We start from the raw sequence: 53740 nt of genomic DNA on the forward strand, positions 1-53740 counted from the left end.
GCCTTCTCGTTCCCATGAACCACCTCCGGTTTCATTTCACACCTTAACAAGGTGTCTTTGAAACCGGCAGCAGCCCATTCCAAAGTTTTGCACGTCACTTGGTCAGACGGTCAGGGTGTTAGCGCACCCTGGCCGTCGCCTTTTGTGCCTCACATCGACATCGCTGCGGTGTGCATCGGTGTCCCGCCGTGAGGCGCGGCGGTCGTTCAAATGTAGGGAGAGAAGCGCGTCAGCGGAAGCCTCTCACGGTGAACAAATGAGGACTCGCGTCGACTTGTAGTGGCGCGCGCGAAGACGATCACCGTGCGAATCGCGCACCGGCCTCAACCAGCCCCCGCAGCCCACGCCTCCACCCTCTGCACCAACGCATCCCGCCGCGCCACCACCTCCGCCAGCAGGTACTGCCGCGCCTGCTCTTGCGCCACGTCGCTCGACAGAAACCACTGCTCGCGCTCGGCGCTGCCTTGCGGTGGCGGGGTGCCCCACCCTGCTTCGCCGTTGGCGCCTCTGAACGCTTCGGTCATGGGCAGGCGGCCGTCGGTCTTGCCGAAGCTCGACAGCGCATCGGGCGGGCCGTCGAGCGCGATGCGCACGTGCACGACGCTCTCGCCTTCGGTGCGGATCGATGCGCCCAGGCCGCCCTCGCGGTGCACGCGCCACAGCTCGGCCGCGGAGGCGTTGCGGACCCAGCTCTCCAGGGCGCGGACCAGGCTCTCGAGAATGATTTGTTGGTTCATGAGGAATATTTCACACGTTTCTGTCTGGTGTCGGCAAGCGGCCACGGTGCGATGGGGCCAAAAAGCCGTTGTAACTTCTTGCCTTGGCGCCTGCGCTATATTTCTTGGCATGGAAAAGGCATCCGACATAGGCAAACCCACGGTTCCGATCGATCTGATCGGGCCGGAGCATTGGGTCCGTTCACGGCGCGGCCCTCGCCGTACGACGAAGGTGCTCTTCATCTTGCTCGGCGGCCTGGCAGCAGCCACCGCAGTGGCTTACAGCTTCTTCGGCGCGGGGCGCTGAACACAAACAAGCAAGCCACTCGCGCCTTCATTCACTCACATACGCATCGCTCGCACACCGCGAGCCGCACAAGGCAAAGCCCGCTGTCCGTTGATCGAACGGAAGCGGGCTTTTCTCTTTGTGCGCGTGGCGCTACTGCAGCCGCGAGCCGCGCGGCAGGCGTTTGGCCAGCCACTCGTGCACGTCCGCACGGATGTTGCGGCCTTCGAGCAGGAAGTTCTCGAAGCGGCTCGGCACGTACGGCAGGTAGACCAGCGGCATGCCGGCTTCTTCAGGCGTGCGCGCTGCCTTGCGGTTGTTGCAGACGGCGCAGGCGCTCACGAGGTTGGTCCAGCTCCACGGGCCGCCGCGCGACTCGGGCATGACGTGTTCGCACTGCAGGTCGCGGTCGGCGAACACCTGTGCGCAGTAGGCGCAGGTGTGGCGGTCGCGGCGCAGCAGCTTGGCCTTGGTCACGCCGGGCACGACGTCGAAGAGGTTGATCTTCGACGCGCCGCGCAGCGCGATGATGGGCGCGACGTCGATGCGCGACTGCACACCGCGCGCCACGTTGAAGCCGCCGCGCAGCGTGGCCAGCGGCAGCGCGCCGTCTTCCCAGGCCACGTTGCCGGTGGCGTAGTGCAACACCGCCTGCTCCAGCGAGATCCAGGCTTGCGGCGCGCCCTGAATATCGAGTTGCAGGACGTGTGAATGCATGACGAATCGCCTCCCTTCGCGGCGATGGCTTGTGGTGAACGGATGGGGTGCACGAACGGAATCGAACCGTTGTCAGCGGGACCACAACCCGCGGCTCTGCCATTGAGCTACACGCACCATTGAAGAAACAGAAGACGAGCAGTGCTGAGCTGCTACCACTCGCCCGACGCGCGCACGCGCTGGTCGAGGTCGAGGCTGTCGAGTGGCGCCTCGCTGCCGTCCGGCAATGCCGACGCGCGATCGGCCACGTAGCGCGGCCCGAGCCCCACGCCGAAGCGCTGGGCCAGCGACCACACCATGTGCCTGCGCGGCAGCGGTGCCGGGTGCACGGCGATCATCCGGATCGGTGAGTTGCGCTTGCGCATGAGGGCCTCCTTGGTGGGTAACGAAAAAAGAAAGTAATGACTTGAAAAATGTCCGGTGACGGGTTCCGGCGCCGCCCTATCTTTGCGGCCGGTTTCCGCGGGCGGGCCACGCGTTGGCATGGCCCGGTCCCGCTCGGGTGTGGTCCGTGTGGCAGGAGTTGAACCTGCGACCCTCTGGTCCCAAACCAGATGCGCTACCAGGCTGCGCCACACACGGAAGAAAAACAAACAAAGCCTGCCGCGCTTCCATTTCGGTTGTGTCCTCACGCGACAGGCCGCGCGCTGGGCGCGGCCCCGTCGAACGTCGCTGCACAGGAGTGATCAACTCATGCACATCCCGCCAGACCGTCGACGCGGCAATTTCTGGCGGTGGGGTGAAGGCACACCCGAAATGAAAAGCGGCAAAAACAAAAAGGCCCGGAACCTTGCGGTGTCCGGGCCTCTTTGCGAGAGAGCTTGAGAGATGCGCGCCTACGCGCGACCTCCACCCGGGGGCACCTGATGAGCCTCGAACTGACCACCCACGCGCAGACGGGCTGCGGCTTTGGCGGCGTACGCGGTGTTCAGGTGCGAAGACAACGACAGGGGCGACGGCATGTCGAAACCATGGCAGAACCCGACGCGCACGAGCGGTCGGCCCGAGGCGGGTCGATGGCTGGTGAGGATCAGTGCGGTGTTCACGATGGTTCCTGGTCAAAAATTGCCGCTGTCGGCTGTAAGGGGTTGGAAAAAAGGGACGGCTGGTGCCGTGAATTGGAGGCAACTGTAAAGAGTGTTTACGGCGACGTCAACAACCGGGACAATCTTTTCTTGTCTTGTTGTTGTTTTTGAACAGTGCCCCATACCACCGTCGCGCGCCGCCGCAATGCGCTTGTGCTGCATCGCCGCTTTCTCGAGGACGCCGTCGCGGCGGGCCTGCCCGCCAAGGGGCTCGACCAGGCGTTCGCACGCAAGCTCGAAATCTCTCCGAGCATGTGGAGCCAGATCAAGAGTGCGCGGCCCATCGGCGACAAGCTCGCACGGCAGATCGAACGGCACTGCGACGTGGCCGCCGGCTGGCTCGACGAAGACAACACCGCGCCTTCAGAAGCACCGCCCGATGCGGCGGAAGAGCGCTTCGTGGCCGCCGCGCGTGAGGCGTGGCGCCAGGCCAATGCGAAGGGAAAGCGGGAACTCAGCGGCTGGCTGAAGAAGCACGCGCAGGAGAAGAAGGCGCTCGAGCCTGCGGACGGCCCTGCGCCGGCGCCCTAGCCTTGCTCAGGCCTTGCCAGCGGGCTCGGCAGCAGCCAGCGCCGGCGCATCGCGCAGGATGGCCGCGCGCATGTCGTCCGGCACGGCGATGGCGCGGTGGGTGTCGAGCGAGGTCGTCACCAGCACCTGCCGCACCTGCATGCGCACTTCGCCCGTGGTGGGCTCGAAACAGCGCAACGCGAGCGTGATCGAGCGCGAACCCAGTTGTGCCACCGAGAGGCCGAGCATCACGCGGTCGCCCATGCGGCTCACGGCGCGGAAGTCGGCGTCGAGCTTCACGGTCGGCAGGCCGACGCGGCGCTCGCCGATCAGTGCGTGGTAGCCCACGCCGAGCCCCTCGCTCACCCAGTCTTCGACCAAGCCGTTGAGCATCACGAAGTACTGCGGATAGAAGACGATGCCTGCCGGGTCGCAGTCGGAAAAGCGGATCAGGCGCGGGCGCTGGAACTCCACACCACCGCCCTCGCCGCTCATGCGCGGTCCTCGACCGCGCCGTCGCCGCGCATCACGTGCACGCGCAGCAGCCCGAGCTGGTTGTGCATCTGCTTGACGGTCTTCATGTCCAGGCCCGAGAACATCTCGAGGATCCATTGCTCGTGCTCGGTGGCCATGGCTTCGAAGGCGTTGCGGCCTTCGGGCGTGAGGCTCACGATCCAGGCGCGGCGGTCGTCGGGGCTGGGCGCGCGCGCCACCATGCCTTCGCGCTCGAGCTCGTCGGTCAGGCCGGTGACGTTGCCGCCAGTCACCATGAGGTAGCGCGAGAGCACGCGCATCTTCAGGCCGTCTTCGTAGCGGTACAGCTGCGCCATGTAGTCGAAGCGCGCCAGCGAGATGCCGAAGCGCTCGCGCAGCCGGCGCCGGATCTCGGCCTCGATCTGCGTGGTGCTCGCGAGCATGCGCAGCCACAGCTTGAGCATGGCGTGGTCTTCATGGCCGGCGCGGGCTTCGTGGCCGAGTTCTTCGGCGTCGCTCAGCACGGCGTGGGAGGCATCGTTGCGACTCATGTGACTTCTCCTCCGGAAACGGAGATCGACTGGCCCGTGACCGACGCGGCGCCCTCGCCGCACAGCCAGCGCACGGCGTCGGCCACTTCGGCCGGCTGCACGATGCGCTTTTGCGGGTTCACGCTGGAGAACTCGGCCAGTGCATCGGCTTCGCTGCGGCCGGTCTTGCCGACCACGTTGGCGACGCTGTTGCGCAGGATGTCGGTGTCGGTGTAGCCCGGGCACACGGCGTTCACGGTGATACCCTTGCGCGCCACCTCGAGTGCCAGCGCGCGCGTGAGGCCGATCACGCCGTGCTTGGCGGCGGTGTAGGCCGACACGTAGGCGTAGCCCTTCTGGCCCGCCGTGCTGGCGATGTTGACGATGCGGCCCCAGCCGGCGTCGAGCATGTCGGGCAGCGCGGCCTGTGCGCACAGGAAGCTGCCGGTGAGGTTGACCGACAGCATGCGCTGCCACAGCTCGACCGAGGTCTTCAGGAACGGCGCGCTCTCGGCGGCGCCCGCGTTGTTGACCAGCACGGTCACCGCCCCGCGCTCGGCCCGCGCCTGCGCAAAGGCCGACTGCACGGCCTGCGGGTCGGCCACGTCTGCCGCCACCACGCCGTGGCCGCTGCCGGCCAGGGTCTCGGCCACGCGCTGCAGGGCCTGCGCATCGCGGCCCAGCAAAGTCAGCACAGCGCCCTGGGCAGCGAGGGTGCGGGCGATCTCTGCGCCGATGCCGCGAGCGGCGCCGGTGACGAGGGCATGACGGCCAGTGAGCGAATTTGTGTGCATACCTGAATGGTTTAGTTCTGAATCATTTTAGCCATTTGCGCACCAGCAGGGTGCTACCGCATGAAACGGCCGCCGTTGAGGTCCAGCGTCGCCCCGGTCATGAAGGCGGCGGCCGGCGAGGCCAGGTAGACGACGGCGGCGGCCACCTCGTCGGCCAGGCCGAAGCGGCCCAGCGGGATGCCGTCCTTCAGCGCCTGCTGCCGCTCGGGTGCCAACGCAGCGAGCGCGGGGCTGTCGATGGCGGCGGGGGCCAGCGCGTTCACGGTCACGCCGTGCGGCGCCAGTTCCTGCGCAAAGGCACGCGTCAGCGCCAGCAGGCCGGCCTTGCTGGCCGCGTAGTGCACGCCGGTGGCGCTGCTGACCTGCTGCCCGGCCAGCGAGGCCAGGTTGACGATGCGGCCCGCGCCGCGTTCGCGCATGTGCCTTCCGGCGATGCGGCAGCCGAAGAAGCTGCCGCGCAGGTTGATGGCAAGCACGTCGTCCCACTCGGCGGGCGTGATGTCCCACAGCGAGGTGGTCGGCGTGCGCGCCGCGTTGTTGACCAGGATGTCGACGGCGCCGAAGTGCGCCACGGCCTGCGCGAAGCGGTCGCTGAAGGCCTGCTCATCGCGCACATCGAGCGGCAGTGCGAGGCCGTTCACCTCGGCGGCAACGGCCTGGGCATTGGCTTGATCGATATCGGCCACCGCCACGCGCGCACCGGCCTGCGCCAGCCCGCGCGCGATGGCCGCGCCCAGCCCCTGCCCCGCGCCGGTGACGAAGGCCACGCGCCCTGCCAGCGGAAGCGCGGTGGCGTGTGTCATCCGGCTTTGGCGGGCCGACCGTCCCAGGTCTGCGGCCCCACGCCGCGCTCGCGCAGCTTGAACTTCTGCACCTTGCCGTTCTCGGTGCGCGGCAGGTCGGGCAAGAGGTCGATGTAGCGCGGCACCGCGAAGTACGGCAGCCGACCTTCGCAGAAACGCGCCAGCTCGGCCGGGTCGATGACGACGCCATCGCGCGCCACCAGCGCGGCCATCACCTCGTCTTCGGCCAGCTCGGAGCGCACGGGGTACACCGCGCACGAGGCCACGCCGGGGTGGCTCAGCAGCACCTGCTCGACCTCGAAGGACGAGATGTTCTCGCCGCGCCGGCGGATCGCGTCCTTGATGCGGTCGACAAAGCGGAACGCGCCGTCGGCATCGCGCACCACGCGATCGCCGGTGTGGAACCACAGGTTGCGCCAGGCCTCGACGGTCTTCTCGGGCATGTGGAAGTAACCGCTGGCAAAGGCATAGGGCTCGTCCGCACGCAGCAGCAGTTCGCCGGCCTCGCCGGGCGGCAGCGGCACGTCGTCTTCGTCGGCCACGCAGGCCTGGAAGCCGGGGCGCAGCCAGCCCATGACGCCGCCGCGCGGCGAATCGGGCGCGGTGGCGATGGCGAAGTTGGTCTCGGTCGAGCCGTAGCCTTCGAGCAGCGCCACACCCGTGCGCGCCTTGAAGGCCCGCCCCGCGGCCGCGGGCACGCCGGGCCCGAGGCCGGTGCGCACGCGGTGGTTGCGCTCGCCCTCGCCTTCGGGCTGGGCCAGCAGGATGGGCACCATCGCGCCGAGCAGGTAGACCACCGTCGCGCCGTTGGCGCGCATCGCGGGCCAGAAGCCCGAGGCGGAGAAGCGCGACTCGAACACCACCTCGGCCCCGGTGAGCGCGGCCTGCGCGAAGGTGTTGAGCGCGTTGATGTGAAACAGCGGCAGCGTGGTGCACAGCACGTCGTCGCGGCCGACACCGAGCACCTCGGCGCTGTTCACGCCCCACCAGAAGTACTGCGCCTGCGGGCAGATGACGCCCTTGGCCGGGCCCGTGGTGCCCGAGGTGTAGAGGATGGCGAGCGGGTCGCCCGGCTGCACCGGCGCGGGCGGCAGGGCCTGCGCGCCCGGCGGGTAGGCCGACACGCGCACGCCGGCGGGCGGCGTCCATGGCGTTTCGGCCTCACCCACCACCCACACCTCGCGCAGCGCCGTGCGGGCCAGGTCGGCCGTCGCCAACCGATCGAGAAAGCCTGCCTCGATCACCAGCAGCTTCGCCTCGCTGTTCGCGAGGAAGTACTCGATCTGCGGCCCCATCGACGCGGTGTTGACCGGCACGACCGAGGCGCCGAGCCAGCCCGCGCCGAGGAAGGTGTCGAGGAACTCGATGCGGTTGCCGCACATGACGGCGATGCGGTCGCCGCACGCCACGCCGTGCTGTGCGAGCGCGCCGGCGCGCGTGGCCGCCGCATCGGCCGCATCGGCGTGCGTCCACTGCCGGCCCGCGATGCGCAGCAGCGGGCGGTTGCCGAACAGCGTCGCCTGCCGCTGCAGCATGGCGGGCAGCGTGCGCTGCGCCGGCGGCACCGCGCGCGGGTCACTCGTCATCGTGCGTGCCTCCGCCGAGATAGGTGGCCTGCACGCGCGGGTCGCTCGCGAGGTCACCGGAAGCACCCGACAGCGCGATCTCGCCGGTCTCCAGCACATAGCCTTCGTCCGAGCTTTCGAGCGCGGCGCGTGCGTTCTGCTCCACCAGCAGGATCGACACGCCGTCGTCGCGCAGCTTGCGCACGATGGTGAGGATGTCGCGCACGATCAGCGGCGCCAGGCCCAGGCTGGGCTCGTCGAGCATCAGCAGGCGCGGCGCCGACATGAGCGCTCGGCCCACGGCCAGCATCTGCCGCTCGCCGCCCGAGAGCGTGTCGGCGCGTTGCGCGCGGCGCTCGGCCAGCCGCGGGAAGCGGTCGTACACCGACTGCAGCTGCCGCTTCATTGCGTCGCCGCGCAGCCGCTTGGCGTAGGCGCCGAGCTGCAGGTTGTCGAGCACGGTGAGCTCGCCGAACAGCTCGCGCCGCTCGGGCACGAGGCACAGGCCGCGCTCCACGCGCGACTCCACATCGAGCCCCTGCAGGTCTTCGCCTTCGAAGCGCAGCCTGCCCTTGCACGGCAGCAGGCCCATGGCCGCGGCCAGCAGCGTGGTCTTGCCCGCGCCGTTGGGGCCGATCACCGAGATGATCTGGCCCCGCTGCACGTCGAGCGACACGCCGCGCACGGCCTCGACCTGCCCGTACGACACGTGCAGATCACCGATCTCCAGCATCGCGGTCATACGACGCTCCCGAGGTATGCGGCCTGCACACGCTCGTCCGCGCGCACCGCCGATGGCACGCCCTCCACGAGCTTGGAGCCGAAGTTCATCACCACCAAACGGTCCACCAGTTTCATCACGAAGTCCATGTCGTGTTCGACGATCAGGATGGTCACGCCCTCCTCGCGCAGCTTGCGCAGCAGGTCACCGAGTGCCATCTTTTCCTTGCGGCGCAGGCCGGCCGCGGGCTCATCGAGCACCAGGAGCACGGGGTCGGCGGCCAGCGCGCGCGCAATCTCCAGGATGCGCTGCGTGCCCAGCGGCAGGCTGCCCGCGAGCTCGTGCGCGCGGTCGCCCAGGCCGATGCGGTCGAGCTGGCGCTGCGCCTCCTGCAGGATCTGGCTTTCTTCCGTGCGGTCCAGCCGCAGGCCCGCCTTCAGGATGCCCGAGCGCGTGCGCGAGTGCGCGCCCAGCGCCACGTTGTCCAGCAGGCTCATGTGCGGGCGCAGCTTCACGTGCTGGAAGGTGCGCGCCAGTCCGAGCCGCGCCACCGCGCGCTGCGGCATGCCGGCGATGTCGTGCTCGAGAAAGCGCACCTGGCCCGCGCTCATCGGCAGCGTGCAGGTCAGCAGGTTGAACATGGTCGACTTGCCCGCGCCGTTGGGCCCGATGAGGCCGATGATCTCGCCCGCCTTGACGTCGAAGCTCACGTCGTTCACCGCCACCAGCCCGCCGAAGCGCTTCACGGCGCCGTTGACCGACAGCACCTGCGTGCCGCGCGCCGGCAGCTGCCGGTGCGGCAGCGGCTCGACCGGCGCACCGGTGTAGCGCGAGGCGCCCTGCGGCGCGGCGCGCCGGCGCGTCCAGCGCCGCAGCAGGCCCATCACGCCGCCGCGCGCAAAGTGCAGCAGCAGGATGAACAGCGCCGCGAAGGCCACGGCCTCCAGCTGGCCCGCGCGCTGCGTGAGCATCGGCAGCACGTCCTGCAGGCCGTTCTTCAGCACCAGCACCAGCGCCGCGCCCACCAGCGCGCCCGCCAGCTGCCCGAGCCCGCCGGCCACGGCCATCAGCAGGTACTCGATGCTGGCGCGCACGTCGAAGGGCGACGGGCTCACGAAGCGGTTCATGTGCGCATAGAGCCAGCCCGCCAGCCCCGCGAACAGCGCGGCCGTGACGAACAGCGACAGCCGCACGCGGTACGCATCCGCCCCCACGCTGGCCAGCAGCGTGGCGCCGCCGCGCAGCCCGCGAATCGCGCGGCCGGGGCGCGACTGCAGCAGGTTGTGGCTGAACAGGCAGGCCAGCCCGACCACGACCCAGATCAGGTAGTACATCGCGCGCGGATCGGCCAGCGACCAGCCGCCGATCTGCAACGCCGGAATGTTCGACAGGCCCGTGTGGCGACCGAGCGCATCGACGTTGCCGAACAGCATCGCGATCGACAGCCCCCAGGCGATGGTGCTCAGCGGCAAAAAGTGCCCGCCCAGGCGCAGCGTGAGCATGCCGATGGCCAGCGCCGACAGGCCCGTGAGCAGCAGCGCGAACAGGAGCCCCAGCCACGGCGACAGGCCCTGCGCGGTCGTGAGCCACGCCGTGGCGTAGGCCGCGATGCCCACGAAGGCCGCCTGCCCGAACGAGGTGGCGCCGCCCACGCCGGTGAGCAGCACGAGGCCCAGCGCCACCAGTGCGCCGATGCCGATGTCGTTGAGCAGCGAGACCGTGAAGCTGCCCGCCACGGCCGGCACCAGGGCCAGCACGACGATCACGCCCGCGATCCACGCCATGCGTTTCGTGTTGCCGTTCATTGGTCCACCTCGTCTTCTTCCTCTTCCGAATGGGCCGCCATGAAGGAGCGCAGCATGAGCACCGGGATCAGCAGGCTGAACACGATCACGTCTTTCAGCGCGCCGCTCCAGAACGACGCGAAGCTCTCAACCACGCCGACCGCCAGCGCGCCGATGGCCGTCATCGGGTAGCTCACGAGCCCGCCGATGATCGCGGCCACGAAGGCCTTCAGGCCGATGATGAAACCCGAGTCGTAGTACATGGTGGTCACCGGCGCGATCAGCACGCCGATGAGCCCCGCCAGCAGCGAGGCGCAGCCGTAGGCCAGCAGCGCCGTGCGCACCGGCCGGATGCCGACCAGCCGCGCGCCCACGCGGTTCACGGCCGTGGCGCGCAGCGCCTTGCCGGCCACGGTGCGCTCGAACACCAGGAAGAACAGCCCGCTCAGCACCACGGCCGCCCCCACCATCAGCACCACCTGGCCGCTGACCGTGAAGCCGTCGCCCAGCGTGAACACCGCGCTCGTGAGCGGCGTGGTGCGCGAGCCCTCGGGCCCGAAGAACAGCAGGCCCAGGCCCGAGAGCAGAAAGTGCAGCGCCAGCGACACGATCAGCAGCACCAGCACCGAGGCATCGGCGATCGGCTGGAACACCACGCGTGCCAGCAACGGCGCGATGGGCACCACCAGCAGCACGGCCACCGCGATGTGCACGGCCACCGGCACGCCGGGCCGCGCCGCCAGCCAGGCGAGCACGCACGGAATGGCGGGCAGCACGCCCCACATGAGCACCGCCTTCGGAATGCGCGCGGTCTCGCCGCGCCGCAGCAGGCTGCCGACTTCGGTGGCCAGCGCCAGCGCGGCCAGCACCGCGACCATGCCGATGGTCGGCGGCACGCGGCCGGTTTCGAAAGCCGCCAGCGACAGCGCGGCAAAGGCCGCGATGTCGCCGAACGGCACGAACACCACCCGCGTGACCGAGAAGATCAGCACCAGCCCGAGCCCGGCCAGCAGATAGACGGCACCGTTGGCCAGGCCGTCGGTGACGAGGATCAATGCCACGTCCCAGTTCATAGAAAAACCTCAGTCGGAGTCATCGTTGTCGTTGTCGTGAAGGGAAACAGGAGATTCAAGGGGCGAGCTTCCATTGGCCGTTGTCGAGCTTGACGATCACGCGCGCGCGCTCGTCCACGCCGTACAGGCTGCCGGGCTTGAAGGTGTAGACGCCGTGCGTGCCGACCACTTCCTTCGTGCTGAAGATGGCGTCGCGCAGCGCCACGCGGAACTCGGGCGTGCCCGGCTCGGCCTTCTTCATGGCACGCGAAGCGGCGTCGGCGAACACCAGCCAGCCGTCGAACGAGTAGGCCGAGAAGGCGTCGCTGGTGGGTGCGTTGTTGACCTTCTGGAACACGGCGCGGAAGTCGGTCGCGATCTTCTTGGTCGGGTAGTCGGCCGGCAGCTGCTCGGCGACGATCACCGGGCCCGTGGGCATGAGCGCGTTCTGGCCGGCCGCGCCGACCACGCGCACGAAGTCGGGGTTGATCAGGCCGTGCTGGCCGTACACGCCGCCCTTGAAGCCGCGCTCCTGCAGCGCCAGGAACGGCAGCGCGCCCGGCGTGCCGGCGCCGCCGGTCATCACCGCGTCGGGACGCAGCGCCACGATCTTCAGCACCTGGCCGGTCACCGAGGCGTCGGCGCGCGCGTAGCGCTCGTTGCTCACCACCTTGATGCCGGCGCCCGGTGCGGCCTTCATGAGGGCCTCGTAGACCAGGTCGCCCCAGGCGTCGGAAAAGCCGATGTAGCCCACGGTCTTGACGTTGTTGCGCTTCATGCGCTCGACCACCGCGTCGATCATGAGCTGCGTGGGCTGCGCCACCGTCATGACCCACGGGTTCTCGTTGGGGTCGAGCAGGATGGGCGTGAGGCCGATCATCGGCGTCTTCGCCTCCTTGCCCACCTGTGCCATCGCGATGGCCGACGGCACGCCCGAGGTGCCCATGAGCACGTCGACTTTTTCGTCCTCGATGAGCTTGCGCGCGTTGCGCCCGGCCGTGGTCGGGTCGGAGCCGTCGTCGAGCACCACGAGCTGGATCTTGCGGCCGTTGACCTCGCCCTTGTAGGCCAGCGCGGCCTGCATGCCCTTGGCGTACGGCACGCCCAGCGAGGAGTTGGGCCCCGACAGCGACACGCTGAGTCCGACCTTGAGGTCGGCCGCCAGTGCGCTCGCCACACCACAGGCGGTCAGCGCCGCGGCGAGGGCACCGCGCGTCAAGGTCTGCATCAGGTTCTTCATGTCGTAGCTCCAGTGAGGAAGGATGGAAGGAACGGAAACTCAGATGAACAACTGGATCGCGGGCAAGGCGCGCGTGGGGTTGAGCAGGTCGATGCGCTTCTCGCGGATGGACCAGCCCGTGGGTGTGCGGACGAGGTGGTGGCGGGCGGTACCGCTCAGCAGCAGCTGGTCGTCGCCGCGCGCCTCGATGTAGAGAAATGGCGTGCGCAGGCGCACGTCGTCGGCGCCCTCTTCCTCGATGCGCGAGGGCTGCAGCACATGCTGGCTGTGGCTGGCCGGGTGCTGCGAATGCGCGCGCGGGTTCTTCAGCCGCTCCACGCGCAGTTGCAGCAGCAGCCGGTCTTCGTAGGCCAGCGAGTTGTGCGAGAACGGATCGGCCTGTGCCGCGCCGAGCAGCGGCACCCAGTAGTGGCCGTCGTCGGCGAACAGGGACAGCCAGTCGTCGAAGCGGCGCGCGTCGAGCAGGGCCGCCTCGTGGGCGATGAAGTCGCGCGGGTCGTTCATGCCGCCACCTCCGGCGTCATGGCCCGGGCCCAGGCGCGGAACTGGTTGCGCATGAGCAGCTCGTTGGTGCCGTTGGTGGTCACCGTGGCCTGCTGCGTCTCGGCCGGGTCGTGGTTGCGGTGCAGGCTGATCCACTCGTTACCGCCGGCACGCAGGCCCTTCTGGATGCTCTCGAACAGGTGCACGTCGTCGTGCGCCACCACCGACATGGGCGAGAACACGAGCCGGTTGTAGCTCATGGCGCGCTCGAACAGCAGCGCGGGCGCACCGGCCGCGCGGAAGCTCCAGGCCTCGATGAGCGTGCGGTCGGCCGCCAGCGGACGGATCACGCGGATGGCCTGCGGCGAGCCCTTGACCGACAGGCTGGGGTACAGCACCGAGTTCTGCGGCGAGCGCTGCAGGATGTCGGCGGCACGCTCTACGCCGTGCGCGGCCTGCATCGCGGCCTCGTACTCGGGCAGCTGCGCGTAGTTGGAGTGGATGCTGAAGTTCACGCCCAGCACGCTGTGGCCGTTGGCGAACACGCGCCCGCCCATCTGGTCGAAGAACTCGTAGCCCGAGCCGAAGGGCAATATCTGCTCCATCGCCATCGGCTTGGGGTCGGTGGGCGCATGCCCTTCCCACAGCGCCTCGGCCGCCTTGGTGGCCGACTCGTGCGTCGACATCGGGTGCACCGTGTCGTTGATGTTCTCCAGGTACATCTTCCAGTTGCAATGGACGATGTTGCGCAGCACGCCGCCACCCACGGTGAGCTTGCCCTCGGGCGAGCGGTCGACCATGTTGTCGAGCGCGCCCAGCACCTCGCCGAAGTAGTCCTCGAACGACGGGCCGGTGTCGGACAGGCGCACGAACACGAAGTCGCGGTACACCTTCACGTGCTTCACCACCGACAGCCCCTGCCCCGACTCGCAGGCCTTGAGCTGCGTGCCCTCGTAGCCGTTCTTCAGCGGCAGGCCCAGCGGCGCGCCGTCCAGCTTGTAGGTCCACGCGTGGTACGGGCAGCGAAAGAAGCGGCCGGTGTTGCCGCTCTCGTCGGTCACCAGCTGCGTGCCCTTGTGGGCGCAGCGGTTGTACATGACATGCACCGCGCCGTCGGGCTGGCGCACCATGAGCAGCGGGCGGCCCGCGATCTCCTGCGTGACGAAGTCGCCCGCCGCCGGCACCTGGCTGGCATGGCCCAGGAAGACCCAGGTGCGGGCGAACAGGCGCTCCTGCTCCAGCGCGAACAGTTCGTCGCTGAGGTACAGGTCGCGGTGCACCCGGTCGTCGCGGACCAGCGCCGCGACGAGATCGGGGCGGTTGCGGTAGGCGGTCATGGCGGTGGGCTTTGGCTAGACCGGGGTCAGGGAACGAGCTTCCACTGGCCCTTGTTCATCTGCACGATCACGACGCCGCGCTGGTCCGAGCCGTAGCAGTCGTCGGGCTTGAAGGTGTAGATGCCGTGCGTGCCCACCAGCTCCTTCGTGCCCACGATGGCATCGCGCAGCGCCGTGCGGTACTGCGGCGTGCCGGGCTCGCCCTTGGTGCGCGAGGCCGCGTCGGCCAGCAGCAGGTAGGCGTCGTAGGTGTACGACGAGAAGGCATCGGTGGGCACCGCGCCGTTCGCCTTCTGGTACGCAGCGCGAAAGCCCATCGCGACCTTCTTGATGGGGTTGCTGTCGGGCAGCTGGTCGGCCACCAGCACCGGGCCGCTGGGCACCTGCAGGCCGTCGATGGCCGTGCCGCCCACGCGCACGAAGTCGGCGTTGATGAGGCCGTGCGTGCCGTAGATCTTGCCCTTGTAGCCGCGTTCGGCCAGTGCAAGGTAAGGCAGCGCGCCCGGCGTGCCCGAGTTGCCGGCGAACACCGCGTCGGGCCGCGCCGCGACGATCTTCAGGATCTGCCCGGCCACCGACGAATCGCTGCGCGCATAGCGCTCGTTGGCCACCACCTTGATGCCGGCGGTGGCGGCGCTCTTCACGAGCGAGTCGTAGGCCAGGTCGCCCAGCGCGTCCGAGAAGCCGATGAAGGCGACCGTCTTCACGCCCGACTTCTGCATGCGCTCGACCACGCCCGCCACCATGAGCGGGAACGGCTGCGACACGGTGACGGTCCATGCGCCGTCCGCGCCCGGGATGGTCACGGGCGTGGGCGAGATCAGCGGCGTGTTGAGCTCGCGCGCCACCGAGGCGATGGCCATCGCGCCCGGCACGCCCGAGGTGCCGATGAGCACGTCGACCTTGTCTTCCGTCACCAGCTTGCGCGCGTTGCGCCCGGCGGTGGTCGGGTCGGACGCGTCGTCGAGCACGATGAGCTGCACCTTGCGCCCGCCGATCTCGGGCCGCTCGGCGATGGCCGCGCGGATGCCCTTCTCGTAGGGCACGCCCAGCGCCGCGACCGGCCCCGAGAGCGAGCTGATGAAGCCGATCTTGAGGTCTGCCGCCGCCGCACCGACGGCGGTGAAGGCGGCCAGCAGCGCGAGGCCAAGGCGGGAGATTTTCTTCATGGGAGCTTCCTCTTCGGGGGTTGGAATGGGGACGAGGGACGGGTCAGTAGCGCAAGCTGCGGCGCGATTCGAGGTCAGCGTCGACCTGCGCGGGCGTGAGCCGCTCCGGCTTGCATTCGAAGCGCTCGAACAGCGCCAGCTGGTCGGCGTAGTGGCGGTCGCGCACGCCGGCCGGGCTCACGAAGCCGCTCTGCCCCGGCGCCGCGACCGAGCACATGTCGAGCGCGCCCGGGCGCAGCACGACGCGGTAGTTGAGCGTGCCGCGGTTCATGTAGGGGCTGACCTCGGGCTCGTCGCCCGCGCCGGCCCACGGCACGCCGATGGCGTTGATGCGCGAGAAGCGATGCCGCACCACGGGCGTGGTCCACGCGGCCATGTCGGGCCCGAGGCGCGTGCGCAGCTCGCCCACCGCATCGGTCAGCGCGGCGCGCACCATCGTGCGCGGGTCCTGCCCGTTGAAGAAGTCGTGGCGCTGCGGCACGCCCGAGGCCGGGCCGCTCAGCGCGTTCCAGAGCAGCTTGGCCACGGCCGCGGGCTGGGCGCTGCCCGGCGAGCCGCGCGGCGTGAGCGTGGGGTAGCCGAGGTTGGCGTAGGTGGCGAACACGGCCGGCGGCAGGTCGTCGGCCAGCAGGCGCCGCGACATCGCGCCCAGCCAGGCGCGCAGCACGGTGGTGGCGCGGTTGTCGTACACCTCGCCACCCGGGGCGACGCGGTTCTTCAGGTCCCAGTTGGCGAGCAGGTCGGCCGCGCGGCGCGCGGGGTCGCCGACCGGCAGGCCCTTGGCCGCGTCGACGATGAGGGGCACGAAGTAGCGCGCGTTCAGGTCGGCCAATGCCGCGCCCTGGCTCACGCGCCAGACCTCGTCGGCGCCCAGCTTGGCCGTGCCCTGCAGCTGCGCATGGATTTCGGCCACGCGGTCGACATGTGAGAAGTTGGCGCCGTCCGCGCGCAGGCCTTCGGCGATCTGGTTGTTCCAGCTCGCGAGGTAGCCCTGCGCGGGGTTGTAGGCGCGCGGGTTGGCGCTGAACGGCAGGCTGCCCTGCCACTCCATGCTGCCGTCGCCGCGCGCGGGAAAGCGGATGTCCTGCGTGGCCGGGCGGCGCGGCATGCGGCCCAGGCCCACGGCGCCGATGTTGCCCGCCACGTCGGCGTAGAACCAGGTGATGGACGCGGCCACGCGCTCGCCCTGTGCAAGAAAGCCCGACCAGTCGCGCGCCCGTGCGGCACGCGCCCAGCCGAGCATGGTCTCGACCTCGCGGCCCTGCCAGGTGCTGTGCGCGGTGTAGGCGCGGGCGTTGTCCACGTCCCAGCTCTGCACGAAGCCGTGCACCGTGGCGTAGATGTCCACGCTCTGCGGCGCGGCGCCCTTCACGCGGATGACGTCGGTGCGCCGGGTCATCGGGCGGTAAGCGCCGTCGTACTTGTATTCGTGGCGGTTGGCCGGGTTCAGTTCTTCCTGGTAGATGTCGTTGGTGTCGAGCGAGCCCACCGTCGATCCCCAGGCGATGGTGCCGTTGGTGCCGAACAGCACGGGCAGCAGGCCGATGGGCGTGAGGCCCGTGAGGTCGTAGCCCGCGCCGTGCAGGCCGATGCCGTGCACGAACGACGGGTTGTTGAAGCCCTGCTGCGGACCGTTGTACAGGACGGCCACGCCTTCCTTGGTGCGCGAGGGGCCGAGCACCCACGCGTTGCTCGCGGTGGGCATGCCTTCGGTGGCGGCCAGGCCCATGCGGGCGACCTGCGTGGCGCGGAAGTCGGCGGCGGCCTGCGCGGAGACCGGCGCGAGCGCGGCGTCGCCGGGCTCGGCGCTCGCCAGCCGGTTCGCGTTGCCGCGCGGCACGATGGTCGGCGCGGTGGGGTCTTCGAGCCAGCGCAGCTGCTCGTACAGCTGCAGGCCGGCCACGTCGCCGCGCGCGGCCTTGAGCTGGTTGAGCAGCGAGAGGTTCGCGACCTCGGCCGTGCCCGCGAAGAAGCGGTTGAGGATCAGGCCGATCCAGACCATGGCCACGTCGTCGGCGGTCCAGGGCGCCGGCTCGAAGCCGTTGTCGATGAACTCGCGCGGCATCAACTTCGCGCGGTCGGCCAGCACGTCGCGGATGCGCGCGTTGACGCCCGCGGCGTAGCCTTCGAACATGGCGCGGTCGTCCGCGTTCAGCGCATCGATCTGGCGGCGGATCGACACCGGATCGATGTTGGAGCGCGTGGCCTTGTCGGTCGCGACGAACTCGGCCCCCAGCACCTCGGCCACGCTGCCGTTGCCCGAGCGCCGCGCCATCTCCAGCTGGTAGAGCCGGTCTTCGGCGACGGCATAGCCGAAGCCGTGGAACAGGCCACGCGTGTCGCTGGCGTAGACGTGCGGCACGCCGTAGCGGTCGCGCTTGATGGTGACTTCACCGCTGCCGCCGGGTGCGGTCGCGGCGCAGCCGGCCAGCAGCGCGGCGGCGAACAGCACGGTGCCGGCCGCGCGCCGGCGACGCAGGGAGCGAAGAAGCGGGTGCATGGGGTGGGCGGCGTTCATCGGATCGACGCGAGGGCGTTCAGGGCACCAGCTTCCACTGGCCCTTCTCGAGCTTCACGACGACGCGCGAACGGTCGTCCGAGCCGTAGCGCTCGGTCGGCTTGAAGTTGTAGACCGAGTGCGTGCCCACCAGCTCCTTCGTGCTCACGATGGCATCGCGCAGCGCCAGGCGGAACTGCGGCGTGCCCGGCTCGGCCTTGGTGGTCAGCGCGCGCTGGGCGGCGTCCAGGTACACCAGCCAGGCGTCGAAGGTGTAGGCCGAGAAGGCGTCGGTCGGCGGCGCGCCGTTGGCCTTTTGATACGCCGCACGGAAGTCCATCGACACCTTGCGGATCGGGTTGTCGTTGGGCAGCTGCTCGGCCACGATCACCGGGCCCGTGGGGGCCAGCAGGCCTTCGACCGAGGCACCGCCCACGCGCACGAAGTCGGGGTTGATGAGCGCGTGCATGCCGTAGATCTGGCCCTTGTAACCGCGCTCCGAAAGTGCGAGGTACGGCAGCGCGCCGGGCGTGCCCGAGGTGCCGGTGATCACCGCGTCGGGGCGCAGCGCCACGATCTTCAGCACCTGCCCGGTCACCGAAGCGTCGCCGCGCGCATAGCGCTCGTTCGACACGATCTTGATGCCGGCCGGCTCGGCGCTCTTTTGCAGCGCGCCGTACACCAGGTCGCCCCAGGCGTCGGAGAAGCCGATGTAGCCCACCGTCTTCACGCCCGACTTCTTCATGCGCTCGACCACCGCGCTCACCATGAGCGGCGCGGGCTGCGGCAGCGTGACCATCCACGCGCCCTCCTCGCCCGGCAGGTTGGCGTTGGCGATGGAGATCAGCGGCGTCTTGGTTTCGCGCGCCACGCCGGCAATGGCCAGCGCACCGGGCGAGCCGGCCGTGCCGATGATGACGTCGACCTTGTCCTCGTCGATCATCTTGCGTGCGTTGCGCGCGGCCGTGGTCGGGTCGGACGCGTCGTCGAGCTGCACCAGCTGGATTTTGCGGCCGCCCAGGTCGGCCTTGTAGGCGAGCGCGGCCTTCATGCCCTTTTCGTACGGAATGCCCAGCGACGACACCGGCCCCGACAGCGAGGTGATGAAGCCGACCTTGAGATCGGCGGCCCACGCGCTGGCGGCGCTCAGCGCGCCGAGGCCCGCGGCGACGGCCGCGAGGGTGCGAATTCGGTTCAGGACTTTCATGGCGATGCTCCAGAGGTGATGTTTTTGAACGGAACGGAACGAAACGGACGCTGAAATGAAACTAGAGGGCGAGGCTGCCGACGCTGGTGCCGCCGCACACGTACAGCACCTGGCCGGTGACGAAGCTGTTCTCTGGCGCGGCGAAGAAACGCACGGCGCGTGCCACGTCGGCCGATTCGCCCAGGCGCTTGACGGGCACCGAGGCCGCGAGCGCGCGCTCCCTCTCGCTGCCGGCCTCGACCACGTCGTAGAACATGTCGGTGCGGATCGGGCCCGGCGCCACCACGTTCACCGTGATGCCGTCGGCCGCGAGCTCCAGCGCCCAGGTGCGCGCCATGCCCAGCATGCCGGCCTTGGTGGCCGAGTAGCTGGTGCGCGTGGCCAGGCCCAGCGCGGCGCGCGACGACAGCAGCACCACGCGGCCGAAGCGCTGCGCACGCATCGCGGGCAGCGCGCCCTGCACGAGCTGGATGGCGCAGCCCAGGTGCAGGTCGACCAGCGCATCGAGGTCGTCGAGCTTCACGTCGGGCAGCAGCGCGGCGCGGATGACGCCGGCGTTGTGGACGATCGTGGTCGGTGCGAAGCGCTCGACCAGTTCGCGCACGGCCTGGCCGGTGGCGGCGCGGTCGGCCAGGTCGACCTCGAGGCTGTGCATCTTCGGGTGGTCGATCTCGGCCTTGCGGCGCGCGAGCGAGATCACCTCGTAGCCTTGCGCGAGCAGGTCTTCGCAGATGGCCTTGCCGATGCCGGCGCTGCCGCCGGTGACGGCCGCGACCCTGGGGGCGGCGGCGCTCATGCCGTGGCTCCCACCAGGGCAAGCACGCGCAGCGGGCTGCCGCTGCCCTTCTCGATCTTCAGCGGCGGGCAGATCAGCACCGCGCCCGATGCCGGCAGCAGGTCGAGGTTGCTCAGGCACTGCAGGCCGTAGCGGCCCGCGCCGTGCATGTAGTAGTGGCAGGGGTACGGCGGACGCAGGTGGTAGCCCTGCCCCGCGTCGGTGCCGATGGCTTCGGAGCCGAAGCCCAGCACGTCGCGTTGCTCGACCAGGAAACGCACGGCCTCGGTGCTCGGGCCGGGCGTGTGCTGGCCGGTCTCGTCGAAGTTCTGGTACGCCTCGGGGTCGGTGCGCTTGGACCAGTCGGTGCGCATGAGCACCCACGCGCCCTTCGGGATGCGGCCGTGCGCGGCTTCGTAGGCCTCGATGTCCTCGAGCGTCAGCAGGTAGTCGGGATCGTCCTTCACCTGCGGCGAGCAGTCGATCACGCAGGCCGGTGCCACGAAGTGCTGCACGGGGATGGTGTCGACCGAGTTGTTCGGCAGGTCGCGGCCCGAGATCCAGTGGATCGGCGCATCGAAGTGCGTGCCGGTGTGCTCGCCGCAGGAGAAGTTGTTCCAGTACCAGCCCGGGCCGCGCTCGTCGTATTTCGACACTTCCTCGATGCGGAAGGGCCAGCACTGGCCCATCTCGGGCGGCAGCGCGATCTGCGGGAACTCGGGCGTGAGCGTCTGCGTGAGGTCGATCACGCGGATGCGGCCGCTGGCCATGGCGGTCACGAGGCTGCCGAGGACTTCGGCGGCGGACATCAGTTCGTTGGTGGTCGTGGTCATCGTGTGATTCCTCTGCTCAGCCGCCAGCGGCCAGTTCGCGCTCCAGCACCTTGGGGTTGTCGCGCCAGCGCTCCAGCCACTCCTGCGCCACGTCGCCCGGGTACACGTCTTCCACGCCGTCGCGCAGCGCCTTCACGATGGCGTTGGCCAACGTGGTGGGTGCCAGCTTGGGCGGCGGCGTGTGCTGGTTCCATTCGTCGTCGATGGGACCGGGGAACACGTTGATCACGCGGATGCCGGCCGGCCGCATCTCGGCGCGCAGGCACTGCGCCAGCGAATGCGCCGCGGCCTTCGAGGCGCTGAAGGTGCCGTGCGGTGGGAAGTTGCTCAGCGCATAGATCGACAGCAGGTTGACCCACGCCGTCGCGCCCGTCGCGCCGTCGGCCGAGCGGCCCTTGAGCGCGGGGCCGAACTCCTGCGCCAGGCGCAGCAGGCCGAAGTAGTTGATGTCCATCTCGGCCTTGGCCACGTCGGTGCCACGGCGCGCACTGATGCCGAAGGTGCGGTGCACCTCGGCGTTGTTGATCACGATGTCGACCTTGCCGCCGATGGAGCCGGCCAGCTCGGTCACCTGGCGGCCGTTGGTGAGGTCCAGCGGCACCAGCGTGACCTGCGGCAGGGCCGAGATGTCGTCGAGCCCGTCGCCCATCTTCTTCCACGGTTCGGCATGGCCGACCCAGACGATGTCGGCGCCGGCCTTCACCAGCGCACGCACGAGGGCCTGGCCCGTCTCGGTCTTGCCGTCGGTCACCAGCACCTTGCGGAACTTCGGGTCGCTGGTCATTTCGCGCAGCATCTTGTCGTCGGCCATGTGGGGACTCCCTTCAGTCGGAAAAGCAATGAGGACGGCCTGGCCGGCACGGTCGAGCCGGGCGCCGACACGCACGCGCGTGGGCGCATCGCCGACCTCGCCGTGCAGGTGGACCATGAGCGTGGGGCCGGCATCCAGGTGCACCAGGCCCAGCCGCCAGGGCAGCCGCTCGCGAAAGAACAGGTCGTTGCTGTGGTGCAGCGTGGTGCTGCCGAGCAGCGCGCCCTCGCCGCTCTGCTGGCGCCAGCGCAACGCGGCCGACAGGCACTTGTGGCAGACCTCGCGCGGCGGGTACTGCACGGTGCCGCAGTCTTCGCAGGTCTGCAGCTCGAAGCGGCCTTCGGCGGCAGCGGCCGTGAGGCCGAGCGCGACACGGCCGCGCGCGCCGGGTGGCAGGTTCATCTGCCGGGTGCGCAGCACCGGGTTCTTGCGCGGGGGGCGCATCATGGGCATGGTCATGCGGGTCTCCCCAGGATGACCGCGCCTGTGCACAGGCAGCGGTCGTAGGTCACCATGCCGAAGCCGGCGACAAGGCCCAGCTGGGCGTTGGGCACGGCGCGCGCGCCGGCCTGGTCGGTCAATTGGCGGATCGCCTCGACCATGCCGAGGAAGCCGCCCGCCGCACCGGCCTGCCCGGCCGAGAGCTGGCCGCCGCTGGTGTTGTTCGGAAAGCTGCCGTCGAAGGTCATGGTGTTCGCCTGCACGAAGGCCGAGCCCTCGCCCTTCTCGCAGAAGCCCAGGTCCTCGAACTGCATCATCACGATGACGGGGTAGTCGTCGTAGGTCTGCACGAAGTCGAGCGCGGCGGGCTGCACGCCGGCCTGTGCGTAGAGGTCGTCGCGGTCCTTGCGCCAGCCGCCCTGCACCATCACCGGGTCTTCGGCGTAGGCGTTGTGGCGCTCGATGGCGCCGCGGATCACGACGTGCGCCAGGCCCAGGTCGCGCGCGCGCTCCTCGCTCATCACGAGGAAGGCGTCGGCGCCGGCGCAGGGCATCACGCAATCGAACAGGTGGATCGGGTCGGAGATGGGCCGCGCGGCCATGTACTCGTCGAGCGTGAGGCCCTTCTTGAACATGGCGTTGGGGTTGCCCAGCGCGTTGGTGCGCTGGTCCACGCAGATGCGGCCGAAGTCTTCGCGCGTGGCGCCGTAGGTGCGCATGTAGTTGGCGGTGATGAACGCGAAGATCGAGTTCGGCCCGCCCGAGCCGTAGGGATAGCTCGCGTCGCGCGCGAAGTTGCTGAAGCTGCCCAGCGTCTGGCGAAAGGAGTCGACGTGGTTGGTGTCGGCGCCCACGCAGGCGACGATGTCGGCATCGCCCGCCTGCACGGCGCGCGCCGCGCGGCGCAGGCACATCACGCCCGAGGCGCCGCCGGTGGGCATGTGGTCGAGCCAGCGCGGCGACAGGCCCAGGTGCTGCGTGACGCCCACGGCCGTGTCGGGCGCGAGCGAAAAGCTGCTCAGGCACAGGCCGTCGATCTGTTCCTTGGCCACGCCGCTGGCCTGCACCAACGCGTCGATGGCCTGGCCGACGAACCAGTGCGCGGTGCGCGTGGAGTAGCGCACGTAGGGCACGGTGACGGGCACCGCGACCGCGACGCCTTCGTAGGAAAGCCGGTTGCGTTTCGTCATGCCTGCCTCTTTTTCATGGAGCGCGTGTCGATGCAATGGCCCTGGCCCGGCAGCGACTGCGCCATCTCGCGCAGCTGGCCGCGCTGGATCTTCTGCGAGGGCGTGAGCGGCAGCGCGTCGACGAAGGCCACGTAGCCCGGCGCCTTGTAGTACGCCAGCTGCGCGAGCGCGTGCTGGACGATGCTGGCCGCGACTGCTTCCCGCTGCGCCACGTCGCTGTCTTCGCGCAGCACGATGCAAGCGAGCACCTCGTCGCCGCGCACCACATCGGGCGTGGCGGCCACGGCCGAGGTCTTCACGGCCGGGTGCTGGTTGAGCACGCTCTCGACCTCGACGGCCGAGATGTTCTCGCCGCTGCGGCGGATCACGTTCTTCTTGCGGTCGACGAAGAAGAAGTTGCCGTCGGCATCGCGGCGCACGAGGTCGCCGGTGTGGAACCAGCCGTCGGCCCAGGCTTCGCGCGTGGCCTCTTCGTCCTTCAGGTAGCCGGAGAAGAAATAGCGGCGCGGGTCGGCACCGGCCGAGCGCACCAGCAGTTCGCCGGGCATGTCGGTGCCGACGTCGCTGCCGTCCTCGCCCATGAGGCGGATCTCGACGAAGTCTTCCTGCCGCCCGAAGCAGCTGGTGCCCACGAGGCGCGGCTCGCGGTTGGCCATGATGCAGGCGGCCGCGCCGGTCTCGGTCATGGCCCAGGCCTCGACCAGCGGGAAGCCGAAGCGTTCCTCGAAGGGCGCGTGGTTCTTGCGGTCGACCCCGGCGCCGAAGCCCCAGCGGATCGCGTGGTCGCGGTCGGCCGCCGATGCGGGGGCCGACAGCAGCATCGCGGGCATCACGCCCAGGTAGTGGACGATGGTCGCGCCGCTTTCCTTCGCGCTGGCCAGCCAGCTCTTCGGGTGGAAGCGGTCGAGCTGCACGAGGCAGCCGCCGGCAATGAGCACGACCATGGTCGAGAACGCCATCGCGTTCATGTGGTTGAGTGGCAGCGGCGTGATCACCCGTTCGGCATCGGGGCGGATGCTGCACACGCCGTCGAGCGCGGCATACCACTCGCCGGCGCGCAGGAAGTACGCGTTGCTCAGGATGCAGCCCTTGGGCCGGCCCGTGGTGCCCGAGGTGTAGAGCAGGCCGCATTCGGTGTCGGTGCCCACGGACTCGCCGGCGCGCGGCGCGGCGGTCTTCGCGGGCGGCACGGCGTCGTCGGGGCCCATGGTCTCGAAGGCTACGCCGGCTTGCGCGGCGGCAGCCTGCAGGTCGGCGACGCGCTCGGGCAGCGTGACGGCCAGGCCGATCTCGCTGTGGCCGATGAGGTAGACCAGCTCGGCCGAGCGCATCTCGGCGTTGATCGGCACCACGCTGGCGCCCAGCGCGTTCAGCGCGAGCCAGTGGAAGATGAAGGCGGGCCGGTTCTCCAGCAACAGGCCGACGCGGTGGCCGTGGCCGTAGCCGGCTTGCGCGTAGGCGGTGCGCAGCCGCTCGATCTGCGCGGCGGCTTCGCCCCAGCGGATGGCGCCGGCGGCGATGCCGTAGGCGGCGGCGGTCACCGATTCGGTGAAGAGGAATTCGGCCTGCGGGGTGCGCGCGGCCGTGGCGGCGAACACCTGGTGGACGGTGGCGTGGGTCATCGCGTCCTCAGATGAAGAGCTGCACGGCCGGAAGCGCCGCGTCGCAGTTGAGCAGGTCGACGCGCTTGAGCGTCATGCGCAGCGCGCCGTCCTGCACCGTGAGGTGGTGGAAGAAGGTGCCGACGTAGAACTGCAGCTCGTCGCCTTGCGACTCGGTGTAGTGGAACTCGGTGCGCACCACGAAGCGGCGGGCCTCGGTGTCGAAGGTCTCGACCACGGGCACCTGCAGCAGGTGGTGGCAGCGGCTTTGGGGCTGCTGCGAGAACGCGCGCGGGCTCTTCAGGCGTTCGATGCGCAGCTCGCGCAGCAGCTTGTCCTCGTACAGGTGCGAGGTGTGGTTGAGGCCGTCTTCCTGGTCGGGCACGAGCGGAATCCAGTAGAACGCGTCGTCGGTGAAGAGCGCGTTCCACTCTTCGTAGCGGCGGGTGTCGAGCAGGCGCGCTTCGTTGACGACGAAGTCGACGAGGTCCTGGCGGGTGATATCGGCGGCGGCCATTACATCGTCTCCGTCATGCGCTGCACCCAGCTTCGATATTGGTTGCGCATGGGCAACTCGTTGGTGCCGCCCGTGGTGATCTCGCCGCCCTTCAGTTCCGATTCGTCGTAGTCGCGGTGCAGGCTCACCCACTCGTTGCCGCTGGCGTGCAGGCCGGCCTGCATGCCGCGGTAGGCCTGCAGGTCGTCGTGGCCCACCACCGAGAACGGCGAGTTGATGAGGCGGTTGTACATGGTGGTGCGCTGCAGCAGCTCGGGCGGCGCGCCCTTCAGGCGGAAGGTCCAGCTCTCGATGAGGGTCCTGTCGGCCGAGATGGGCTTGACCACGCGGATCGCCTGGATCGCGCCCTTGATCGTGAGGTTCGGGTAATACACGGTGTTGTGCCGCGCCATGCCCAGGATCTGCGCCGTCTTCTCTTCGCCGTAGCGCGCCTTCATGGCGTCGTCGTACTCGGGGATCGCCTTGTACTTGCTGTGGATGCTGAAGTGCACGCCCGTGAAGCTGTGGCCGTGGTCGTAGGTGCGGATGCCCATGTCCTCGAAGAACTTGTAGTCGGACATGAAGGGCACGAACTGCTCCACGGCCATGGGCTTGGGTTCGTCCTCGGGCTTGTCGGCCCACATGCGCTTGGCGGTGCCGGCCGACGACTCGTGCGCCACCATCGGGTGCATGGTGTCGTTGAGGTTCTCGACGAACATCTTCCAGTTGCACTGGTGCATGAAGCGCAGGCAGCCGCCGGCAATTTCCAGCTCGCCCTCGGGCGAGCGGTCGGCCATGTTGTCGATGGAGCTGAGCGAATCGCCGAAGTACTCCTCGAAGTCGGGGCCGGCGTCGTTGATCTTCACGAAGATGAAGCCGCGGTGGCTGCGCACGTGCTTCACCGGGGTGAGGCCCTTGCCCGACTCGCACTCGTGCAGCTGCGTGTGCTCGTAGCCGGTCTTCAGCGGAATGGCCAGCGGCGCGCCATCGGTCTTGAAGGTCCAGGCGTGGTACGGGCAACGAAAGAACTTGCCGGTGTTGCCGCAGGGCCCGTTCACCAGGCGCGAGCCCTTGTGGGCGCAGCGGTTCATCATGACGCGCACGCTGCCATCGCTGTGGCGCACGACGATCAGCGGGCGGCCCGCGATCTCGTTGGTGACCCAGTCGCCCGACTTCGGCAGCTGGCTCTCGTGGCCGACGTAGTTCCAGGTGTTGGCGAAGAAGTGCTCCTGCTCCAGCTCGAAGAGCTCCTGGCTGGTGTACAGGTCGCGGTGCACGCGGTCGTTCTGCACGAGCGCGCGAACGGCTTCGGGGTTGTCTCGGTACGAAGGCATGGTTCTCCTGGCTCCTTCCTGGCTGGCTTTTCTCAGAGGTCGAGCACCAGGCGCGCTCCCTTGGCGCGCGAGATGCAGATCTGCATGACGGTGCCTTCCGCCTTCTCGCGGGCGGTAAGCACGTAGTCGCGGTGGTCGATCTCGCCCTCGATCACGGGCACGGCGCACACGCCGCACTCGCCGCGCTTGCAATCGAACATCGGGTCGCAGCCGTGTTCGATGAGGCAGTCGAGGATGCTCTGGCCGACCGGCACGGTGAAGCGCTGGCCCGACTGGGCAAGCTCCACCTCGAAGGGCTGGTCGCCCTCCTCCACGACGGGTTCGGTGAAGAGCTCGAAATGCACGCGGTCGTGTTCCCAGCCGCGGGCCTGGGTGCGCGCGAGCACGGCGTCGAGCATGACCTTGGGGCCGCACACGTAGAGACGGTCGCCGGCGGGCACGGCGTCGAGCAGCGCGTCGATGTCCAGCGGCGCACCGGCCTCGGCGTCGGCGTGCACGCGCAGGTCGTCGCCCAGCAGCGCCTGCAGCTCGGGCAGGAAGGCCATGAGGTCGCGGCTGCGGCCGGCGTAGTGCATGCGCACGGCAGCGCCTTCGGCGCGGCGGCGCGCGGCCATCGACGCGAGCGGCGTCACGCCGATGCCGCCGGCCACCAGCACCGTGCCGCCCGGGCCGGTGTGCAGCGGAAAGTCGTTCTTCGGCGGCTCGATGGTGAGCACGCTGCCCTCGGCCAGTCCTTCGTGCATGAAGCGCGAGCCGCCGCGGCCTTCGGCCTCCTTGCGCACGGCGATCACGTAATCGGTCGGGGCGTTGGTGGCGTTGCGCTCGGTGGCGAAGTTGATGAGCGAGTAGTGGCGCCAGTCGGTGGTGCCGTCGGCCAGCGTCACCTGCACGCGGATGTGCGCGCCGGCGGCGAAGCCGGGCAGCGCGCGACCGTCTTCGGCGCGCAGGCGCAGCAGGCGGATCAGCGGGTTGAGGGCGCGCGCTTCGACGACGCGAAGCTGGAGCGTGGGGGCGGTCATGGTTCGGGTCCCTTCAGGCCAAGGCGTGCTGCACCAGCGCGGCCTGCAGCTTGTGGCCGTGTTCGTCGGCCAGCGCCGCGTCGCGCAGTTCGCGCAGGGTGGCGGGCGCCAGCGCGGCACCCGCACGTTCGAACGCGCGCATCACGGTGTCGTAGTTGCGCAGGCCGCGCTCGTGCGTGTCGCTGTAGCCCTTGACCAGGCGCTGGCACTGGGCAAGCTCGACGGCGAGCGCGGGGTTGCGTGGCGCGGTGGCGGCGATGCGTTGCAGCCATTCCTCGATGCGGCGGTTTTCGTCGGCGTAGCGCATCGTCGAGCGGCGCCAGCCCTTGCAGGCCGCGACCATGCGCAGCATCAGGTAGCCGCGCAGCGAGCTGGTGCGGATCACGCGGCCGTGCTGCGTGAAGCGCTCGACGATCTTCTTCGGCAGTGTGGAGTGCATGAGCCAGCGGCCGAGGCCGCCGGGCAGCGTCTCGCAGATTTCCTGCAGGCGCGGGTGCATGTACTCGTGGATGGCGAGCAGCTGGCCTGGCTGCACGCCGGCCTCGCCGTGCACGCGCTCGAAGCGGGTGGCGCGGGTCTTCAGGGCGGCGACGCGGGCCGTGTCTTCGTAGGACATCCACAGCGCCAGGTGGCGCGCGGTTTCGCGCAGCAGGCGGTGGGCGTCGTCGGGCAATTTCGCAACGGCGGCCATGCGGTCGAGGTAGAGGCCAGCGTAAGCCAGGTCCTGGTAGTCGATGAGGCGGCGCACGCCTTCGAGCAGGAAGTCGTGCGCGGGCAGCGGAAAGTCGCGCTGCACGCGCTCGACCAGCGCGCGCACGGCCGGATGGCGCGGCTGCGGTGCGGGCGTGGCGGCCGGTGCGACCTTGGCGGGTTCGCCGTCGTCGCCGTCCTGCGCGCGATCGAATGCTGCGCCGAAGGCCTTGAGGCTGGGCTTCACGCCCACGCCGCCGCGCTCGATGGTGGCTTCGAACTGCGCGCGGCCGAACGGCAGCACGCCCGAGCCCGCGAGCGTGCCGAACAGCACGGCGCTGATCACGCTGCCCGAGGCTTCGGCGGCCTGCGCCATGTCGAAGCGGATGAAACGCTTGGCGGCGCGCGCGGTGTGGGCGAGCAGCTGCTCGCTGTCGACGCGGCCGTCGCCCATGGCGCTTTTTTCGGCGATGGAGAAGACGCGGTGCGTGGAGGCGATGAGCGTGGTGCGGTCGCGCGTGACCAGCCCGCGCTGCACCGCGCGGCCGGCTTCCATGAGCTCGGAGGCGAGCACCACGTCGACGTCGCCCGGCAACGGCATCAGCGCGAGCACAGGGCGTCCGCCGTCGGACTGCGCCTGCGCGTCGGGGTACAGCTCGACGTAGTAGATGGTCGCGCCGGTGCGCTGGGCCACGCCCGGCACGGAAGTGGTCTGGGCGACGTAGCCGTTGGCCTCGCCCATGTCGACGATCCAGTCGGCAAGCACGCCGCCGCCCTCCCCGCCCATGGCGAGGATGGCAATCTTGATGGGTTGAACCTTGTTCGTCATGGCGTCAGAAGGCATAGGCGTCACGGCGACGCGCGTCCCCGCGCTGCAGCCAGCCGATGACGGTGGTGCGCACACGCTGGCGGAAGCGGTCCCAGGCGGTCGGGTTGCTCACGACCTGCGCCTTGTAGAACGAGGGGCACAGCACGGCGGCATGCGAGACGTCGCCGCAGTTGCCGCAGCCCACGCAGCTGTCGAGCACAGTGGCGACGGGGTCGATGCGCAGCGGATCAGGGTTGGGCTTGATCGAGAGCGACGGGCAGCCCGACAGGCGGATGCACGAGTGGTCGCCGGTGCAGGTGTCGGCATCGACGCCGAACTTGTCGCGCACCATGCGCTTGCCGTCGGCGATGGCCTTGCGCACCAGCGGCTTCTCGCGCCGCTGCTTGTTGAGCATGCACTCCGACTGCGCGATGAGGACCTTGGGGCCCTTCTTCGTGGTGGTGAGTGCGTCTTTCAGCGCGTCGCGCATGCCGGCGACGTCGTAGGTGCGGCGCATCGTCTTCACCCACTCGACGCCCACGCCGCGCACGGCGCGTTCGATCTCGTGGCCGGTGCTGCGCGTCTTGTTGACGGCGGTCGACGAGAGGATGTCCTGCCCGCCCGTGGCCGAGGTGTAGTTGTTGTCGACGATGATGGTGAGGTTGTCGCTCTTGTTGAAGACCGCGTTGGCCACGCCGCTCGTCAGGCCGTTGTGCCAGAAGCCGCCGTCGCCCATCATCGAGATCGCGCGCTTGCCGGCCGGTGCGTTCAGCGCCGAAGCGCCCGCACCGCCGAGGCCGTAGCCCATCGTCGTGTTGCCGATGTTGAAGGGCGGCAGGATCGAGAACAGGTGGCAGCCGATGTCAGCGCTCACGTGGTGCGCACCGAGTTCGCGCTCGACCAGCTTCATGGCGCTGAAGATCGGGCGCTCGGGGCAGCCGGTGCAAAAACCCGGCGGACGCGAATGCACCACATCGCCGAGCGCGCTCGACGGCTGCGCGGGCTCGGGTGCATCGTCGACGCCGATGGCGGCCACTTCCTTCAGCGGGATCACCTTGCGCACCGGTGCGGGCACCGGCAGCGGCGCGAGGCGTTCGTAGCGCTCGCAGAAGGTGCGCGTGCCCTTGAGCAGTTCGAGCGTCGTGTACTCGCCGGCCACGGGCAGCATGTCCTTGCCGTGCAGCGCGGTGGTGGAGCCGGCCTGGCGCAGGATGGTCGCGAGGTTCTGCTCGACGAAGTTGGGCTGGCCTTCTTCCACGATGAGCACGGCGCGCTTGCCTTCGCAGAAGCGGATGACTTCGCTCTCGATGACGGGATAGGCCACGTTCATCACGTACAGCGGCACGCGGGTCTCGCCGTACACGTCGGCCAGGCCCAGGCGTTCGAGCGCACGCAGCAGCGTGTTGTAGCTGCCGCCCTGCACGATGATGCCGATGTCGTCGGCGTCTTCGGAGAAGAACTCGTTGAGCTGGCGCTCCTCGATGAAGCGCACGGCGGCGGGCCAGCGGTCTTTCACCTTCTCTTGTTCGTGCACGAAGCTCGCGGGCGGCAGCACGATGCGGCTGACGTCGCGCTGCGGGTTCTCCAGCGCTTCCTTCAGCGTGAACTTGGCGCGCTTGTTGTCGCCGGCGATGAAGTGGCCGTGCACATGGCAGGCGCGGATGCGCAGCTGCAGCATCACGGGCGTGTTGCTGGCCTCGGAGAGGTCGAAGCCGGTCTTCACCGCATCGACGATGCTCGGCAGGTTGGGCCGCGGATCGAGCAGCCAGATCTGCGACTTCATGGCGAACGCATGGCTGCGCTCCTGCATGATCGACGAGCCTTCGCCGTAGTCCTCGCCCACGATGATGAGCGCGCCACCAGTGACGCCGCCCGAGGCCAGGTTGGCCAGCGCATCGGACGCCACGTTGGTGCCCACGGTCGCCTTGAAGGTGACGGCGCCGCGCAGCGGGTAGTTGACGGAGGCGGCCAGCGTGGCGGCAGCAGTGGCTTCGCTGGCGCTGTTCTCGAAGCGGATGCCGTGGTCGGCCAGGATGTCCTGCGCGTCGGCCAGCACGTCCATCAGGTGCGAGATGGGCGCGCCCTGGTAGCCCGCCACGTACGACACCCCCGACTCCAGCAGGGCCTTGGTGACGGCCAGAATGCCTTCGCCGCGGAACACTTCTCCACCAGTAAGTCTCAGCTTCTTGACTTCTTCGACGAACGAACGCTCAGCCATGGATGTCCTTCTTCTTTCTCGTGGGAGGATGCGGCCCCGGGGTCACATCACGGTTCCTATAATGTTTAGAAATGAATGTATCCACAATCATGAATTACCCTAGCCATGCAATCCGCATGCCTGCGGCAAACAGGAGGCGCCTTCATGTCTGAACCATCCAAGGAAACGCATCGCTTCGTCGATGACTACCTGCCCGCGCTGCTCGCGCAGGCCAGCCAGCTGATCTCTTCGGAGTTCCACGAGGTGGCGCGGCAGCAGGGTTTTTCGGTGTCGGAGTGGCGCGTGATGGCGTCGCTGGCGGGCAGCGACGCAGTCAGCATCGGCCAGCTCGCGCAGGTCACGGTGACCAAGCAGCCGACGGTGACGCGGCTGCTCGACCGCATGGAAGCGCGCGGCCAGGTCGAGCGCCTGCCCCATGAAAGTGATCGCCGCATCACGCTGGTGCGCATCACGCCCGCGGGGCTGAAGGCAGTCGAGCACCTGATGGAGCTGGCGCGCGAGCACGAGCGCCGCGTGCTCGAACCCTTCGGCCTGCGACGCGCCGAAGAACTCAAGCAGACGCTGCGGCAGATGATCGACCTGCATGTGCACGTGCCGGTCGAGGTGCCGGACGAAGACTGAAACGCGTGGCCTGACTAAGGCACGAGCACCGCGCGGCCGCGATGGCCGCGTTGGGCGATCCAGTCGAGTGCGAGGGCTGCGTCGGCGAGCGCGAAGGGCTGCACGTCGAGGTGCAGTCGGCCGTCGGCCAGCCGCGCAAGCAACTCTGGAGCGGCTGCGCGGCCCGCGGCTTCGCGCCGGAACATGTTGAGCGGCAGCAGCGCCACGTCGCGCTGCAGGAAGTGCGCGATGTCCAGCTGCAGCGTCGGGCCGGCGGTGTAGCCGACCAGCACGGCGCGGCCACCGGGGCGCACGGCAGGCAAGGCGGTGGCGAGCACGTCGCCGCCGACGGTATCGATGAGCAGGTCGGTGCTGGCGACTTCTGGCGAGCCTGCCTTCGGATCGACAGGCGTTGCAGTGCAGCCCGCATCGCGTGCCAACTGCATCACCAACGAACCTACCGCGCCGCTTGCGCCCGTCACCAGAACTTGCTCTCCAGACTGCAATCGGGCGACGTCATGCAAGGCGACCCAGGCCGATGTCATGGGCGAGAAGAACGCCGCGCCGAGTGGCATCGGCACCGCATCGGGCAACACGCCGAGTGCGTCGTCAGGCGCATCGATCAGCTCGCACCAAGTGCCGTCGAACAGCGTGCCCAAGCCACTGCCGCGCAACCACACGCGCTGCCCTGCTGTATACCGCTCGCTCGCAACGACAACGCCCGCGGCTTCCACGCCCGGCGTGTACGGCAACGGCGGATGCCGCAGGAAGCGGCCTTGCCACACGGTGCGATCGATGTGGCCGACGGTGGCGGCCTGCATGCGCACGAGCGTGCGGCCGGGTCGCACCGCGGGCTCCGCCACGTCCTCGAGCACCGGCACCGCATCGAAGCCATGGATGCGCACGGCCTTCATGGCCGCGTCGCCAGAAAGTCGAGCACCGTGCGCGCGAAGGCCTCGGGCATCTGGTCGGGCAAGGGCACCATGCCGCCGTCGATGTCGACGATGCGCGCCTGTGGCAGGTGATGCTGCAGCTCCGCCGCATGCGGCGCGGCGAAAGGGTCGAGCGTGGCGCGCACGATGAGCGTCCGCTGCGTCACGCGGCCGATGCGCTCTTCCATGCGGTACGAGGCCACGGCGCGATGCCCTTCTTCGACACGGTGGCCGACCTTCATCGCATCGCGCACGAAGGCCTCGAGCAGGTCGGGCCGCCCCGGCGGATAGAAAGCCTGCCGCTTCTGCCACAGCGCGGCGAGGTGGCTGCCGTCGTCACTGGGCGCCACTTCGTCGATGGGCGGACGCTGCGCGCGAGCGCGGCGAAACACCTCGTCGGTGTACGGCGTGGACGACAGCACGAGGCTGCGTACGCGCTCGGGAAACGCCGCGGCCAGTTCGATCGCGATCACGCCGCCGGTGTGGTGCCCCACCACGTCGGCCTGCGCGATGCCGAGCGCATCGAGCAGCTCGCACGCCACGCGCGCCCACTGCGCAATGCTTGCCGGCACGCCGCCGTCGGCCGAATCGCCGAAGCCCGCCGTGTCCATGGCGATGGTGCGGTAGCCCGCGCCGGCGATGAGCGGCAGCACCTCGCAGTACTCGGCCCAGCTGCGCGGCGACTGGTGCAGCAGCAGCACGGCCGGCGCCTGCGCGTCGCCGCACACGGCGTGGTGCACCTGCCCCACCGACAGGTCGGCGAAGGCGCGGCGGATCGTCATGACAGCGTCTCGTCGGCCGGCGCGCGCCACAGACCCGCGTGCTTGAGTTCGCCGAGCGTGCGCGAGAGCACGTCGCGGCGGTAGGCGGCGGTGTCGCGGCCCGCGTAGTCGTAGAAGCCGCTGCCGCTCTTCAGGCCCAGCCGCCCTTCCTCGACCATGCGCCCGACGATGGCCGGCGCGGTGTAGCGGCCTGCGTCGAGCGAGGCCGACATCTCGCGGCTCGCGTGGTGCAGGATGTCGCAGCCGCCGAAGTCGATGAACTCGACCACGCCGAGCGCCGCGAAGCGCAGGCCCAGGCCGTAGCGCGTGGCCTTGTCGATTTCTTCCGCTGTGGCAGCGCCTTCTTCGATCATGCGGGCCGCCTCGTTCATCACGAGCGCCTGCAGGCGCGGCACGATGTAGCCGGGCGAGGCGCCGCAGACCACGGGCAGCTTGCCGATGGCCTCCATCAATGCCTTGGTGCGTGCGAGCACGCCGGCGTCGGTGCCGGGGTGGCAGCTCAGCTCGACCACGGGGATCACGTAGGCCGGGTTGAGCCAGTGCATGTTCAGGAAGCGCTCGGGCCGGCGCACCAGCGCGGCCAGCTGCGTCACGAGGATGCTGCTGGTGGTCGAGGTGAGGATCGCGTCGTCGCGGCAATGGCGGTTGAGGTGCTCGAAGGCCTCGCGCTTGGCCTCCATGGTTTCGGGCACGCCTTCGAACACCAGCTCGGCGGCGGCCAGTGCGCGCGATGCTTCTGCTGCGTTCACGAAATCCACGCGCGCGGCGATGCGCTCGACCTGCGAGGCATCGATCACGCCGAGCTGCGCCAGGCCTGAGAGACTCGCGGTGATCTCCGCTTGCGCCTCGTCGCGCAGCCGCTGCCAGGCCTCGGGCGTGCGCGGGCGCAGGTCGATCAGCGAAATGCGGTGGCCCGCATAGGCGAATGCGATGGCGATGCCGCGCCCCATGCGGCCGGCGCCCACGGCAGCGAAGCGCGGCGGCGCGGGCTCATTCGCCATCGTGCAGCCTCTGCTTCAGCTGGGTCGCGCTCAGGCTGGCCAGGCCCAGGCTTTCGAAGGTGCGCGGGCCCTGACGCAGGTCGCGCCCGAGGAAGCCGCCGACGATGGCCAGCAGGCCGTGCGCAATGGGCGCATCGACGCCCGCATGGCGCGCTGCCGAGGCCAGGAAGGCCAGGCCGAGTTCAGTGTCTTCGGTGATGTAGCGGTGCGTGTGCAGGTCGATGTTCTCGCGCCAGTCGCCCGACTTGACGAGTTGCTTGTGCGCATCGCCGTACATCCACTGGTCGTTGTTGTAGTGGTCGGCCAGCGGATAGTGCGGCGCGCCCTGCCCGAAGGCCTCGCGCACGGCCATGCGTTCGCGGTCGAGCCGGTCGGTCACGTCGCGCACGGCGCGCTGCGTGCCTTCGTTGTGGATGTCCCAGCGCTCGAAGTGCTGCAGCGGCGCGGCGTTCATCACCATCAGCGGCGGGTGGATGACGGGGCCGGCGTTCATCAGCGCGCCCGAGAGCGCGTCGCCGCAGCCGTGCACGGCCGGGTAGGCGCGGCGGATCACCTCGATGGCCTGCGCCTCCTTGCGCGCCGGGTAGACGCCGGTGGGCAGGCGGATCGCGCGGATGGTGACGTTGACTTCGCGCTCGCCGTGCTTGCGCGCAAGGTACGGCAAGGTGCCGGTCTCGGCCCAGGCCACGTCGGCGCGGTTGCCGGCGGCCTTCACCACCTGCGCCATCACGTAGCTGCCGAAGGTGCCCGGCGGCAGGAACACGACCTGGCCGTCGACCAGGTGCGGTGCCATGGCCAGCGCGATGTCGTGCTGGGCGATGGCGGGCGTGGGAATGACGATGAGTTCGGCGCCCTTCAGCGCCGCGCCGATGTCGGCGGTGGCCAGCGCAATGGGCACCTCGCGCGCACCGGCAGCGTCTTTCAGCGTGATCGCGCCGGCCTGCACGACGGGTTCGAGCGCGGCGGCGTCGCGGCGCCACAGGCGCACTTCATGGCCGGTTTCAGACAGGTCCGCGGCGGCCGCATAGGCGCCGTGGCCACCCCCAAGAATCGCAATTTTCATGATCGAAAGTCGAGAACAGGTGTCGATGAACCGGCAGCCGCGAACGGACCGGGGAGAAGCAATGCGCTATTACATTACTTTTCATCGATTCAGATGTCAACCAACTTCATAGGCGCCGGAGTGCTCGGAAACCCGACAACGAAAAAGCCCGCGTTCGTGAGAAGCGCGGGCTTTTTGAGGGGGAAGCGGCCCTTTTCAGGGCCGCTTGCGGGGGCGATCAGCGGCTGGGCTTGAACGCGCGCTTTTGCGCGTCACGGGGCACGAACACCTTACCCGGGCCACCGTGGCCGGCGCCGTTGCCGCGCGGTGCGAAACCTTCGCGAGGAGCAAAGCCTTCACGGGGTGCAAAACCGCCGTCGCCGCGACCGCCGCCATGGCCGTGGCCGCCGCGCGGGGCGCTGTCGCCCCAGCCCGGCTTGCGACCGTAGCCGCCGCCATTGCCGCCTTCGTCACGACCGCCGCCGAAGCCGGCGTTCTGGCCGCCCTGGAAGCCGCGCGGGCCTTGGCCCTGGGCCGGGCCGCGCGAATTGCGGTCGTTGAAGCCGCTGGCGCCGGCATAGCCGCCGCCGTTGTTGTTGCCGCGGTAGCCACCGCCGCCGCCCGCACCGCCGTTGCCGAACTTGCGATCGCGCGAGAAGTTGTCGCCGCGGCCGCCGCGGTACTCGCCCATCGGGGGACGCGATTGCGGCATGCGCTGTTGCGGCTCGAGGCCGGCCACCACTTCCGCCTTGAACTGCTGGCGGCTGTAGTGCTCGATGTCCATGATCTTGCGGCGATCGCGGAATTCGGCGAACGTGATGGCCAGGCCATCGCGGCCGGCACGGCCGGTGCGGCCGATGCGGTGGGTGTAGTCCTCGGCCTTCATCGGCAGGCCGAAGTTGAAGACGTGGGTGATGGTCGGCACGTCGATGCCGCGGGCGGCAACGTCGGTGGCCACCAGGATCTGCACCTGGCCCTGGCGCAGTGCCATCAGGCGGCGGTTGCGCAGGCCCTGGCTCAGGGCGCCGTGCAGCGCAACGGCGCTGAAGCCTTCTTGCTGCAGGTCGTTGGCGAGGCCGTCGCATTCGACTTGCGTGCTGGCGAACACGATCGCCTGGTTGATGCTGGTGTCGCGCAGCCAGTGGTCGAGCAGCTTGCGCTTGTGCTGGCTGTTGTCGGCCCAGTACAGCGACTGCTTGATGTTGGCGTGCTTCTCTTGCGGGCTGTCGATGGTGATGCGCTGCGGCTCGCGCATGACGCGCTGGGCCAGCTGCTGGATGCGCGGCGCGAAGGTGGCGCTGAACATCATGGTCTGCTGGCGCTCGATGGTGAGCTGGTTGACTTCAGCCAGGTCGTCGGCAAAGCCGAGGTCGAGCATGCGGTCGGCTTCGTCGACGACCAGGAACTTGACCTGGTCGAGCTTGAGCTGCTGCGAGCGCTGCAGGTCGAGCAGGCGGCCCGGCGTGGCGACCACGAGATCGGCGTTCTGCAGCTTGGCGATCTGCAGCTGGTAAGGCATGCCGCCCACCACGTTGGCAACGCGCAGGCCGCGGCAATGGCGCACCAGTTCGATGGCGTCGTGCGCAACCTGCTGCGCGAGTTCGCGCGTCGGGCACAGGATCAGGGCGCCGGGGGTGGCGGCCTTGAAATGACGGGCGTTGGTCGGGTCCTTGCGCTTGGGCTTCTTGAGCGGCGCTTCGCCACGGGCAGCGGCTTCAGCGGCCAGGCGCTGGAACTCGGCCTTGGCTTCGGCTTCGGCTTCGGCCTGGCGCTTGATCAGCGTGTGCAGCACGGGCAGCAGGAAGGCGGCGGTCTTGCCCGAGCCGGTCTGGCTCGAGACCATCAGGTCGACAAAGCGGGCCGAACCGGCTTCGCCCATGGCGATCGGCACGACCTTTTCCTGCACGGTGGTCGGCTGGGTGAAACCCATGTCGGCCACGGCGGCGATCAGTTCGGGGGCGAGGCCCAGCTTGATGAAACCGTTGGGCGCGGCAGGCGCTTCGGCTTCGGCGGCCTCGGGGGCTGCGGCGTCCAGTGCATCGAGGATCGGAGCCTCGGACACGGTTTCCGCGACAGCGGTGAATTCGTTATGGGTAGCGGATTGCACAGGCGCGAGTTCGCCCTGCGCTTCAAAAGCGTCGGTCATGAATATCAATCTCAAACGCGAGCGCTGCCGTAGGCGGCGCCCCGTTGGTGGTTAAAAACATCAACCATCCAACGACATTCAACTTCCGGCTTTCGTCGGAGGCTGCGGCCCTTTTTGATCAGCGAATGCGATCGGGCGCGGTGTGCAAGATAGGGAGATGCGAGAGACGCTGATCTGTGTCCAAAGACGCGTTCAAATCAGCGAAGCCTGCGATTATGGCACGGCTTCGGGTTTTTACCTAATTGTTGTCAATCCACCAAGCGCAGGAAGGTTTCCCGGTAGTGCGCCAGCTCCTCGATGGACTCGTGCACGTCGGCCAGCGCGGTGTGCGCCTGCTGCTTCTTGAAGGCGCTGTAGGCCGCGGGCTTCCAACGCTTGGCCAGTTCCTTGAGGGTGCTGACGTCGAGGTTGCGGTAGTGAAAGTACGCCTCGAGCTTGGGCATGAACTTGACCAGGAAGCGCCGGTCCTGCCCGATGGTGTTGCCGCACATCGGCGAGCCGCTCCTGGGGATGTACTTGGCGATGAATTCGAGCAGCTGCTGCTCGGCCGCGGCTTCGTCGAGCGTGGAGGCCTTGACCTTGTCGATCAGGCCGCTGCGGCCGTGGGTGCCCTTGTTCCAGGCGTCCATGGCGTCGAGCACGGCGTCGCTCTGGTGAATGACCAGCACGGGACCGTCGATGCGGGGCGTGAGGTCGGGGCCGGTGACGACCACGGCGATCTCGAGCAGGCGCTCTTTCTCGGGGTCGAGGCCGCTCATTTCGCAGTCGAGCCAGACCAGGTTCTGGTCGCTTTTCTTCAGGGTGGGGCGGCGGCGGGGGGCGTCGGGTCAAGGGATTCGGGCATCGCAGGATTGTCGTCGAAGGCCTGCATCCCGATATACCGGGGACTAAACTCGCCGCTTCATGATGTCTTATTCGCTCATCTTCACCCTTGCCTTCGCGGCGGCGCTCGTGGCGGGCCTGCTCGTGAAGTTCTGGCTGGCCACCCGCCAGGTGCGCCACGTGGCGCGCCACCGCGGCGCCGTGCCGGAAGCTTTTGCGCAGACCATCACGCTCGCCGCGCACCAAAAGGCGGCCGACTACACCATCGCCAAGGCACGCTTCGGGCTCGTCGAAATGGCCTGGGGCGCGGCCCTGCTGCTGGGCTGGACGCTGCTCGGCGGGCTCGACCTGCTGAACAAGCTGCTGCTGGTGTGGCTGGGCGGCGGCATGGTGCAGCAACTGGCGCTGCTGGCGGCCTTTGCGCTCATCGGCGGGCTGCTGGAGCTGCCGTTCACGCTGTGGCAGACCTTCCGGCTCGAGGAGCGCTTCGGCTTCAACAAGATGACCTGGAAGCTCTGGCTCACCGACGCCGTCAAGTCGACGCTGCTCGGCGCGCTGATCGGGCTGCCGATCGCGGCGCTCATCCTGTGGCTCATGGGTGCGGCCGGCACGCTCTGGTGGCTCTGGGCCTGGGGCGCGTGGATGGGCTTCAACCTGCTGCTGATGCTGATCTACCCGACCTTCATCGCGCCGCTGTTCAACAAGTTCAAGCCGCTGGACGACCCGACGCTCAAGGCGCGCGTCACGGCGCTCATGAAGCGCTGCGGCTTCGCGGCCAAGGGCCTGTTCGTGATGGACGGCAGCACGCGCAGCGCGCACGCCAATGCCTACTTCACCGGCTTCGGCGCCAGCAAGCGCGTGGTGTTCTACGACACGCTGCTGCGCCAGCTCAACGCCGGCGAAGTCGAGGCCGTGCTCGCGCACGAGCTCGGCCACTTCAAGCACCGCCACATCGTGAAGCGGCTGATCGCGATGTTCGCGCTGAGCCTGGCCGGCTTCGCGCTCCTGGGCTGGGTCTCGACCCAGGTCTGGTTCTATGCCGGTCTGGGCGTGCAGCCCAACCTGTCGCCGGCCGCACCCAACAACGCGCTGGCGCTGCTGCTGTTCATGCTGGCCGTGCCGGTGTTCAGCTTCTTCGTCGCCCCGCTGCCGGCGCGCCTGTCGCGCAAGCACGAGTTCGAGGCCGACGCCTACGCCGTGGCGCAGACCAGCGGCGCCGACCTGTCGGCCGCCCTGCTCAAGCTCTACCAGGACAACGCCTCGACGCTCACGCCCGACCCGGTGTTCGTCAAGTTCTACTACTCCCACCCGCCCGCCTCCGAGCGCCTTGCGCGCATGGCCGCGGCGTGACCCTCGACCTTCTATTTCAGCGAAGCCCCTCATGAGCAGCATGTTCAAACCCAAGGACTGGAAGAACCTTCCGCCCCGCAAGGCCCTGAGCGCCACCGAGATCGTCTCGGGCCTGGCCCAGCTCGACGGCTGGAAGCTCACCGGCGACGGCGCCGATGTCGCGATCGAGAAGACCTTCACCTTCGCGAACTACTTCGAGACCATCGCCTTCGTGAATGCGCTGGCCATGGTGGCCCACACGCAGGACCACCACCCCGACCTGTCGGTGCACTACAACCGCTGCGTGGTGCGCTTCAACACGCACGACGTGAACGGTCTCTCGATCACCGATTTCGATTGCGCACGGCAGGCCGACGCGCTGGTTGCGAGCCCCGCCGCATGAGGACACGCGCCTGTGGCTAAGCCGGGCCGCGCCGCCTTCACCCCCGCTGCGCACAACACGGGGAAGGCGCACCACGATGGCCTCGTCGTCGCCAGCCACGGGCGTCACTGCCTCGTCGAAACGCCCACGGGCGAGCGGCTGATCTGCCACCCGCGCGGCAAGAAGAGCCAGGCCGTGGTCGGCGACCGCGTGCGCTGGCAGGCCACCGAAGACGAAGGCACCATCGAAGAGGTGCTGCCGCGGCGCAACCTCTTCTACCGGCAAGACGAGATCCGCACCAAGTCGTTCGCGGCCAACCTCGACCACGTGCTGATCCTGATCGCGGCCGAGCCCGAGTTTTCCGAACACCAGCTGGCACGCGCGCTGATCGCGGCCGAGGCCGAGCGCATCACGCCCATCATCGCGCTCAACAAGAGCGACCTCGTCGAACCCTTTGCGCGCGCCTGGGCCAAGCTGGCGCCCTACCGCCGCATGCACCACGGCGTGCTGCCGCTGTCGCTCAAGGCTTCCGGCGAAGCGGACTACGCCTCGCTGATGAAACTGCTGGAGGGCAAGTCGACGCTGGTGCTCGGCCCGTCGGGCTCGGGCAAGAGCACGCTCACCAACCTGCTGGTGCCCGGCGCGAGCGTGCTGACACAAGAGATTTCGCAGGCCCTCAACTCGGGCAAGCACACGACCACCAGCACCACCTGGTACTGGATCGACGAGGCCCGCACCACCGGCCTCATCGACTCGCCGGGCTTCCAGGAATTCGGCCTGAACCACATCGAGCCGATGCAACTCGCCGGCCTCATGCCCGACATCGCCGAACACACGGGCGACTGCAAGTTCTACAACTGCACCCACCTGCACGAACCCGGCTGCGGCGTGATCTCAAACGTCGAAACGCCGACGCAAGCTGGCCCGATCAGCGCCTCGCGCTACAAGATCTACGGCGAGCTGTTCGCCGAGCTGAGCCAGACGCGCTACTGACGCCGCACCGGGGGCCCGGCCGCGCTCAGGCCAGCCAGGTGCGGTACGACTTCCAGGTCGGGTCGAAGGCCAGGTCGAGCGCCACCGGCAATTCCAGCGCCTCTTGCACCGATTGCGCATGCGCAATGGCCGCCTGCGGATCGGCCACATGGAAGTGCACGGTGCGAACACCCTCTTCCAGCACGATGTGCGTGCAGCAGCCTTCGCCGTGCGTCTGCAGCAGCGCGGTCAGCCGGTCTTCGTAAGCACGGGCCTCGTCCAGTTCCTCGCCCGATTCGACGGGGATGGCAGCCGAGAGCCTATGGCCCAGGTCGGCACGCCCGAGCAGTGCGTTCGCGGCGTCGTTTCGCATCACGACCGCCTCGACCTCGCTGCCGTCCTCGGCGGTGCGCGTGGCCGTCAGGCCGGACCAGCCGTGCTCGCCTGCGGGAAACACGCCGGTGTGGCCCAGATCCTCGCGCCAGCATGCGTCGAACAGAGGCACGAAGTCATCGAGCGGCACGCCATCGAAATCCGCTTGCGCATCCGCCTCGACGTGATCGACCGGCCCGACCTTCACGGCGAAGTCGTACTCGCCCAGGATGTGGTCGAGCATGATCAGGCTCATGTGGCGCGCGTGGTCCTGCATGTCCATCGGAATGGGCTTGGCAAAGCCGATCTCCAGCGCCACCCGCCCCTTGTAGGGCTCGTGCTTCACGAGAACGTCCGAGCAGGCCAGCTCGAAGTCGTTCATGCGCATGCTGAAACCTTCGCGCATGCGCTGTCGGAAGGCCTCTACTTCGACCTGGGGCAACGGGGGCGCGCTGTGCACCAGCGCCATGAGGTCCTCGAAATCGTCTTCGGCGCCGTGCGCCGTCAGCACGAGCGTGAAAGCCGGCGGGTCGCCCAGCACTTCGGCCGCCAGGTTCGGAAAGAAAGGTTGCAGCAGCGCATTCAATTCGCCTACCAACGCGTGGCCGGACAAGGACTGCAGGCTCTCGAGCTTGTCGCTCAAGGCTTGCCAGAACGATGCGCAGGCAACGGCGCGCGGATCGGCGTGAAGGGTCGACATGGACTTTCCTCGGGATGTCAGGCCAGGATGTCCTGCAGGCACTGCACGAGCGCACTGCACTGGTCCCGCGTGCCGATGCTGATGCGCAGGTACTGCGCGATGCGCGGCTGCCTGAAATGCCGCACCAGCACCGCGCGCTCACGCAGCAACGCGGCCAACTCGGCCGCATCGCGCTGCGGGTGGCGCGCGAACACGAAGTTGGCCTGCGACGGCAGCACCTCGAAGCCCAGGTCCTCGAGCTGCAGAGTCAGGCCTTCGCGCGTGTCGACGACCTGGTCGCGTGTCTTGCGGAACCACGCCTCGTCGTCGAGCGAGGCCACGGCACCGGCCGAGGCCAGCCGGTCGATCGGGTACGAATTGAAGCTGTCCTTGACCCGCACCAGCGCGTCGATGAGGTGCGCCTGCCCGCAGGCGAAACCGACGCGCAGGCCGGCCAGCGAGCGCGACTTGGACAGGGTCTGCACCACGAGCAGGTTCGGATACCGACTGATCAGCGACAGCGCGCTCTCGCCGCCGAAATCGACATACGCCTCGTCGACCAGCACGACGCGATCGGGGCAGGCCGCAAGCAGCTGTTCGACGCGCGCCAGCGGCTGGCCGATGCCGGTCGGCGCGTTCGGGTTGGCGATGACGATGCCGCCGCAGCCCTGCCGTGCGCGCGCCGCGAACGCATCGATGTCGATGCGCAGGCCCTCATCGACCGGCAACTGCTCGCAGGCGATGCCGTAGAGCTGGGCATAGACCTTGTAGAAGCTGTAGCTCACGTCGGGCATCAGCAGCGGCTGCGCCTGCTGGAAGAAGGCGAAGAACGCGTGCGCGAGCACTTCGTCCGAGCCGTTGCCCGCGAACACTTCGCCCACCTGCAGGCCGTGGCGGCCCGCCACGGCTTCGCGCAGCGCGAGCGACGTGGGGTCGGGGTAGCGTTCGAGGCCGTCGGCCGCCGCGCGCTGGATCGCCGCGATGGCGTCCGGCGATGGCGGGTACGGGTTCTCGTTGGTGTTGAGCTTGACGAGGTTGGCGATGCGCGGCTGCTCGCCGGGCACGTAGGGCTCGAGCGCGCCGACGCGCGGGCTCCAGAAGGCCGGTGCGGGCGGGGTGGTCATGGCCTCAGCCCAGCAGCCGCGCGAGCGTGAGCAAGGCCAGCAGCACCATCCACATCACGACCGAGCGCCAGACCAGGCCAACCACGCTGCGCAGGTGGCCGGGCTCGGGCTCGCGACCCGGCGTGCTGCCGCTGTCCAGGCGCCGGCCGACGCTCGGCGACTCGCCGGCCTGCGCGCGCGGCAGCGGATCGGCCACCGGAATCGGGCTCAGCGAGCCACCGCCCAGGCGCACGTTCACCGCGCCGGACGTGGCCGCGAGGATCACGCCGTCGTTCTCGTTGGGGAAGCGCCGCGCATCGTTGCGCCAGCAGTCGATGGCCTCTTCGAAGCTGCCGACCACGGCGAAGCCGAGCGCCGTGATGCGCGCGGGCAGCCAGTCGACGGCATGCCAGGCCCGCTCGGCCGCGTCCTGCACCGCCACGCTCGAAGGCTGCACCGGCGCGCCGTTCTTGTGGGCCCAGTAGCGCGCGACGAACTCGCTCATGCGATAGAACACCGCGCCCGCCGGCCCCAGGCCCAGGGCGGCGAGCACCGAGAACCAGGCCAGCACGCCGAAGACATGGCGGTGCGCCGCAATGACCGAATGCTCGATCACATGGCGCACGATTTCACTGCGCGGCAGCTCGGCGGCATCAACGCCCTGCCAGTGCGCCAGCAGCGAGCGCGCGAGCGGCTCGTCGCCCTCGTCGAGCGCATCGCGGATGTCGGTGAAGTGGTGGCTGAACTGGCGAAAGCCCAGCGTCATGTAGAGCACCGCGACGCTCCACAGCACGGCGAACGGCAGGCCCAGCGTGAGCACCAGCAGCCAGTGCACGCCCAGCGACAGCAGCGTGGGCACGAACACCGCGAGCCCCCAGGCGATCCATCCGTGGTGCGGCTTGCCCGCATCGAAGTTGCGGCTGGTCCAGCGCGTCCACGCCAGGACGCCGCCGTACACGGGGTTGTGCGGGCCCAGCGGCCGCACCTGCTCGATCAGCAACGCGCACAGGATGGCAAAGAAGCTCATCCTTCGATGATAGCGAGAGCACCTGAAGGTTTTGGCCCCAGGTGCCGCCCGATCAGGCTCAGGCGGCGAGGAAGCGGTAGAGGTTGCGCAACATGCCCGCGGTGGCGCCCCAGACAAAGCGCTCGTGCGGGCCATCGACGTACGGCATCGAGTACCACTCGCGACGGACCCCATCGGTGGCGCTGACCGCGTGACGGCGGTGGTTGGCCGGGTCCATCAGCCAGGCCAGCGGCACCTCGAAGGCCTCGGCCACCTCGAACGGATTGATGTCCAGCACGAAGTCGGGCTGTACCAGCGCGACCACCGGGGTCACGACGAACGAAGTGACAGTCGTGTAGGTCGGCAAGGTGCCGAGCACCTCGATGAACTGCGCCGACAGGCCCACCTCTTCCCAGGCTTCGCGCAGCGCGGCGGCCTGGATGTTGGCGTCTTCAGGATCGACGCGCCCGCCGGGAAAGGCCACTTGGCCCGAATGGGTCGACAGGTGCGTGGTGCGCTCGGTGAGCAGCACGGTCGCGCCTTGCGGGCGCTGCACGATCGGCACCAGCACGGCGGCCTGGGCCGGCACGCGGTCGGTCATGCGGGGCTCGCGGCGCAGTTCGGGCGTCCACACGGGCGGCGAGGCAAAGCGCGCGCGCAGGGCCGTTGCCGTCAGCTGCGCCGGGGCCACCGCCGGCAGACCGTCGCTTCCGTCCACGAAAGGCGCCTGGCGCGGGTCGATCTGCAGCAACGCGGGCGGCACCACGGCATTGACGGGTTCGACGACGGCGGAGGACGTGGGGGCGGAAGTGGATGAGGTCAAGAGAGGATGCGGCCTGTGGCGGAATGAAAGGAGTAGAGCGTAAAAATGGAAAACTGTCTTGAAGCGCGGCGCCAACGCAAAAAGCCGCCAGAGCGGCGGCTTTTTGAGCAGAAAGGACGGCGGCTGATTAAGCGGCCGACGCAGCCTTCTGCGACTTGCCCGGCAGCTTTTCCTTGATGCGTGCCGAACGACCGCTGCGCTCGCGCAGGTAGTACAGCTTGGCACGGCGCACGTCGCCGCGGCGCTTGACTTCGATGCCGGCGATCAGCGGGCTGTAGGTCTGGAACGTACGCTCCACGCCTTCGCCGCTGGAGATCTTGCGCACGGTGAAGCCGCTGTTGAGGCCACGGTTGCGCTTGGCGATCACGACGCCTTCGTAGGCCTGCACGCGCTTGCGGCTGCCTTCGACGACGTTCACGCTGACGATGACCGTGTCACCGGGCATGAAATCGGGGATGGTCTTGCCGAGACGGGAAATTTCTTCCTGCTCGAGGGTCTGGATGAGGTTCATGATTTCCTGGATATCGATCGTTTCGGGCTGCACTAAAGGCGCCGTGGGCTTTGGCGGAAAACCACCAACAAACCGGGCGCGGCCGGACAGAGGATCGGGGAACCGCGGATTATAGCTTTTTTTTCAGCGCGGCCTCATCGGCCTTGTTCAGCTTGCCTGCCGCCCGCGCGGCATCGATCAGTTCGGGGCGCCGCGCGGCCGTGATGGCCAGGCGCTGGTCGCGCCGCCAGCGCTCGATCTGCGCATGGTGGCCCGAGAGCAGCGGCGCCGGAACGCCCTGCCCGCTCCACTGCTCGGGCCGCGTGTAGTGCGGGCAGTCCAGCAGGCCGTCGAGCGCCGGGTTGAAGCTGTCCTGCACATGGCTGGCCTCGTCACCCAGCACGCCGGGCTGCAGCCGGGCCACGGCGTCGAGCAAGGCCATGGCCGCGATCTCGCCGCCCGAGAGCACGAAGTCGCCGAGGCTGACCTGGTGGGTGACACGTGCATCGATGAAGCGCTGGTCGATGCCTTCGTAGCGTCCGCAGACCAGCACCGCGCCCTCGCTCGCCGACCAGCGCTCGACGGCCTCGTGGCGCAGCGCCTCGCCGATGGGCGAGAACAGCACCACCGGCGCCGGTGCGCCGCGGGCCGCCAGCGCGGCATCGAGGCAGGCCGCCAAGGGCTCGGCCATCATCACCATGCCGGGCCCGCCGCCGAAGGGGCGGTCGTCCACGCGCTTGTAGTTGCCCTGGGCGAAATCGCGCGGATTCCACAGCACGACCTCGACCTGCTTCGATTCGTAGGCGCGGCGCGTCACGCCGCTGGCCATGAAGGGCGCGAACAGTTCGGGAAAGAGCGTGAGGACGTCGAAGCGCATGCGCGCGCGGCCCGGATCAGAAATCGGGTTGCCAGTCGACCGTGATGAGGCGGCCGGCCAGGTCGACCTTGTCGACGAAGACCGAGACGAACGGCACCATGCGCTCGATGGTCTTGCCGTCTTCTTCGGCCGTCAGCACCAGCGTGGTCTGCGGGCCGGTGGCGAGCAGTTCGCGCACCGCACCAAGCACGACACCTTCGCGGTTGACGACCGACAGGCCGATCAGGTCGACCCAGTAGTACTCGTCGTCGCCGGCGGTCGGGAAGCTCGAGCGCGGCACGAACACGCGCGCGCCGCGCAGGGCCTCAGCCGCATTGCGGTCAGGCACATCCTCGGACGAGGCGACGATGCAGTCGGAATGTTCTTTGGCTTCGCGGACCGCGAGCCGGAAAGCGGCGGGTGTGGAGGCTCCGGGAGCCTGCAGGAACCAGCGCTTGGAAGAAAAAAGCGCCTCGGGCTGGGCGCTGTGGGGCAGGACCTTGAACCAGCCCTTGATGCCCCAGGCATCGGCGATGCGTCCGACCTCGATCGCATCCGCCGGCAGTTCGGCGGCTTCGAGTGTGGGCAACATCGCCGTGCGGGCGGCTTAGGCGGCCGCCGCGGGAGCCGCAGCAGCGGCTTGCTTGATCAGGCGCAGCACCGTGGGCGAAGCCTGGGCACCGACGCTCTTCCAGTACGCGAGGCGGTCCTGGGCGATGCGGATGCTTTCTTCGTTTTCCTTGGCGGTCGGGTTGTAGAAACCCAGGCGCTCGATGAAACGGCCATCGCGGCGAACGCGCTTGTCCGACACGACGATGTTGAAGAACGGACGGCCTTTGGAGCCGCCGCGGGAGAGTCGAATGACGACCATGATTTATCCTTGGGTGGTCAGCGAGCCAGTTCAAATAGAAAGAGGCCCGCTCACGATGTTCTTCCAGCGTCGAGACACGCGACATGGCCACCCGGCCAGCGCACGCTGAAAAGCCCACGATTATAGCCCGACCCGGGTTTTTCTCCGAATTCCGGCCCCGCGCCGCCTGCCCCACCCGCATGACCCTCACCCTCCGCCCCAGCCGCGACGAAGACATCGCAGCCATCACGGCCATCTATGCCCACCACGTGCTGCACGGCACCGGCACCTTCGAAACCGAGCCCCCGTCCGAGGCCGACATGGCCGCCCGGCGCGCCGACGTGCTGGGCAAGAACCTGCCCTACCTCGTGGCCGAAGAAAACGGCGAAGTGTTGGGTTTTGCCTACTGCAACTGGTTCAAGCCCCGCCCGGCCTACCGGTTTTCGGCCGAGGACTCGATCTACATGTCCGAGGCCGCGCGCGGCAAGGGCCTGGGCGCGCAGCTGCTGGCGGCGCTCTCGCAGGCGGCCGAAGCGGCCGGCGTGCGCAAGCTGATCGCGGTGATCGGCGATTCGGCCAACGCCGGCTCGGTCGGCGTGCACCGCAGCCAGGGCTTCACGCACGTGGGCGTGCTGAAAGACTGCGGCTGGAAGTTCGACGCCTGGCGCGACGTGGTCCTGATGGAAAAAGTACTCGGCGAAGGCAGCCGCACCAAACCCGAATGATGAAAAAGATGAAAAGCAAAACCGTCGCCGCCTGGCTCTCTTTCCTCGGGGGCCCGCTGGGCCTGCACCGCTTCTACCTGCGCGGCATGGGCGACTGGCTCGGCTGGCTGCTGCCTATTCCCACCGCGCTGGGCATCTACGGCATCGAGCGCCTGCGCATGTACGGCGTGGACGACGGCGTGAGCTGGGCGCTGATCCCGCTGCTCGGCTTCACGATCGCGGGCTGCGCGTTGATGGCGATCATCTACGGCCTGATGACGCCCGAAAAATGGAATGCCCGCTTCAACGCCGGCGCACCGGCCGACGCTGCACCGGGCCAGACCAACTGGCTCACGATCGGCGCCGTGGTGGCGTCTTTGTTCTTCGGCAGTTCGATCCTGATGGCGAGCATCGTGTACAGCTTCCAGCACTACTTCGAACACCAGATCGAAGAAGGCCGAAAAATCTCGCAATAGTCGCTCGGCCAAGCGCGGCGCCTCTGCGAACGAGGCGCCGACGCTTCAGTGCTTCAGAAAATCTGCCAACTGAACCAGTAAGCCATCGCCGCGACGAAGGCCGAGGCGGGAATGGTCAGGACCCAGGCCCAGACGATGTTCCCCGCCACGCCCCAGCGCACCGCGCTGGCGCGCTGCGTGGCACCGACGCCGACGATGGCGCCCGTGATGGTGTGCGTGGTCGAGACCGGAATGCCCAACGCGGTGGCCAGGAACAGGGTCAGCGCCCCACCGGTCTCGGCGCAAAAGCCGCCCACGGGCTTGAGCTTGGTGATCTTCTGGCCCATGGTCTTCACGATGCGCCAGCCGCCGAACATGGTGCCCAGCGCAATGGCGGCGTAGCAGCTCACGATGACCCAGGTCGGTGGCACCGCGTCGCTGGCCGAGGCGTAGCCGGTGGCGATCAGCAGCATCCAGATGATGCCGATGGTCTTCTGCGCGTCGTTGCCGCCGTGGCCCAGGCTGTAGGCGCCGGCCGAGACCAGCTGCAATCGCCGGAACCACCGGTCCACCCGAGAGGGCGTGGCACGCCGGAAGCCCCAGGCCACCACGATCATCATCAGCGAGCCCAGCAGGAAGCCCAGCAGCGGCGACACGAAGATGAAGGCCACGGTCTTCCAGATGCCGGAAGCCACGAGGCCGCTGGTGCCGGTCTTGGCGATCACGGCGCCCACGATGCCGCCGATCAGCGCGTGCGACGAGCTGCTCGGGATGCCGTAGTACCAGGTGACGAGGTTCCAGCTGATGGCGCCGATGAGCGCCCCGAACACCACGTGCACGTCGACCACCCCGGGCTGGGCGATGCCCTTGCCCACGGTGGCCGCCACGCTCAGGTGAAAGACGAAGATCGCGATCAGGTTGAAGAAAGCCGCGAACACCACGGCCTGCCCCGGCTTGAGCACGCCGGTGGACACCACCGTCGCGATCGAATTGGCGGCATCGTGGAAGCCGTTCATGAAGTCGAACAGGATCGCGAGCGCGACCAGCACCACCACCACCCAGAGGGCGACCTGCACCGTTGTCATCGGCTGCTACCCGCTCAGGAATTCTCGAGGACGATGCCCTCGATCACGTTGGCCACGTCCTCGCACTTGTCGGTGATCGTCTCGAGCAGCTCGTAGATCGCCTTGAGCTTGATGACCTCGCGCACGTCCGGCTCTTCGCGGAACAGCTTGCTCATGGCGCTGCGCATCACGCGGTCGGCGTCGGATTCGAGGCGGTCGATTTCCTCGCAGGTCTTGAGCGTGGCCTCGGCCACGGCCGGGTCGGCGATCTTGCCGAGGTACTTCACGGCGTCCTTGAGGCGGTCGCAGCACTTCACGCTCAGGGCCGTGAGGCGCACGATCTCGTCGGTCATGTGGCGCACGTCGTACAGCGCCATGGTCTCAGCCGAATCCTGGATCAGGTCGGCCACGTCGTCCATCGTGTTGATGAGCTTGTGGATCTGCTCGCGGTCGATGGGCGTGATGAAGGTCTTGTGGATCAGGCGGTTGACGTCGTGCGTCACTCGGTCCGCGGCGCGCTCGGCGTTGTCGACGTCGCGGTTGTACTGTTCGCGCAGGTGCACGTCCGCATAGTGGGTGACGAGCTGCTCGAACGCACGCGCCGCCTCCACGATGCGCTCGGCATGCTGGTTGAACATTTCAAAAAAATTGCCCTCTCGGGGCAGCAGCTTGCCGAACATGGAAAAAACTCCTGGGACGCGCCAATCACAATTTCATGACGCCTTCGTGAAAACTTCCCGAGTTTAACGGGCGCGACCGGAACGACCGGTCGGGCCGACCTTCCGGCCCCGGCTTGACCGGCTCGCTCAGGCCGGCAGCTGCAGTGCCACGACCAGCCGCACGCACGCGGCAACGCCGGCGAGATCGGGCAGGGACAGCCGCATGCCGGCCGCCCCAAGAGTCAGCGGATTTTCTGGATGACCTGGCCGGTCACGCGTGCCAGCGCGGCGCGCGGCACCTTGTCGGGGGCAATCTCGGCCAGCGGCTTGAGCACGAAGGCGCGCTCGCGCATGCGCGGGTGCGGCAGGGTCAGCGTGGGGCTTTCGATCACCGAATTGCCGTGCATCAGCAGGTCGAGGTCGAGCGTGCGCGGCGCATTGGGAAAGGGCCGCTCGCGGCCGGCCAGCGTCTCCAGGCGCTGCAACGCGATGAGCAGTTGCTCCGCGTCCAGCCCGGTGCGCACGGCCACCACGGCGTTGATGAAGTCGGGGCCTTCGGCATCGACCGGCGCGCTGCGGTAGAGCGACGAGCGGGCCGTGACCTGGGTGCGTTGCAACGCGCCGATGGCGGCCATGGCCTCCTTCACGGTCGCCTCAGCATCGCCCAGGTTGGCGCCGATGGCGACGAAGGCCTGCACGGTCGGGTAGTCCTCGCGCGGACCGCGTGGACGCGAAGGCGCGCGGCGTGCGGGCGGGCCGCTCTTGCTGCCTGCCGATGGCGGCTTGCCTGCGGCGCGCGGTGCGGGCTTGCCCCCCTTGCCCCCCTTGCCCCCCTTGGCGGCCTTGGCAGCCGGGGCGCTCTTCTTGCCGTCCTTCGGTCGGTCGGGCGTGCTCATTCGCCTGCGGCGCTCCCGCCGCCCTCGCTGCCGCCACCACCGCTACCGCCGCCCACGGGGCGCGGCTTGCGCCGGCGCTTGCGCTTGCGCGGCGCGGCGGCTTCGCCGTCCGGCGGCACGGCGTCGGCCTCGATGTCGGGTCCGTCGCCGTCGTCCGATTCGGTCGCGGCCTGTTTCTGGCGCGCCGGCTGCTCGCTGCGCGGCTTGGGCGCAGCGGCCGGGTCGCGCAGGCGCACGCGCTGGCGCACCTTCTGTTCTTCGCGCACCTGCTCGAGCAGGTCCTGGCGGCGCAGGTCGTCGGCGGTGCTGAACTCTTGCCACCACTCGGCGATGGCTTCGCCGACCTCGCCCACGTCGGCACGCAGGCGCATGAAGTCGAAGGCGGCGCGGAAGCGCGCCTGCTCGACCAGGCTGTAGGGCGTGGAGCCGGTGCGCTTGTCGAAGCGCGGCTGCATCATCCAGATCTCGCGCATGTCGGCGGCCAGCTTGCCGCGGCCCGACACGTCGCCGATACGCGAATTGAAGACGTCGTCGATGGCATCCTGCAGCGCCGGGAACGGCGGCTGCGGGCGCTGGCCGTGGCGACCTTCCTGGCGCTGGGCCCAGCCGTCGCGCACGTCGGCCCACAGCACGCAGGCCAGCAGGAAGCTGGGCGCCACGGGCTTGCCTTCGCCGACGCGGCGGTCGGTGTCTTGCAGGGCGGCCTTCACGAAAGGCTGGTCGGCGCGCTCCACCACCACGTCGAGCAACGGGTAGATGCCGGTGGCGAGCCCCAGCTTGCGCAGCTGCTCCACCGTCGCGATGGCATGGCCGGTCTGCAACAGCTTGAGCATCTCGTCGAACATGCGGCTTTGCGGCACGTCGGCCAGCAGCTTGCTCGACTCGATGAGCGGCGCGGCGGTCTTGGCTTCCATCTTGAAACCGAGCGCAGCGAGCTTGGCCGAGAAGCGGATCGCGCGAATGATGCGCACCGGGTCTTCGCGGTAGCGCGTGACCGGGTCGCCGATCATGCGCAGCGTGAGCTTCTGGGCGTCCTTGATGCCGTTGTGATAGTCGACCACGACCTGGTTGGCCGGGTCGTAGTACATGGCGTTGACGGTGAAGTCGCGGCGCGCCGCATCTTCTTCCTGCGGGCCCCAGACGTTGTCGCGCAGCACGCGGCCGCTGGCGTCCACGGCGTGCTTCATGCTCGCGAGTTCGCCCTTGCTGGTGCGTTCGTTGCCGGCCACCTGCTCGGCGGCGGCGCTGTCCATGTAGGCGCGGAAGGTCGAGACCTCGATCACTTCATGTTCGCGGCCGCGGCCGTACACCACGTGCACGATGCGAAAGCGCCGGCCGATGATGAAGGCACGGCGGAACAGCGACTTGACCTGCTCGGGCGTGGCATTGGTGGCCACGTCGAAATCTTTCGGCCGCAGGCCCAGCAGCAGGTCGCGCACCGCGCCGCCCACCACGTAGGCCTCGTAGCCGGCCTGCTGCAGCGTGGTGACCACGTTCTTCGCGCGTTCGTCGACCAGGGCGGGATCGATCTTGTGAACCTCTGCCGGCACCTCCTGGCGCTTGCCGAAGCGGCTCTTGCCCTGCGTGCCGCCGGCGGACTTGCCGAGCAGCTTGTCGATGAATTTCTTGATCATTGGTTGTTTTTTGAGGAGGAGCAGGCGCTTCTTCTTATCTGTCTATTCGTTTTCGAGCATGGAGCGGATCAGCGGAATGGTGATCGCGCGTTGGGTCTGCAGGGCGTAGCCGTCCAGCTGCGACAGCAGCTCCATCAGACTGCCCAGGTCGCGGCTGAAGCGGTGCAGCATGAAGTCGAGCACGTCGTCGGACAGCATCACGCCGCGCGCGTCGGCCGCCTGGCGCAGCACCGCGCGGCGTTCGCTTTCACTCAGCACCTGCAGATGGAAGACATGGCCCCAGCCGAGGCGGGTGCGCAGGTCTTCGCGCAGCGGCAGGTCGGCCGGCGGCAAGGCGCCGGCGGCGACCACGCCGCGCTGCAGGGTCTGGGCGTTGACAAACCAGTTGAAGGCCGCGTGCTGCTGCACCGCGGTGTAGAGGTGGACGTCGTCGAGCAGGACGGCGCCCCAGCGCTCGTCGAACTCGGGCGGCTCCAGCAGGCCGGCGTGCAGCCAGCCCACGCTGGCGCCCTGCTCGGCCAGTGCGACACGCACGGATTCGAGCAGGTGGGTCTTGCCACTGCCGCTGTCGCCCCAGAGGTAGGTCGGCACCGGCGAGTGCAGCGCGGGGCTGCCATCGGCGCCGCCGACCCACACTTGCAGGTGTCGCAGCGCCGCCTCGTTGGGGCCGGCAAAAAAGGCGTCGAAGCTGGGGCCCGTCGCAATGCCGATATCGAGCGCGAGCTGTTTCATCCCGGGAAGGTTCATGGAGGGGGCCCGGAGGGCCCTTAAAATCGTGAGGAATTCTATCGGCCCGGCCGCCTCGGTCGCCGGCGCCTCCCCTGCCCGCCCTTCCTCGCTGCTTCGCGAACCTTTTCGCTCCTTCTTCTCGACACCGCCCGCCCATGACCTCCTCCACGCCCACCCCGCTCAGCTACAAGGACGCCGGTGTCGATATCGACGCAGGCGACGCCCT

General features: G+C 68.8%; 56 protein-coding genes and 2 tRNA genes (1 of these 58 cut by a window edge). 10 read left to right on the forward strand and 48 right to left on the reverse strand.

Annotation, left to right across the window (positions count from 1 at the left end):
* Positions 1-323 precede the first annotated feature (323 nt).
* Positions 324-737 carry a hypothetical protein gene (locus tag AC07Y4_RS21230; RefSeq protein WP_495274994.1) on the reverse strand — a complete coding sequence of 138 codons (414 nt, stop codon included), beginning with the start codon at positions 735-737 and terminating at the stop codon, positions 324-326.
* Positions 738-846: 109 nt separating this feature from the next.
* Here AC07Y4_RS21230 and AC07Y4_RS21235 point away from each other — a divergent pair, with 109 nt between their 5' ends.
* On the forward strand, positions 847-1023 hold the full coding sequence (locus AC07Y4_RS21235; protein ID WP_157627325.1) for a hypothetical protein: 177 nt from the start codon (positions 847-849) through the stop codon (positions 1021-1023).
* Positions 1024-1155: 132 nt separating this feature from the next.
* Here AC07Y4_RS21235 and AC07Y4_RS21240 read toward each other — a convergent pair whose 3' ends face one another.
* The 4 genes from AC07Y4_RS21240 to AC07Y4_RS21255 all read right to left on the reverse strand — a co-directional run bounded on the left by AC07Y4_RS21240 (position 1156) and on the right by AC07Y4_RS21255 (position 2301).
* On the reverse strand, positions 1156-1719 hold the full coding sequence (locus tag AC07Y4_RS21240) for an HNH endonuclease (RefSeq protein WP_495274995.1): 564 nt from the start codon (positions 1717-1719) through the stop codon (positions 1156-1158).
* A 43-nt stretch (positions 1720-1762) separates the two neighbouring features.
* Positions 1763-1836: transfer RNA gene (locus tag AC07Y4_RS21245), tRNA-His, on the reverse strand.
* A 35-nt stretch (positions 1837-1871) separates the two neighbouring features.
* The gene (locus tag AC07Y4_RS21250) at positions 1872-2084 is read right to left on the reverse strand and encodes a short-chain dehydrogenase (protein ID WP_495274996.1); all 213 of its coding nucleotides are present in this window, start codon (positions 2082-2084) and stop codon (positions 1872-1874) included.
* Positions 2085-2224: 140 nt separating this feature from the next.
* A tRNA-Pro gene (locus AC07Y4_RS21255) sits at positions 2225-2301 on the reverse strand.
* A gap of 284 nt (positions 2302-2585) precedes the next feature.
* On the opposite strand from AC07Y4_RS21255, the gene AC07Y4_RS21260 reads away from it, so the two are divergent.
* Both AC07Y4_RS21260 and AC07Y4_RS21265 read left to right on the forward strand, forming a co-directional pair.
* Positions 2586-2915, forward strand: a complete 330-nt coding sequence (locus AC07Y4_RS21260; RefSeq protein WP_159273275.1) for a hypothetical protein — start codon at positions 2586-2588, stop codon at positions 2913-2915.
* A gap of 3 nt (positions 2916-2918) precedes the next feature.
* Entirely contained in the window at positions 2919-3335 is a 417-nt protein-coding gene (locus tag AC07Y4_RS21265) for a hypothetical protein (RefSeq protein ID WP_139702007.1), read from the forward strand.
* A gap of 6 nt (positions 3336-3341) precedes the next feature.
* Here AC07Y4_RS21265 and AC07Y4_RS21270 read toward each other — a convergent pair whose 3' ends face one another.
* The 24 genes from AC07Y4_RS21270 to AC07Y4_RS21385 all read right to left on the reverse strand — a co-directional run bounded on the left by AC07Y4_RS21270 (position 3342) and on the right by AC07Y4_RS21385 (position 31186).
* Positions 3342-3809: an acyl-CoA thioesterase gene (locus tag AC07Y4_RS21270; protein ID WP_495274997.1), complete on the reverse strand. Its 468-nt coding sequence runs from the start codon at positions 3807-3809 to the stop codon at positions 3342-3344.
* The gene (locus AC07Y4_RS21275; RefSeq protein WP_062473285.1) at positions 3806-4339 is read right to left on the reverse strand and encodes a MarR family winged helix-turn-helix transcriptional regulator; all 534 of its coding nucleotides are present in this window, start codon (positions 4337-4339) and stop codon (positions 3806-3808) included. The genes AC07Y4_RS21270 and AC07Y4_RS21275 overlap by 4 nt, the downstream gene beginning before the upstream one ends.
* Positions 4336-5112 (reverse strand): SDR family NAD(P)-dependent oxidoreductase, encoded by a 777-nt coding sequence (locus AC07Y4_RS21280; RefSeq protein ID WP_070062353.1) that lies wholly within the window; start codon positions 5110-5112, stop codon positions 4336-4338. Before AC07Y4_RS21280 ends, AC07Y4_RS21275 begins: the two co-directional genes overlap by 4 nt.
* Positions 5113-5165: 53 nt before the next feature.
* Positions 5166-5915, reverse strand: a complete 750-nt coding sequence (locus tag AC07Y4_RS21285; protein ID WP_495274998.1) for an SDR family NAD(P)-dependent oxidoreductase — start codon at positions 5913-5915, stop codon at positions 5166-5168.
* Positions 5912-7501, reverse strand: a complete 1590-nt coding sequence (locus AC07Y4_RS21290) for an ATP-dependent acyl-CoA ligase (RefSeq protein WP_495274999.1) — start codon at positions 7499-7501, stop codon at positions 5912-5914. Before AC07Y4_RS21290 ends, AC07Y4_RS21285 begins: the two co-directional genes overlap by 4 nt.
* A complete protein-coding gene (locus AC07Y4_RS21295) occupies positions 7491-8222 on the reverse strand; it encodes an ABC transporter ATP-binding protein (RefSeq protein WP_495275000.1) in 732 nt (243 codons plus the stop codon). Before AC07Y4_RS21295 ends, AC07Y4_RS21290 begins: the two co-directional genes overlap by 11 nt.
* Positions 8219-10006, reverse strand: coding sequence for a branched-chain amino acid ABC transporter ATP-binding protein/permease (locus AC07Y4_RS21300; protein WP_095746373.1), 1788 nt, complete (start codon positions 10004-10006; stop codon positions 8219-8221). The genes AC07Y4_RS21295 and AC07Y4_RS21300 overlap by 4 nt, the downstream gene beginning before the upstream one ends.
* Positions 10003-11058, reverse strand: a complete 1056-nt coding sequence (locus AC07Y4_RS21305) for a branched-chain amino acid ABC transporter permease (protein ID WP_101489349.1) — start codon at positions 11056-11058, stop codon at positions 10003-10005. Before AC07Y4_RS21305 ends, AC07Y4_RS21300 begins: the two co-directional genes overlap by 4 nt.
* A 55-nt stretch (positions 11059-11113) precedes the next feature.
* Positions 11114-12277 carry an ABC transporter substrate-binding protein gene (locus AC07Y4_RS21310; RefSeq protein ID WP_070062348.1) on the reverse strand — a complete coding sequence of 388 codons (1164 nt, stop codon included), beginning with the start codon at positions 12275-12277 and terminating at the stop codon, positions 11114-11116.
* A 39-nt stretch (positions 12278-12316) separates the two neighbouring features.
* Entirely contained in the window at positions 12317-12781 is a 465-nt protein-coding gene (locus AC07Y4_RS21315; protein ID WP_495275001.1) for an aromatic-ring-hydroxylating dioxygenase subunit beta, read from the reverse strand.
* Positions 12778-14097: an aromatic ring-hydroxylating dioxygenase subunit alpha gene (locus tag AC07Y4_RS21320; protein WP_495275002.1), complete on the reverse strand. Its 1320-nt coding sequence runs from the start codon at positions 14095-14097 to the stop codon at positions 12778-12780. Before AC07Y4_RS21320 ends, AC07Y4_RS21315 begins: the two co-directional genes overlap by 4 nt.
* Before the next feature lie 26 nt (positions 14098-14123).
* Complete coding sequence (locus AC07Y4_RS21325) at positions 14124-15266, reverse strand: ABC transporter substrate-binding protein (protein WP_495275003.1); 1143 nt, start codon at positions 15264-15266, stop codon at positions 14124-14126.
* Positions 15267-15309: 43 nt separating this feature from the next.
* Positions 15310-17766 carry a penicillin acylase family protein gene (locus AC07Y4_RS21330; RefSeq protein ID WP_495275004.1) on the reverse strand — a complete coding sequence of 819 codons (2457 nt, stop codon included), beginning with the start codon at positions 17764-17766 and terminating at the stop codon, positions 15310-15312.
* A gap of 37 nt (positions 17767-17803) precedes the next feature.
* Positions 17804-18970, reverse strand: a complete 1167-nt coding sequence (locus AC07Y4_RS21335) for an ABC transporter substrate-binding protein (protein ID WP_495275005.1) — start codon at positions 18968-18970, stop codon at positions 17804-17806.
* A gap of 61 nt (positions 18971-19031) precedes the next feature.
* Positions 19032-19766 carry an SDR family oxidoreductase gene (locus AC07Y4_RS21340; protein WP_495275006.1) on the reverse strand — a complete coding sequence of 245 codons (735 nt, stop codon included), beginning with the start codon at positions 19764-19766 and terminating at the stop codon, positions 19032-19034.
* A complete protein-coding gene (locus AC07Y4_RS21345; RefSeq protein WP_062475012.1) occupies positions 19763-20578 on the reverse strand; it encodes a cyclase family protein in 816 nt (271 codons plus the stop codon). The genes AC07Y4_RS21340 and AC07Y4_RS21345 overlap by 4 nt, the downstream gene beginning before the upstream one ends.
* 16 nt (positions 20579-20594) lie before the next feature.
* Positions 20595-21848, reverse strand: coding sequence for an SDR family NAD(P)-dependent oxidoreductase (locus tag AC07Y4_RS21350; protein ID WP_495275007.1), 1254 nt, complete (start codon positions 21846-21848; stop codon positions 20595-20597).
* Complete coding sequence (locus tag AC07Y4_RS21355) at positions 21845-23020, reverse strand: thiolase family protein (protein WP_487848927.1); 1176 nt, start codon at positions 23018-23020, stop codon at positions 21845-21847. The genes AC07Y4_RS21350 and AC07Y4_RS21355 overlap by 4 nt, the downstream gene beginning before the upstream one ends.
* Complete coding sequence (locus tag AC07Y4_RS21360; protein ID WP_495275008.1) at positions 23017-24642, reverse strand: AMP-binding protein; 1626 nt, start codon at positions 24640-24642, stop codon at positions 23017-23019. Before AC07Y4_RS21360 ends, AC07Y4_RS21355 begins: the two co-directional genes overlap by 4 nt.
* 7 nt (positions 24643-24649) lie before the next feature.
* Complete coding sequence (locus tag AC07Y4_RS21365) at positions 24650-25138, reverse strand: aromatic-ring-hydroxylating dioxygenase subunit beta (RefSeq protein WP_492684565.1); 489 nt, start codon at positions 25136-25138, stop codon at positions 24650-24652.
* Positions 25138-26451, reverse strand: a complete 1314-nt coding sequence (locus AC07Y4_RS21370) for an aromatic ring-hydroxylating dioxygenase subunit alpha (protein ID WP_495275009.1) — start codon at positions 26449-26451, stop codon at positions 25138-25140. Before AC07Y4_RS21370 ends, AC07Y4_RS21365 begins: the two co-directional genes overlap by 1 nt.
* A 32-nt stretch (positions 26452-26483) precedes the next feature.
* The gene (locus AC07Y4_RS21375) at positions 26484-27470 is read right to left on the reverse strand and encodes a PDR/VanB family oxidoreductase (protein WP_495275010.1); all 987 of its coding nucleotides are present in this window, start codon (positions 27468-27470) and stop codon (positions 26484-26486) included.
* A gap of 13 nt (positions 27471-27483) precedes the next feature.
* Complete coding sequence (locus AC07Y4_RS21380) at positions 27484-28989, reverse strand: indolepyruvate oxidoreductase subunit beta family protein (protein WP_495275011.1); 1506 nt, start codon at positions 28987-28989, stop codon at positions 27484-27486.
* 4 nt (positions 28990-28993) lie between these two features.
* On the reverse strand, positions 28994-31186 hold the full coding sequence (locus tag AC07Y4_RS21385; RefSeq protein ID WP_495275012.1) for a thiamine pyrophosphate-dependent enzyme: 2193 nt from the start codon (positions 31184-31186) through the stop codon (positions 28994-28996).
* Between the two features lie 144 nt (positions 31187-31330).
* Between AC07Y4_RS21385 and AC07Y4_RS21390 the strand changes: the two genes are divergently transcribed.
* Positions 31331-31807 carry a MarR family winged helix-turn-helix transcriptional regulator gene (locus AC07Y4_RS21390; RefSeq protein WP_062475035.1) on the forward strand — a complete coding sequence of 159 codons (477 nt, stop codon included), beginning with the start codon at positions 31331-31333 and terminating at the stop codon, positions 31805-31807.
* A gap of 14 nt (positions 31808-31821) precedes the next feature.
* On the opposite strand, the gene AC07Y4_RS21395 is transcribed toward AC07Y4_RS21390, so the two are convergent.
* From AC07Y4_RS21395 to orn, 6 genes are all read right to left on the reverse strand, one after another.
* A complete protein-coding gene (locus AC07Y4_RS21395) occupies positions 31822-32700 on the reverse strand; it encodes a quinone oxidoreductase family protein (protein WP_495275013.1) in 879 nt (292 codons plus the stop codon).
* Positions 32697-33500 carry an alpha/beta fold hydrolase gene (locus tag AC07Y4_RS21400; protein WP_495275014.1) on the reverse strand — a complete coding sequence of 268 codons (804 nt, stop codon included), beginning with the start codon at positions 33498-33500 and terminating at the stop codon, positions 32697-32699. Before AC07Y4_RS21400 ends, AC07Y4_RS21395 begins: the two co-directional genes overlap by 4 nt.
* Positions 33497-34501 carry a 3-hydroxybutyryl-CoA dehydrogenase gene (locus AC07Y4_RS21405; protein ID WP_495275015.1) on the reverse strand — a complete coding sequence of 335 codons (1005 nt, stop codon included), beginning with the start codon at positions 34499-34501 and terminating at the stop codon, positions 33497-33499. Before AC07Y4_RS21405 ends, AC07Y4_RS21400 begins: the two co-directional genes overlap by 4 nt.
* Positions 34491-35564 (reverse strand): NAD/NADP octopine/nopaline dehydrogenase family protein, encoded by a 1074-nt coding sequence (locus tag AC07Y4_RS21410; protein WP_495264162.1) that lies wholly within the window; start codon positions 35562-35564, stop codon positions 34491-34493. Before AC07Y4_RS21410 ends, AC07Y4_RS21405 begins: the two co-directional genes overlap by 11 nt.
* A 217-nt stretch (positions 35565-35781) precedes the next feature.
* Positions 35782-37689 (reverse strand): DEAD/DEAH box helicase, encoded by a 1908-nt coding sequence (locus AC07Y4_RS21415; RefSeq protein WP_070062330.1) that lies wholly within the window; start codon positions 37687-37689, stop codon positions 35782-35784.
* A 248-nt stretch (positions 37690-37937) separates the two neighbouring features.
* A complete protein-coding gene (gene orn, locus AC07Y4_RS21420; protein WP_495275016.1) occupies positions 37938-38447 on the reverse strand; it encodes an oligoribonuclease in 510 nt (169 codons plus the stop codon).
* Positions 38448-38595: 148 nt separating this feature from the next.
* Here orn and AC07Y4_RS21425 point away from each other — a divergent pair, with 148 nt between their 5' ends.
* The 3 genes from AC07Y4_RS21425 to rsgA are packed head-to-tail and all read left to right on the forward strand — an operon-like array spanning position 38596 to position 41215.
* A complete protein-coding gene (locus AC07Y4_RS21425) occupies positions 38596-39861 on the forward strand; it encodes a M48 family metallopeptidase (RefSeq protein ID WP_495275023.1) in 1266 nt (421 codons plus the stop codon).
* Between the two features lie 31 nt (positions 39862-39892).
* Entirely contained in the window at positions 39893-40243 is a 351-nt protein-coding gene (locus AC07Y4_RS21430; RefSeq protein ID WP_095746391.1) for a 4a-hydroxytetrahydrobiopterin dehydratase, read from the forward strand.
* A gap of 12 nt (positions 40244-40255) precedes the next feature.
* Positions 40256-41215, forward strand: a complete 960-nt coding sequence (gene rsgA / locus AC07Y4_RS21435; protein ID WP_495275017.1) for a ribosome small subunit-dependent GTPase A — start codon at positions 40256-40258, stop codon at positions 41213-41215.
* Positions 41216-41240: 25 nt separating this feature from the next.
* Here the strand turns inward: rsgA and AC07Y4_RS21440 are convergent, their stop codons facing one another.
* The 8 genes from AC07Y4_RS21440 to rpsP all read right to left on the reverse strand — a co-directional run bounded on the left by AC07Y4_RS21440 (position 41241) and on the right by rpsP (position 47394).
* Positions 41241-42266, reverse strand: a complete 1026-nt coding sequence (locus AC07Y4_RS21440) for a hypothetical protein (protein WP_495275018.1) — start codon at positions 42264-42266, stop codon at positions 41241-41243.
* Positions 42267-42283: 17 nt separating this feature from the next.
* On the reverse strand, positions 42284-43369 hold the full coding sequence (gene hisC, locus AC07Y4_RS21445; protein WP_495275019.1) for a histidinol-phosphate transaminase: 1086 nt from the start codon (positions 43367-43369) through the stop codon (positions 42284-42286).
* A gap of 4 nt (positions 43370-43373) precedes the next feature.
* Complete coding sequence (locus AC07Y4_RS21450; protein ID WP_062475069.1) at positions 43374-44375, reverse strand: CobD/CbiB family protein; 1002 nt, start codon at positions 44373-44375, stop codon at positions 43374-43376.
* Between the two features lie 58 nt (positions 44376-44433).
* Positions 44434-45177: a CoA pyrophosphatase gene (locus tag AC07Y4_RS21455; protein ID WP_174250200.1), complete on the reverse strand. Its 744-nt coding sequence runs from the start codon at positions 45175-45177 to the stop codon at positions 44434-44436.
* Between the two features lie 127 nt (positions 45178-45304).
* Positions 45305-45688 carry a 50S ribosomal protein L19 gene (rplS, locus tag AC07Y4_RS21460; RefSeq protein ID WP_056572437.1) on the reverse strand — a complete coding sequence of 128 codons (384 nt, stop codon included), beginning with the start codon at positions 45686-45688 and terminating at the stop codon, positions 45305-45307.
* A 109-nt stretch (positions 45689-45797) separates the two neighbouring features.
* Positions 45798-46544, reverse strand: coding sequence for a tRNA (guanosine(37)-N1)-methyltransferase TrmD (gene trmD, locus AC07Y4_RS21465; RefSeq protein WP_307694758.1), 747 nt, complete (start codon positions 46542-46544; stop codon positions 45798-45800).
* 16 nt (positions 46545-46560) lie between these two features.
* Complete coding sequence (gene rimM / locus AC07Y4_RS21470; RefSeq protein WP_495275020.1) at positions 46561-47115, reverse strand: ribosome maturation factor RimM; 555 nt, start codon at positions 47113-47115, stop codon at positions 46561-46563.
* Positions 47116-47130: 15 nt separating this feature from the next.
* A complete protein-coding gene (gene rpsP, locus AC07Y4_RS21475) occupies positions 47131-47394 on the reverse strand; it encodes a 30S ribosomal protein S16 (RefSeq protein WP_070062321.1) in 264 nt (87 codons plus the stop codon).
* 179 nt (positions 47395-47573) lie between these two features.
* Between rpsP and AC07Y4_RS21480 the strand changes: the two genes are divergently transcribed.
* Together AC07Y4_RS21480 and AC07Y4_RS21485 are read left to right on the forward strand one after the other, a co-directional pair.
* Positions 47574-48098: a GNAT family N-acetyltransferase gene (locus tag AC07Y4_RS21480; RefSeq protein WP_495275021.1), complete on the forward strand. Its 525-nt coding sequence runs from the start codon at positions 47574-47576 to the stop codon at positions 48096-48098.
* 8 nt (positions 48099-48106) lie between these two features.
* Positions 48107-48553, forward strand: a complete 447-nt coding sequence (locus AC07Y4_RS21485; RefSeq protein ID WP_095950592.1) for a TM2 domain-containing protein — start codon at positions 48107-48109, stop codon at positions 48551-48553.
* Positions 48554-48606: 53 nt separating this feature from the next.
* Here the strand turns inward: AC07Y4_RS21485 and AC07Y4_RS21490 are convergent, their stop codons facing one another.
* The 5 genes from AC07Y4_RS21490 to hda all read right to left on the reverse strand — a co-directional run bounded on the left by AC07Y4_RS21490 (position 48607) and on the right by hda (position 53517).
* Positions 48607-49617 (reverse strand): inorganic phosphate transporter, encoded by a 1011-nt coding sequence (locus AC07Y4_RS21490; RefSeq protein ID WP_062475084.1) that lies wholly within the window; start codon positions 49615-49617, stop codon positions 48607-48609.
* A gap of 14 nt (positions 49618-49631) precedes the next feature.
* Positions 49632-50276, reverse strand: coding sequence for a DUF47 domain-containing protein (locus AC07Y4_RS21495; RefSeq protein ID WP_056571891.1), 645 nt, complete (start codon positions 50274-50276; stop codon positions 49632-49634).
* A 221-nt stretch (positions 50277-50497) separates the two neighbouring features.
* Positions 50498-51151: a 2-amino-4-hydroxy-6-hydroxymethyldihydropteridine diphosphokinase gene (gene folK / locus AC07Y4_RS21500; RefSeq protein WP_495275022.1), complete on the reverse strand. Its 654-nt coding sequence runs from the start codon at positions 51149-51151 to the stop codon at positions 50498-50500.
* The gene (gene pcnB, locus AC07Y4_RS21505; protein ID WP_492684580.1) at positions 51148-52785 is read right to left on the reverse strand and encodes a polynucleotide adenylyltransferase PcnB; all 1638 of its coding nucleotides are present in this window, start codon (positions 52783-52785) and stop codon (positions 51148-51150) included. The genes folK and pcnB overlap by 4 nt, the downstream gene beginning before the upstream one ends.
* Positions 52786-52827: 42 nt before the next feature.
* Positions 52828-53517, reverse strand: a complete 690-nt coding sequence (gene hda / locus AC07Y4_RS21510) for a DnaA regulatory inactivator Hda (RefSeq protein WP_056571899.1) — start codon at positions 53515-53517, stop codon at positions 52828-52830.
* 152 nt (positions 53518-53669) lie between these two features.
* Between hda and purM the strand changes: the two genes are divergently transcribed.
* Positions 53670-53740 carry the 5' portion of a phosphoribosylformylglycinamidine cyclo-ligase gene (gene purM / locus AC07Y4_RS21515; RefSeq protein WP_056571902.1) on the forward strand. Its footprint extends 970 nt past the window's final position, so the window shows 71 of its 1041 coding nt (coding positions 1-71); the start codon lies at positions 53670-53672; its stop codon lies off the right edge, out of view.

The organism is Variovorax sp. GW460-12-1-14-LB1, assembly GCF_059423605.1.

What these genes read in the sequence shown, in the direction of transcription:
- AC07Y4_RS21230 (WP_495274994.1), bottom strand. Translation starts at nt 737, where the DNA reads ATGAACCAACAAATCATTCTCGAGAGCCTGGTCCGCGCCCTGGAGAGC.
- AC07Y4_RS21235 (WP_157627325.1), top strand. Translation starts at nt 847, where the DNA reads ATGGAAAAGGCATCCGACATAGGCAAACCCACGGTTCCGATCGATCTG.
- AC07Y4_RS21240 (WP_495274995.1), bottom strand. Translation starts at nt 1,719, where the DNA reads ATGCATTCACACGTCCTGCAACTCGATATTCAGGGCGCGCCGCAAGCC.
- AC07Y4_RS21250 (WP_495274996.1), bottom strand. Translation starts at nt 2,084, where the DNA reads ATGCGCAAGCGCAACTCACCGATCCGGATGATCGCCGTGCACCCGGCA.
- AC07Y4_RS21260 (WP_159273275.1), top strand. Translation starts at nt 2,586, where the DNA reads ATGAGCCTCGAACTGACCACCCACGCGCAGACGGGCTGCGGCTTTGGC.
- AC07Y4_RS21270 (WP_495274997.1), bottom strand. Translation starts at nt 3,809, where the DNA reads ATGAGCGGCGAGGGCGGTGGTGTGGAGTTCCAGCGCCCGCGCCTGATC.
- AC07Y4_RS21275 (WP_062473285.1), bottom strand. Translation starts at nt 4,339, where the DNA reads ATGAGTCGCAACGATGCCTCCCACGCCGTGCTGAGCGACGCCGAAGAA.
- AC07Y4_RS21280 (WP_070062353.1), bottom strand. Translation starts at nt 5,112, where the DNA reads ATGCACACAAATTCGCTCACTGGCCGTCATGCCCTCGTCACCGGCGCC.
- AC07Y4_RS21285 (WP_495274998.1), bottom strand. Translation starts at nt 5,915, where the DNA reads ATGACACACGCCACCGCGCTTCCGCTGGCAGGGCGCGTGGCCTTCGTC.
- AC07Y4_RS21290 (WP_495274999.1), bottom strand. Translation starts at nt 7,501, where the DNA reads ATGACGAGTGACCCGCGCGCGGTGCCGCCGGCGCAGCGCACGCTGCCC.
- AC07Y4_RS21295 (WP_495275000.1), bottom strand. Translation starts at nt 8,222, where the DNA reads ATGACCGCGATGCTGGAGATCGGTGATCTGCACGTGTCGTACGGGCAG.
- AC07Y4_RS21300 (WP_095746373.1), bottom strand. Translation starts at nt 10,006, where the DNA reads ATGAACGGCAACACGAAACGCATGGCGTGGATCGCGGGCGTGATCGTC.
- AC07Y4_RS21305 (WP_101489349.1), bottom strand. Translation starts at nt 11,058, where the DNA reads ATGAACTGGGACGTGGCATTGATCCTCGTCACCGACGGCCTGGCCAAC.
- AC07Y4_RS21310 (WP_070062348.1), bottom strand. Translation starts at nt 12,277, where the DNA reads ATGAAGAACCTGATGCAGACCTTGACGCGCGGTGCCCTCGCCGCGGCG.
- AC07Y4_RS21315 (WP_495275001.1), bottom strand. Translation starts at nt 12,781, where the DNA reads ATGAACGACCCGCGCGACTTCATCGCCCACGAGGCGGCCCTGCTCGAC.
- AC07Y4_RS21320 (WP_495275002.1), bottom strand. Translation starts at nt 14,097, where the DNA reads ATGACCGCCTACCGCAACCGCCCCGATCTCGTCGCGGCGCTGGTCCGC.
- AC07Y4_RS21325 (WP_495275003.1), bottom strand. Translation starts at nt 15,266, where the DNA reads ATGAAGAAAATCTCCCGCCTTGGCCTCGCGCTGCTGGCCGCCTTCACC.
- AC07Y4_RS21330 (WP_495275004.1), bottom strand. Translation starts at nt 17,766, where the DNA reads ATGCACCCGCTTCTTCGCTCCCTGCGTCGCCGGCGCGCGGCCGGCACC.
- AC07Y4_RS21335 (WP_495275005.1), bottom strand. Translation starts at nt 18,970, where the DNA reads ATGAAAGTCCTGAACCGAATTCGCACCCTCGCGGCCGTCGCCGCGGGC.
- AC07Y4_RS21340 (WP_495275006.1), bottom strand. Translation starts at nt 19,766, where the DNA reads ATGAGCGCCGCCGCCCCCAGGGTCGCGGCCGTCACCGGCGGCAGCGCC.
- AC07Y4_RS21345 (WP_062475012.1), bottom strand. Translation starts at nt 20,578, where the DNA reads ATGACCACGACCACCAACGAACTGATGTCCGCCGCCGAAGTCCTCGGC.
- AC07Y4_RS21350 (WP_495275007.1), bottom strand. Translation starts at nt 21,848, where the DNA reads ATGACCATGCCCATGATGCGCCCCCCGCGCAAGAACCCGGTGCTGCGC.
- AC07Y4_RS21355 (WP_487848927.1), bottom strand. Translation starts at nt 23,020, where the DNA reads ATGACGAAACGCAACCGGCTTTCCTACGAAGGCGTCGCGGTCGCGGTG.
- AC07Y4_RS21360 (WP_495275008.1), bottom strand. Translation starts at nt 24,642, where the DNA reads ATGACCCACGCCACCGTCCACCAGGTGTTCGCCGCCACGGCCGCGCGC.
- AC07Y4_RS21365 (WP_492684565.1), bottom strand. Translation starts at nt 25,138, where the DNA reads ATGGCCGCCGCCGATATCACCCGCCAGGACCTCGTCGACTTCGTCGTC.
- AC07Y4_RS21370 (WP_495275009.1), bottom strand. Translation starts at nt 26,451, where the DNA reads ATGCCTTCGTACCGAGACAACCCCGAAGCCGTTCGCGCGCTCGTGCAG.
- AC07Y4_RS21375 (WP_495275010.1), bottom strand. Translation starts at nt 27,470, where the DNA reads ATGACCGCCCCCACGCTCCAGCTTCGCGTCGTCGAAGCGCGCGCCCTC.
- AC07Y4_RS21380 (WP_495275011.1), bottom strand. Translation starts at nt 28,989, where the DNA reads ATGACGAACAAGGTTCAACCCATCAAGATTGCCATCCTCGCCATGGGC.
- AC07Y4_RS21385 (WP_495275012.1), bottom strand. Translation starts at nt 31,186, where the DNA reads ATGGCTGAGCGTTCGTTCGTCGAAGAAGTCAAGAAGCTGAGACTTACT.
- AC07Y4_RS21390 (WP_062475035.1), top strand. Translation starts at nt 31,331, where the DNA reads ATGTCTGAACCATCCAAGGAAACGCATCGCTTCGTCGATGACTACCTG.
- AC07Y4_RS21395 (WP_495275013.1), bottom strand. Translation starts at nt 32,700, where the DNA reads ATGAAGGCCGTGCGCATCCATGGCTTCGATGCGGTGCCGGTGCTCGAG.
- AC07Y4_RS21400 (WP_495275014.1), bottom strand. Translation starts at nt 33,500, where the DNA reads ATGACGATCCGCCGCGCCTTCGCCGACCTGTCGGTGGGGCAGGTGCAC.
- AC07Y4_RS21405 (WP_495275015.1), bottom strand. Translation starts at nt 34,501, where the DNA reads ATGGCGAATGAGCCCGCGCCGCCGCGCTTCGCTGCCGTGGGCGCCGGC.
- AC07Y4_RS21410 (WP_495264162.1), bottom strand. Translation starts at nt 35,564, where the DNA reads ATGAAAATTGCGATTCTTGGGGGTGGCCACGGCGCCTATGCGGCCGCC.
- AC07Y4_RS21415 (WP_070062330.1), bottom strand. Translation starts at nt 37,689, where the DNA reads ATGACCGACGCTTTTGAAGCGCAGGGCGAACTCGCGCCTGTGCAATCC.
- orn (WP_495275016.1), bottom strand. Translation starts at nt 38,447, where the DNA reads ATGAGCGGCCTCGACCCCGAGAAAGAGCGCCTGCTCGAGATCGCCGTG.
- AC07Y4_RS21425 (WP_495275023.1), top strand. Translation starts at nt 38,596, where the DNA reads ATGTCTTATTCGCTCATCTTCACCCTTGCCTTCGCGGCGGCGCTCGTG.
- AC07Y4_RS21430 (WP_095746391.1), top strand. Translation starts at nt 39,893, where the DNA reads ATGAGCAGCATGTTCAAACCCAAGGACTGGAAGAACCTTCCGCCCCGC.
- AC07Y4_RS21440 (WP_495275018.1), bottom strand. Translation starts at nt 42,266, where the DNA reads ATGTCGACCCTTCACGCCGATCCGCGCGCCGTTGCCTGCGCATCGTTC.
- hisC (WP_495275019.1), bottom strand. Translation starts at nt 43,369, where the DNA reads ATGACCACCCCGCCCGCACCGGCCTTCTGGAGCCCGCGCGTCGGCGCG.
- AC07Y4_RS21450 (WP_062475069.1), bottom strand. Translation starts at nt 44,375, where the DNA reads ATGAGCTTCTTTGCCATCCTGTGCGCGTTGCTGATCGAGCAGGTGCGG.
- rplS (WP_056572437.1), bottom strand. Translation starts at nt 45,688, where the DNA reads ATGAACCTCATCCAGACCCTCGAGCAGGAAGAAATTTCCCGTCTCGGC.
- trmD (WP_307694758.1), bottom strand. Translation starts at nt 46,544, where the DNA reads ATGCGCTTCGACGTCCTCACGCTCTTTCCCGAACTGTTCGCGCCCTTC.
- rimM (WP_495275020.1), bottom strand. Translation starts at nt 47,115, where the DNA reads ATGTTGCCCACACTCGAAGCCGCCGAACTGCCGGCGGATGCGATCGAG.
- rpsP (WP_070062321.1), bottom strand. Translation starts at nt 47,394, where the DNA reads ATGGTCGTCATTCGACTCTCCCGCGGCGGCTCCAAAGGCCGTCCGTTC.
- AC07Y4_RS21480 (WP_495275021.1), top strand. Translation starts at nt 47,574, where the DNA reads ATGACCCTCACCCTCCGCCCCAGCCGCGACGAAGACATCGCAGCCATC.
- AC07Y4_RS21485 (WP_095950592.1), top strand. Translation starts at nt 48,107, where the DNA reads ATGAAAAGCAAAACCGTCGCCGCCTGGCTCTCTTTCCTCGGGGGCCCG.
- AC07Y4_RS21490 (WP_062475084.1), bottom strand. Translation starts at nt 49,617, where the DNA reads ATGACAACGGTGCAGGTCGCCCTCTGGGTGGTGGTGGTGCTGGTCGCG.
- AC07Y4_RS21495 (WP_056571891.1), bottom strand. Translation starts at nt 50,276, where the DNA reads ATGTTCGGCAAGCTGCTGCCCCGAGAGGGCAATTTTTTTGAAATGTTC.
- folK (WP_495275022.1), bottom strand. Translation starts at nt 51,151, where the DNA reads ATGAGCACGCCCGACCGACCGAAGGACGGCAAGAAGAGCGCCCCGGCT.
- pcnB (WP_492684580.1), bottom strand. Translation starts at nt 52,785, where the DNA reads ATGATCAAGAAATTCATCGACAAGCTGCTCGGCAAGTCCGCCGGCGGC.
- hda (WP_056571899.1), bottom strand. Translation starts at nt 53,517, where the DNA reads ATGAAACAGCTCGCGCTCGATATCGGCATTGCGACGGGCCCCAGCTTC.